Here is a 57,671-nt window from a genome sequence, read left to right as displayed (position 1 = left end):
TCAACATCTTCGGCTTCTTCGACTTCTTCGACTTCTTCAGCAAACGGCTCAGCCGGCGCATCATCAATCGCATCATCAAACCCAAGATCGAACTCATCTTCATCGACAATCTGCTCATCGATCTCATCAACCTTATCCAGGTCCATATCGAGATCGAGATCCAGATCGTCAAGATCGCTCTCTTCTTCAATTTCTTCAGGCTCAGCCGCGACAACGACGGATTCTTCCGGCTCTTCAGGCTGCTCATCAACAATGGGAAGAGCTTCAGGAACAGGCTCAGCCTGGGACTCTTCTTTCTTGCCACGACGTAACAGAAGCAACGCCAGCAAGAAAGCAACTAACGCACCGCCTGCAGCACCAATATAAAGACCGAACCGCTCTAGCAAGCCTTTTGGCTTAGGCTCAGATACTGGCGCGGCAGGAACCGCTGCAGACTGCTGTTTTGCAGCATCCAGCTCAGCCTGAAGATCAACCAACTGCTGATCTTTAAGTTCCACCAGACGATGCAGACTTTCCATCTGCTGAGCCAGGGCATCAACCCTGCCAGAAAGCTCTTCATTTTCACGTTTAATCTGGTCAACAGTTTCCAGTGCCGAAGCAAGTTCCGTTTCCAGTTGTTTATTCTTTTCAAGCAGCACTGCGTCAGCAGTACTGGTATCAATTTGGGCCGCCTGATCCGAAACAGTACCTGTTTCAGCTGTAGTGTCGGGAGAGACTATCTTAAGTTGCCCCTCGGCCGTTTTGGCTGCAACCTCTTCACCCTTTTTTCCAGCTACCGCCTTTTTGTCATCTTCAGTAGCTGTTGTATCCATCTGCTTAGGCGCAGCTGGATTCACTACTCCCTGCTTCCACATCTGAGTCTGACGCCAAAACTCTTCATTGGCTTGCTTCTGACTCAGGGCCTTAATTTCGTCTTCTGAAGGAAGATCAAGAACAACTCCAGCCTTCAGCTGATTAACATTGTTATTACTAAACGCTTCAGGATTCTTTCGCTGCAGCGCCAACATCATCTGAGCTTCGGTGATAGCACCGTTGGGCTTATGACGCTTAGCAAGATCCCACAGGGTATCGTTTACATCTACATATACCTGCCCGTCAGTCATTCGGGTACGAATATTGTTAGCCGGCTTTTGCGGAGCCATCGGCTTAGCAGCCACTGGCGCAGACGCCGGAGTCGCAGCAGACCGAGCTGGCTGAACAGCAACCGGGGCTGGCGTAGGATCATAGACAGGAGGATCAAGCAGAACCGTATATTCGCGCACTAACCGACCACTCGGCCAGTTAACTTCGACAAGGAAGTTCAAGAAAGGCTCTTTCACCACCGCTGACGAAGTCATTAGGATGGTTCCGCGCCCGGAAGAACCAGGCTTAACCTCAAATTTCACATCAGAGAGGAAACGTAATTTCTCTATTCCAGCCAGAGCAAAATCATCGATATTCGCCATGCTGGGTTGAATCTGTTGTGGGTCAACTTCACGCATCTGAAGAAGCTGAATCTCTGCTTGAAGAGGTTCATTCAGTGCTGATGTTATTTTGATTTCACCGAGACCCAGCGCATATGCATTGGATGTTCCTAGTGCACCTGCAATTGCCAAACTTAGGGCTAATTTGCGCAGCATATTTTTGCTTCCTTAATTCCCCGGTTCTGAATTTGATAAAAAGCGTCAATATTCAGAAAGTTACGTATCCAGTATTATTGGCCAAAGTATTCATTAAAACTGCTGTTTAATCAACAACTCAGATCGACCTGAAACCGCCAAACTTAAGAATTAAAAATAGAATTTAGGCCCGCCGATAACATAGAAATCCACCAGCTCAAGCCTAAAAAAACACTATTCACCTTATTATTCAATAAGTTAAGACTTAGCTACCCTTATAACAAGTCAGTAAAATAAAATCAAAGCAGATCAATATTTGCACTACCTAAGTTGGGGACTGTCTTTACCAACTTCTTGTTAAAAACATTTATAAGGGATTAATTGACCTGAATCACCCCACCCAAAACAAAAAAAACCGGCTATATCAGCCGGTTATCTTTGAATCGAAATAAATCAGTCTTCCAATAAGATCCGTAACATCCGGCGTAATGGCTCAGCCGCCCCCCAAAGCAACTGATCTCCTACACTGAAAGCATTCAGGTATTCATCGCCAATATTCATCTTTCGCAGGCGACCAACAGGAACATTCAGAGTGCCGGTGATTTTAGCCGGAGTCAGCTCACTCGCTGTAATATCACGGTCATTAGGAATCACTTTTACCCAGTCGTTCGCTTCAGCGATCATGGACTCAATTTCATCCATCGGCAGGTTCTGTTTCAGCTTGATAGTAAAAGCCTGACTGTGGCAGCGCATGGCGCCGATGCGCACGCAAGTACCATCAATAGGAATCGGGCTATCGTTCAAGCCCAGAATCTTGTTGGTTTCAGCATAGGCCTTCCACTCTTCCCGACTCTGACCGTTATCCAGCTTGGTATCAATCCAGGGAATCAGTGATCCCGCCAGAGGCACACCAAAGTTGTCCGTTGGCATTGCCCCCGAACGAATGGTCTGTGCAACCTGACGATCAATATCAAGGATAGCGCTGGCCGGATTAGCAAGGTCAGCAGCGACTGAGTCTTTAATCACACCCATCTGAGAGATCAGCTCACGCATATGACGTGCACCGCCACCCGACGCTGCCTGATAAGTCATTGAGGTCATCCACTCAATCTGCCCGGAATTAAACAGACCGCCCAGCCCCATCAACATCAGAGAAACGGTACAGTTACCGCCAACATAGGTTTTTACGCCGTTAGCCAGGCCATCTTTGATGACATTCATATTCACCGGATCAAGCACGATAATCGCATCGTCTGCCATACGCAGAGAGGAAGCAGCATCGATCCAGTAACCATTCCAGCCAGCTTCACGCAGCGCACCGTAGACCTGTTTCGTGTAGTCGCCGCCCTGGCAGGAAATAATGGCATCCATCTGTTTCAGTTCATCAATGGATGTTGCATCTTTCAGTGCAGGAATATCTTTACCGATATCCGGACCTGCCTGACCTACCTGGGACGTTGTAAAAAAGACCGGCTCATCGATATAGTCGAAGTCACGTTCTTCCATCATGCGCTGCATCAGCACGGAACCAACCATTCCGCGCCAACCTACAAAACCTACACGCTTCATCTGTTCCACCAAAAACTAGGAATAATTTAAACAACAAAGCCGCCACATATGCCTGCAGCAGCTTGTCATGGCTTCGGACTCTCCGAAGCCATTCAATTATGCAACAATTTAGTCACATAGACTATCTGATTTAGGACGATTTATAGCCCGTTAATGACCTAAAAACCGTTTTTATGCCTGTAACGCGGCAATTACCGCATCACCCATTTCAGATGTTGAAACCTTCTGCATACCTTCAGACCAGATATCACCGGTTCGCAGGTTCTTATCAAGAACCGCGCTAACCGCAGCCTCAATACGATCGGCAGTCGCCGCTTCATTAAGCGAGTAACGCAACATCATGCCGGCAGACATAATAGTCGCCAGTGGATTTGCCAGATTCTGACCCGCAATATCAGGCGCTGAACCATGGCAAGGTTCGTACATACCCTTACCGTTCACATCCAATGAGGCAGACGGAAGCATACCGATAGATCCGGTCAGCATCGCCGCAGCATCAGAAAGAATATCGCCAAACATATTACCGGTAACCATCACATCAAACTGCTTAGGTGCACGTACCAGCTGCATCGCCGCGTTATCCACGTACATATGGCTCAGCTCAACATCAGGATATTCTTTAGACAGCTCTTCCATAATCTCGCGCCACAACACAGTTACTTCTAGCACATTGGCTTTATCGACAGAACAAAGACGCTTATCACGTGCGCGTGCCGCTTCAAACGCAACACGGCCGATACGACGAATCTCGTTTTCATCGTAAACATAGGTGTTGTAACCCTCTCGGACACCACCCTCTTTCACGCGTACACCGCGTGGCTGACCGAAATAGATACCGCCGGTTAGTTCACGCACAATCAGAATATCCAGACCGGACACTATCTCTGGCTTCAAAGTAGAAGCGTGAGCCAGTTGCGGGTATAGAATTGCCGGACGCAGGTTGCCAAACAACCCTAGATTAGAACGAATGCCCAGCAGACCTTTTTCCGGACGGATCTGGAAATCGGGATTGGTATCCCATTGAGGCCCACCCACCGCACCGAGTAAGATAGCATCGGCTGCATTGGCCGCATCCAGAGTCGCCTGTGGCAGAGGCACGCCATCCGCATCGATCGCCGCACCACCCACCAACGCTTCAGTCAGCTCTAAACCCAAATTATCTTGCTCATTTACCAGCTCCAACACACGACGGGCCTGGGCAACGATTTCAGGACCAATGCCGTCACCGGGTAAAATCAGTACATTCTTAGACATCACTTTGTTTCCTTAAACTGAACTGCAGAAATAATTCTGCAGCCGGAATTTCATTATTAGATTACTTAATTGCGCCAAACAACCATGGCGCTTGTTGACGACGTTTCTCTTCGTAAGCACGAATATCATCGCCATGCTGCAGCGTCAGGCCGATATCATCCAAACCGTTCAGCAGACAGTGCTTACGAAAATCATCGATGCTGAACGACATCTCTTCACCGGATGGTGTAACCACCAGCTGGCGGTCCAAATCAATCGTCAACTGATACCCTTCGGTTGCAGCCGCTTCATTGAACAGCTGATCAATTTTATCGTCGTGCAAAACAATCGGCAGTAAACCGTTCTTGAAGCAGTTATTGTAGAAGATCTCAGCAAAACTTGGCGCGATAACCGAGCGGAAACCATAATCATCCAGTGCCCATGGGGCGTGCTCACGGCTAGAACCACAGCCAAAGTTCTCCCGGGCCAGCAAAACACTAGCCCCCTGATAACGAGCCTGGTTCAGAACAAACTCTTCATTTAGCGGGCGGCCTTCGCAGCTCTGATCCGGCTGACCTTCGTCCAGGTAGCGCAGCTCATCAAACAGGTTCTTACCAAAACCAGAACGCTTAATCGATTTCAGAAACTGTTTAGGGATAATCATATCGGTATCGATATTGGCCCGATCCATAGGAGCGGCGATACCTGTGTGCAATGTAAACTTATTCATGTCGCTCTCCGCTACCTTATTTAATCAATTCACGTACATCGATAAAGTGGCCAGTAACCGCAGCAGCGGCTGCCATCGCTGGGCTTACCAAATGGGTACGCCCGCCAAAGCCCTGACGACCTTCAAAGTTACGGTTAGAGGTAGAAGCACAATGTTCACCATTACCCAACTTATCCGGATTCATCGCCAAACACATAGAGCAACCTGGCTCGCGCCACTCAAGCCCCGCCGCAACGAAGATCTTATCCAAACCTTCCTTTTCTGCCTGCGCCTTAACCAGACCAGAACCCGGCACTACCAGCGCCTGAATAATATTTTCAGCGACTTTGCGCCCTTCAACGACCTTGGCCGCATCACGCAAATCTTCAATACGGGAGTTAGTACAAGAACCTATAAAGACACGATCTAACTGAATATCTGTAATTTTCTGATCAGCCTGAAGACCCATATATTTCAAGGCACGGTTGATGCCGTCTACCTTAACCTTATCTTTCTCAGCATCTGGATTCGGAACCTGGCCGGAAATACCCACAACCATCTCCGGTGAAGTCCCCCAGGTAACCTGTGGCTCGACATCTGCTGCATTGATCTCAACAACCGCATCAAACTCAGCATCAGTATCGGAAACCAGACCACTCCATTCAGCAACAGCGGCATCCCAATGCTCACCTTTCGGTGAGAATGGGCGACCTTCAAAGTAGTCGATAGTGATCTGATCAACAGACACCAGACCCACCCGCGCACCGGCTTCAATCGCCATATTACACACTGTCATCCGGCCTTCCATCGACATGGCGCGGAATACATCACCGCCAAATTCGATCGCATAGCCTGTGCCACCCGCTGTACCGATCACGCCGATAACATGCAGCACAACATCTTTAGGCGTCACGCCAAGACCAAGCTCACCATCAACCCGGACTAACATATTGCGCATCTGCTTAGTGATCAGACACTGGGTTGCCAGTACATGCTCTACTTCAGAGGTACCCACACCGTGGGCTAATGCGCCCAGAGCACCCAGAGTCGCGGTATGCGAATCACCGCAAACAGCTGTGCTACCCGGCAGAATAGCGCCCTGCTCCGGCGCCATAACGTGAACGATACCCTGACGATGATCATTCATCTTAAATTCGAGAATGCCAAATTCGTCGCAGTTTTCATCCAGCGTTTTCACCTGAATTTTAGAAACCGGATCGACGATCTCATCAACACCACCGGAACGCTCAGTCGTCGGTACGTTATGATCCGGTGTTGCGATATTGGCATCAACACGCCACGGCTTACGACCTGCCAGACGCAGCCCTTCAAACGCCTGCGGTGACGTCACTTCATGTAGCACCTGCCGATCGATATAGATCAGAGAACTACCGTCTTCATTCGTCCGCACCAAATGCGACTCAAAAAGTTTGTCGTATAACGTTTGTCCAGCCATGGTCTTTCCTCACTACATCTTTTTAACCGGCTGCTCTGCTCACAGCCTTTTCTATGCTGCAATCCTAGTGCAGCAACACCCAGAAAACAAATTCATAATTTTTATAGTTTGCATTCCAAACTGGAATCCATAAACTATTTCCAACATCACAGGAAAGACATTATGGATACGGGTTCATTACAGGCGTTCGTTGCCGTGGCAGAAACCGGCTCATTCTCCCGCGCCGCCGAGCAACTATTTCTTACTCAGTCAGCCATGAGTAAGCGAATATCGATACTTGAGCAACAACTGGAGAGTCGACTGTTTGATCGGATTGGCAGGACGGTAAGCCTGACTGAGCCTGGCCAGGAACTCCTGCCCCGGGCGCGAAAGATCTTATTAGAACTGGAAGATGCCCGACGTTCCCTGAGTAATCTTAGCGGCGAAGTCAGCGGCACACTTTCTGTTGCGGCCAGTCACCATATAAGTCTGCATCGCCTGCCGCCAGTATTGCGCCAGTACACCCGGGAATGCCCACAGGTTAAGCTGGATTTGCGGTTTGATGAATCTGAAATAGCCTATGACAATGTTTTACGAGGAAAGCTGGAGATTGCGCTGATTACACTCTCGCCTAATCCCGACCCAAACATCCTTTCCCAGGCAATCTGGCAGGACAAACTCCACTACGTCGTTGCCCCCGATCATCCACTGGCAAAATTGAAACAGGTTACCCTGGAACAACTAACCTGCTATCCCGCCATCCTCCCCGGCACGGCAACCTTTACCCGACTTATTGCAGAACAACCTTTTTCAGAACAGAAACTTCATCCGGATATCGCCATGTCCACTAACTACCTGGATACCATTAAAATGATGGTTGGGATTGGCCTGGGTTGGTCTCTGTTACCCGAAACCATGACCGACGCCAGCCTGAGTGTACTTAATGTAGACGCGCCACCGGTTACCCGCGAGCTAGGTTATATTGCTCATAAAGAGCGCACCCTGAGTAATGCTGCACGACGCTTTATACACCTTTTGGATCAAGCGGCAGAAAAGGGTTCATAAACCCGACCCAGTTCTTTACTATGTTTACAGATACTTAGCTTGGAAATGGATGATGACTGATAGCTCTGACACAGGAACAGACTCGACCGCCGACTCAACTGCAGCGAACTGGCTACAAGAACAGTTACAGCAATGGCAGGAGACGATCCAGGCAAATAACCCTGCGGCGGGAGATCCATGGCAAAGCTTTTTGAAAAGCATCCAAGCCCCCGACATGACTGACTTCTCTGACCAGCAAGCTAACCTGATCGATCTGGTGAAATCGCAAACCGATCAATTTAGCCAGTTTACTGAATCACTCCTTCAGTCGGTAAAGCTGCATACAGGTAGCGCTGACTCTGAAACTTCAGGATCAGAGAACCCGCCACTGAATACCGAAGCCTTAGTTGACCAGTTCCAAGGCTACATGAAAACTCAGTGTAACGACTTGCTCAGCCGCCAGTGGAATATGCCTGAGCCCTTAGCCTCGCTGCTAAAGAACTCGGCTCTGACGGCTGAATCACTGAAATCTGCACCCATGCGAGACATACTGGAACAGCTGGCAAAATCACCCGAGATAGGCAGCGGATCCTATAGTCCGGCTCAGATGAGATCGCTGGCACAAGCCTGTATCGATTATCAGGATGCCCTGGGTGACTACCTGCAACAGTATGATCATATATTCAGTCAGACCGGTGATGACCTCAAGCAACTGCTGCAACAACAAAACACCGAAATAGACAGCATTAAAGGCCTGCAAAACCTCTGGGTTGAATGCTACGAAAAAGCTTATCGGGATACTGTCTTTACCGATCAATACCAGAACAGCCACGGGCGCATTAGCAACAGCCTAAATCAGGTGCGTAAACTGGCGTTCAATAGCCGGGACAAAAAACTTAAAGAGCTCGGACTGGTCACCCGGGAAGAACTTGATAGCGCTATACGCCAGCAACATAAGATGCGCAAACAGGTGAGAAAGCAGCAGCAGGAGATCGACGAACTGCGCAGCATGCTCACCGAGCTGAAGTCTCAGATGGTTTCTGGCAAGAAAAGCAGCAGAGGGAAGTCTCAATGAGTGGATTTAAATTCAGCCCAGAAAAGATCACCGAAGAACTGAGCCAGTTCAGTGAACAGTTGCTGCAAAGCTTTAGTACCCTGAAATCTCTCGATGAGATCGATGTCGGGCAGACGCCTAAAGAGATCCTCTATACCGAAGACAAGTTGCAACTATTTCATTACAAAAGCGAGAAAACGCCGGGCCGTAAACGTTGTAAAACCCCTTTGCTGATCTGTTATGCGCTGGTCAATCGCCCCTACATGGTAGATCTGGACCAGGAACGCTCCTTTGTTAAACGCCTATTAGAGCTCGGCATCGATATCTATCTGATCGACTGGGGCTACCCTGATGCCGCCGATCGCTATCTGGATATGGATGACTATATCAACGGTTATATCAATAACTGTGTCGAACAAGTATTACAAGATTCTGGCCAGGAACAGCTCAATCTGCTGGGCATCTGTCAGGGTGGTACTCTGAGCCTCTGCTATACTGCGCTAAACCCAGATAAGGTTAAAAACCTGATCACGATGGTCACCCCGGTTGATTTTAAGACCCCGGACAACATGCTCAGCCATCTCACCCAGCAGATCGACGTAGATCTTGCCGTAGAGACCTACGGCAATATCCCCGGTGCCATGCTCAACGATGCCTATAGTTCGTTAATGCCGATGCGCCTTGGCCTGCAAAAAAATCTCAATATTCCACGGCAGCTTAAAACCCAGGCCTCAGCACTTAACTTTCTGCGCATGGAGAAGTGGATATACGACAGTCCCGACCAAGCCGGCGAGATGTTCCGCCAGTTTCTGACCACTTTCTTTAAAGAGAACGGCTTTCTTAACGAGTCAGTAACCGTCGCCGACCAACCGGTCGATTTGAAGAACATTACTCAGCCTCTGCTCAATGTCTTTGGCAGTTCAGATCACCTGGTTCCCCCTGCCGCATCCCGAGCCCTTAAGGGACTCACCACTAGCGGTGATTACACCGAGTATGAGGTCGCTTCCGGTCATATCGGCGTGTTCGTTTCGGGTAAATCACAGACGGAAGTGGCACCCGCTATCGCCGAATGGCTTAAAGGGCATGACTAGGGATTAAAAAAGCCCTATTGAATTCATAATTATCTGAAAATTTCCCTTTTTTCCGTCGGGTTTCTCATCTAAAATCCGCCCAATCTTATTACCGTTCACAAAAAACGTTTGTTTTTTTAACCGGAGTTTACAACGTTGCCATCCAACGGAAAAATCAAACTGCAGGGCTTTAACAACCTGACGAAAAGCCTGAGCTTCTGTATTTACGATGTTTGCTATGCCCAGACCGCTGAGCAAAAAGCCGAATACATCGAGTATATTGATGAGCAGTACAACGCAGACCGTCTGACAGAGATCCTGACAGAAGCCTGCGAGATCATTGGCGCCACCGTTTTGAACGTGGCCCGCCAGGACTATGAGCCCCAGGGAGCCAGCGTCACCATTCTGGTCGCTGAAGAGCCTCTTAAAGACTCAGAAAATGTCGACACTACCGAGAAGCCAGGCCCCCTGCCAGACTCGGTAGTCGCTCATCTGGACAAGAGCCATATCTGCGTACACACCTACCCGGAAGCACACCCGGATGATGGTATCTGTACCTTCCGTGCGGATATCGAGGTTTCTACCTGTGGCATTATCTCACCACTAAAAGCGCTGAACTATCTAATCCACAAACTGGACTCTGATATCGTCACCATGGATTACCGGGTGCGCGGCTTTACCCGTGATGTAAACGGCGTGAAACATTACATCGACCACGACATCAATTCGATCCAGAACTTCATCAGTCAGGATATCCGAGAGCAGTACCAGATGGTCGATGTAAACGTCTATCAGGAAAACATCTTCCACACCAAGATGATGCTCAATGATGTTGATCTCAACACCTACCTGTTCGGCACCACTACCGCCGACCTCACCGGACGTGAAATCGAACAGATTAACGAGCGCCTCTACAAAGAGATGAACGAAATCTTCTATGGCCGGAATATGCCGGATATGAAGGGGAAGTAAACCCTAGTCTGGAACTTTGTACATAGAATGATAGAAGCTCGCGAATGCGGGCTTTTTTATTACCTAGAACGGCGCTGCGCGCCTGCTAGTGGTTAGACGTCGCTTCGCGACTTGCTAGGAAGAGCGGAAATCAATCGATCGCTCTGATCTTATGGATTTATAATACTGAGCGTCAGCGACCCCCAGCCCAAACATTTGTCTGTTATGGCGGTCAACGCTGCTATTTACCAGTCTTCATCATATCCTCACAACCGCCGATTTCCATTTCCATGCGGGTGTTACCCATCTCGTTATTTTCCAGCTGTTCTTTGTAGTGCCGCCTGATACCCAATTTATAATTCATATACGCCTTGGTTTCACTTAAATCCAGCATCTCTTGTACAAGCACAATTGCTCTAGCTTCAAACCATTCGTCTTGCTCAATCACTTCTGCGGTATCTTGCTGTGTATTGTAGAGATGCTGAAATCTCTCTGTCATTATGAGATTGCATACAGCAACATCTCGCAGCTCATCTTTCTACGCTTGTGTTCCGACAGCAACACTGTGACCAGCAAACCCAAGAATTACACTCGCGATAATGATTCTAATCATGCGCATACTGCCTCTTTGTATTTCGGTGGACGTCTATTGGGTGACCGCAGTGACAACGTAACGGCCGCGCCTAGTTATAACCAAAGCTTTTTTTACGCCGGATACAAAAAAGCCCGCTCAGGTTATTAATAACCGGAAGCGGGCTTCGTTAAGCCGTAAAAACTACTTATCTTCTTTTGGCGGCTCAGCATCATTGCTGGCTGGATTCTCTGAGCCTTTTTCACCTCCCGGTGGGGTGAAGATGTTCCACATTGCCATATTCTGATCGGCAATTTTGTTCATCATATTCAGCGGGTTGCTCGCGCCGATCATGTTTTGCATCTGCTCGCGAATACGTTCCTGCTGATCGATAAAGGTAGCGATGCTCTGTTCCAGATACTGGCTCATCATTCCCTGCATGCTGTCACCGTAGAAACGGATCAGTTGCTGCAATACCTGATTAGTCAGTAGCGTACCGTGGCCCAGCGCTTCCTGCTCACTGATGATTTGAAGCAGGATGTTACGGGTCAGATCGGCACCGGTTTTTGAGTCTTGAACCTGAAAGTTCTCCTGACTCAGTACTAGCTCCTTTACATCTTCGAGAGTTATATAGCAGCTACGTGAGGTGTCGTATAAGCGGCGATTGGTGTATTTTCTGAGAATTCTCAAAATTATCTCTCTCTGCAATTCTGTTTCTGTCTTAAGCTGTTTGCGAAAAGATCAGGTGACAGATTTATTTTTTGTCAGTGCTTTTACTGCTGTTGGTGTAGGCCGACATCATGTTGGTCAGCATCTTCTGTAGCGTATCCATCGAACCCAGACCCGTAGACATATAAGGCTGGAACAAGGTAAGTGGATCATACCCATCCGCACCGGCGTCCATCCGCTCCTGAATCTTACTCATCATTTCTGTTTGGAACGACTCAACATCGGGCAGCCCTAATACTTTGCGGAGCTCTTCCGGTGTCATTTCAACATCTATTTTGAAATTCATGTGCACCTCTCAACGATCAGATCAGTTGATCTCATGGTTACGCGTACATTAATACTGCACCATCGTGATTCAACAACTTAATCACTCTATCTCTAATACTATACCAACTGCGGTGCAAAACAAATTTACCGATTCGTAATTGCACAATTTTCTGGTTTTATCCAAATAGTTGCGCACAAAACGGCTATAGACACAGCCGCTGCGGCAAGCATAAATGTTGCAGCTGCACCCAGCGACTCCCAGAGAAAACCGCTGCACAATGCACCCAGAGCACCACCAATGCCAAAACCAAAACTACTGAACATCGCCTGCCCCTGACCATGGTTAGCTGGCGAAAAATAATGATGAACCAGGGCGATGCCTATCGCGTGTAACGCACCAAAACTCACCGCATGCAGGCTTTGCGCAAATAACATCAGCGGTTGGTTTTCAGGCACCAGGCCGATCAGCAACCAGCGCAGCACACAGAGCATGAGACTGCCGATCATCAACCGACGCAGACCAAACCGCCCGATCAGCCGATGCATATAGATAAACACTATAACTTCAGCAATAACGCCGATAGCCCAGAGCATGCCGATCTCTGCACGGCTATAACCCAGGCTGTCCATCAGGACTGAGTAGAAGGTGTAGTATGGCCCATGACTGAACTGAATCAGCAGACAGATCACAAAAAACGCAATGACCTGGGGGCGCAGCAATTGCTTCATAAAGCCACTTTCGGCGCTGTTAGATGTGACAGCCTTACCTGCAACAAAGAGTGATGCGATCCAGATCAGCAGCATCAGCCCGAGCATCAACCAGGGCAGCCAGCGAATATCGATCATATCCAGCAACCAACCTATGGCCAACACCGTAATGATAAAGCCAATAGACCCCCAGAGACGGATACGGCTATAGAGCTCGCTCCTTTCACCCAGATGAATCAGGGTTAACACTTCAAACTGGGGCAACACTGCATTCCAGAAGAAACTGAAGCCCAGCATCACCAGCGCGATTCCCAGCGCACTCTCCTGCCAGAAAATAAACACAAAAATCAGACAGGTGAAAAATGAACCATAGCGAACAATACGTATCCTTTGCCCGGTTCGGTCTGCCAGCCAGCCCCAAATGTTGGGTGCAACAATCCGAGAGGCCATGAGGATAGCCATCAACCCACCGATAGTCTGCGCATCAAAATCAAAGGATTTCAGATACAGACTCCAGTACGGTACTAGCGCACCTAGCAGGGAGAAGTAAAAGAAATAGAAGCCCGAGAGCCGTGTATAGGTATTCAGTTTCATCAGCTATCAGTTAAGATTTCCCGTTGTTTACTTTAGCGATCCATTCAAAACAGATTAGTAGCTATAAGATGTAAAAATCCACCGGTTTATTCAACGGGTGGATTTTCAGTCAAGCGCAACAGTCTCACGCGCAGATATCTCTTTAAGATATCAAGCGTCGCCTAATTCTTCGAGAATATACTGCGGCAGTGCGAAACTGCCAACGTGAATAGCTGGATTGTAGTAACGGGTTTTAATGCCACTGGCTTTAAAACGCTCGGCGATTAGCTCTACACTTTGCTGACGAATGCCCTGATCATCACAGGCCCAGGCAAAGGTCATCGCCCCGCCGATATAGGTTGGCACTGCCGCCGTATAAAAAGTCTGGTCTGAGAAGTATGGGCTCAAACGCTGGCGAGTCGTCACCACTTCTTCCGGCTGCATATAGACCACACCGTTCTGTGCAACAAAGATACCACCGTCATTCAGGCAGCGCTTGCAGCCCTCATAGAATCGACTGCTGAATAGCACTTCGCCCGGACCCACAGGGTCGGTACAGTCAGAAATAATGACGTCGTATTTTTCATCGGTCTGGCAAACATAGTCGATACCATCACCGATAACGATCTTCGCACGGGGATTATCGTAAGCGCCCTGAGAATGATTTGGCAGATGCTCAACACACATGTCGATAACAGCCTGATCGATCTCTACCTGGGTGGCACTCTCAACGGATGGGTGCTTCAGCACTTCCCGCAGCATTCCACCGTCACCGCCCCCAATAATCAGTACCTTCTTCGCATTTCCGTGTGCCAGCAGAGGTACATGAGTCAACATCTCATGATAGATAAACTCATCTTTCTCTGTTGTCTGGATGATCCCATCCAGGGCCATGACGGTACCGAACTTAGGGTTACGAAAAATAATCAGATGCCATAAATCCGTCTGCTGTTCAAACAGTACTTCTTCAACATCAAAGGCCTGGCCGTAGCCATCGTAAAGGGTTTCTTTATAGACTGTCATAGCTATACACACCACAACTAAAGGCGGGAATTACGCCGTAGTTAATATTAGAGGTTCAAATGAAAGATCATAAAATAGATAACGCCTGCTCTGCGAACAGGCACTACCAAATTATGTCAAAAGGATTTTAACCTTTTAGGATCGGGGTTTCACAAGTGACATCAGCGTTTTGCGCACGATGCCTGAGAAAATGATCCATCAATACGATTGCCATCATCGCTTCAGCAATCGGTGTTGCGCGAATACCAACGCAAGGGTCATGACGCCCCTGGGTGACCACTTCAATCGCTTCACCGCGGCTGTTAATACTGCGCCCCGGCAGACGTAAACTGGAGGTCGGTTTCAAAGCAATATGCGCAGTAATCTCCTGACCGGTAGAAATACCACCCAAAATACCGCCCGCATGGTTCGACAGGAAACCTTCTGGGGTCATCTCATCGCGATGCTCAGTCCCTTTCTGCTCAACACAGGCAAAACCATCACCTATCTCAACGCCTTTTACCGCATTGATGCTCATCAGTGCATGCGCCAGGTCTGCATCCAGACGATCAAAGATCGGTTCTCCTAAGCCCACAGGAATGCCGCTAGCTGATACAGAGATCTTAGCCCCAACAGAGTTACCCTCTTTGCGCAGGGCATCCATGTAAGTTTCCATCTCAGCAACTTTGGCCACATCTGGGCAGAAAAACGGGTTTTGCTCGACCTGATCCCAGTCAAAAGCATCAATTTTGATCGGCCCTAACTGAGACAGATAACCGCGTATTTCAACACCCTTCTGTGCCAGAAACTTCTTAGCGACAGCGCCAGCAGCAACCCGCATAGCCGTCTCACGAGCCGATGAACGACCACCACCACGATAATCACGGAAACCGTATTTATGGGTGTATACGTAGTCAGCATGCGCCGGACGGAAAGTTTCTTCGATATTAGAGTAATCTTTAGAACGCTGATCGGTATTTTCAATCAACAAGCCAATAGGCGTACCGGTGGTTTTACCTTCGAAAACACCGGAGAGGATCTTCACCTCATCCGCCTCACGTCGTTGCGTAGTATGACGGGATGTACCCGGCTTACGCCGATCAAGATCCCTTTGCAGATCAGCTTCTGTCAGCTCTATGCCCGGAGGGCAGCCATCGATAATACAACCCAGTGCCGGGCCGTGGCTTTCGCCGAAGGTGGTGACGGTAAAAAGCTTACCGTATGTGTTTCCTGACATCGTCTGTTCCCGATTTCAAAACAAAAATTTAGTCGATTATACCCTAGTCATTCAGACAGAGCTGCAATACTGTTTAACCTCTGCTGCAGTCAGCAGGAAGACGCCGTTACCGCCCGCCTCTAACTCTAGCCAGGTAAAAGGAATGTTCGGATACTGCTGTTGTAGATGGACTTCGCTATTACCCACCTCGATGACCAGCAAGCCATCTTCGGCAAGGAACTGATCGGCCTGACGCAGAATCTGCTTAGTAATATCCAAACCATCTGGACCCGACCCCAGCGCCAGATCAGGCTCATGCTGATACTCCTGGGGCATGCCCGCCAGATCAGCTCTATCTACATACGGCGGATTACTCACAATCAGATCATATCGTTGACCGGTCAAATTGCTGAACAGATCACTCTCGATCGCAGTAACCCGCTCATCCAGTTCATGCCGGGTGATATTCCGACGAGCAACCTCCAGCGCATCTGCTGAGATATCAGCCAGATCAACTTCCGCCTCTTCAAAGGCATAGGCGCAAACAATACCGATACAACCACTACCAGTACAAAGGTCCAGAATCCGTTCAACCGGCCCTTCCCGTAACCAGGGATTGAAGTGCTGCTCGATTAGTTCCTGAATGGGAGAGCGAGGAATCAACACCCGCTCATCCACATAAAAAGGCATACCCGCATACCAGGACTCGCCTATGATATAAGGCAACGGACGGCGCTTTATGACTCGCTGTTCGAGGAAATCCAATACTCGGGACTTCTCTTCCGTCGTAAGCCGGGAATCCAGTAGTTGCGGGTTACTATTCCAGGGTAGATGCAGCGCGCCCAGTACTAACTGAACCGCTTCGTCCCAGGGATTATCGGTACCGTGACCAAAATAAAGTTCATGTTCGTAGAAACGGCTCATGCTGAAACGAACAAAATCACGTATTGTATGCAACTCTTTAAGAGTCTGTGCTTGATTGATGGTCATATCTGGATGGATAATTCACTGGATTGATGCCTGCTTTATTACAGGCCGTGTATGTTAATTAATATTGTCTGCGAACGCTATGTCTGAAAACGATCTACCTAATGAAAATGAATTTGATTTCTCTGCTGCCATGAAGGGAGTTACCCGTCATTCCGATGATCGGGCCGATCTTCGGGGGCAACCAAAAAAATTAAAGCTGGCTGACGATGAAACCACCCGCTATAAAAGACTGGTTGCCGTTCAGGATGAAGAGATGGTTGTCGACGGTCTCACATCTGAAGTCATCAATCTGGTGGAAACTGAAGATGAACTCATCTACGCAGCGCCGGGCGTTCAGCTAAAAGTGATGAAGAAACTCAAGCAGGGACATCTGCCCTGGGATGCAGGGCTAGATCTTCATGGCTATACTTTAGACGATGCCCGCACCGAACTGGGCAGCTTTATACGCGAATGCAGTCTTCGACAGTTACGTTGCGTCATGGTGATCCATGGTAAGTCAAATAGCGTAGAAGGACAGCAAGCACTGATGAAGTCCTACGTGAATGACTGGCTACAACAGATGTCGCAAGTGATCGCGTTCTCTTCCGCTCAACCGAAAGATGGTGGCACCGGCGCGCTCTATGTATTGCTCAAGCGAGCAAAATAAAGCCTGAAAACAGTGCCACAGACTTTACCTATGAGAGCTAATCACGTAAGTTAGCTTCCTTTTTTAACAGCCCTCTCATGCAACTATGGTTTTAGGAGTTGTATGGCAACGGCGCAGACAGACCAAGACAGGATTACGCACTGTAATGGAAAAAGAATTTGCCAGCATAATCGAACAACTGGGTGAAGATATCACCCGCGAAGGTTTGGTCGATACTCCAAAGCGCGCTGCTAAAGCGATGAAGTTTCTCACTCGGGGCTATGATCAGAACCTGGAAGAGGTCATTAATGGCGCGATGTTCCCAACCGAGAACAGCGAGATGGTCATCGTTAAGGATATCGAGCTGTATTCAATGTGCGAGCATCATATGCTGCCATTTATCGGTAAGTGTCATGTAGGCTACATTCCCCAGGGACAGGTAATCGGTCTGTCGAAGATTGCACGCATTGTCGATATGTTTGCCCGTCGCCTGCAAATTCAAGAAAACATGACCAAGCAGATTGCCGACGCAATCATGCAAGCGACCGGTGCTGACGGCGTTGGTGTTGTTATTGAAGCACAACATATGTGCATGATGATGCGCGGCGTAGAAAAGCAGAACAGCAGCATGAAAACTTCGATGATGCTGGGCTCATTTAGAAAAAGTCAGTCAACCCGAGGGGAATTCCTTTCGCTGATTAACTGATATCTGATTTTCTGCGGTAACAAAACAAAGGAGCCCTATGGCTCCTTTATTTTTGCATAACATACACTGACATAATTCAGTCTATCAACGCATCGATTGTTCCAGACCAAGCAAGCTCTGAGCTGCCATCTCACGCCCCAACTCGATCATCTCAGTACCCCGATGGAATTCATAAAAACTACAGGCATCCTTGGGTATGCCAATCAGCAGATCGGGAGGATACCCCGCCACTTTGTACTTACCTAATGATTCCTGCATCACCTCTACCGCGTTCAGCAACACATCAATTCTGCCCACGGCTTTATGGGGCGTGCTTTCAGCTAACTGTTCATCTTCTACCTGTGGCGCCCCATCCAGATGCCACTCATCACTAAACCCTGTGCGATCAAGGTAACGGGTTTCCGGCATCACTACCCGAGGCAGACAAGCTTCCGCGTTAAGGTCCACCGCGATAATGAGGTCTGCATGAGCCGCCACCGTTGGAATAATCGGTATAGGGTTTAGCACACCGCCGTCCACCAGCACGCGGTCCTCTTCGAATACCGGCGTAAAAAAACCCGGCACAGCAATTGAAGCCCTAATAGCATCTAACATCAGTCCGTTCTGAAACCACACTTCCTTCTGATGCGTCAGGTCTGTAGCCACGGCCGTATATGGAATAGGCAACTCTTGAATCAATGGATTACCGACAATTTCACGCAGATTAGTCATTAACCGCTTGCCGCGGATAGTTCCCTCACCTCTTAAGGTAAGGTCCATCATTCTAAAGACATCTATCCGTTTGAGACTGGTAACCCACTCTTTATATTCTGGTAATCGACCCGCAGCGTAGACTCCCCCGACCAGAGCCCCCATTGAACTACCGGCGACACAGATAATTTCATAGCCACGGCGCTCCAGCTCTTCAATCACACCGATGTGACTGTAACCTCTGGCTCCACCGCTACCGAGCACCAGGGACACTGTGGTTTTCATAGATCACATCCTTTGTTCTAGGGAGGTTGCACTACCGGTTACCGATCAGCGTACCTGCACCCATAGGCCTGAGGCCTTATCCTGTTTAGCTAAGGGTACTGCTGGCCCTACCCCCACTGTTTCTATCCGTTGCGGATCGACTCCCGCGCTAATCAACAAACCCGCAACCGTCTCTGCCGCTGTTTTACTTAGGTTAAGCAGCTCACTCAAAGTGCTACCTTCAGATCCGTTGTAACTACCAATGAGTATTTTCTGCTGGGGGTTGCTTATCAGGTAGCTTAACAGCGGCTCAATATTTTCAGCACTACTCAACCAACTGAAACCTTGTTGCTGAATATCGGCCGCCAGACCGGCTTCAGTCTGTTCAAGAGGCGCGATAAGGTCCAGCTGGATATAGACCCTGCGATTCCCTCTTTTAACGGTATAGAGCGCTAACTGCATATTCCCGGTGGTCGCAGAAAGAAAGAATTGCGTCCGGTCTATTCCGTAGAGCTCAGCCACCTTGAAATAGTTATTGGCCCATTGGTTACTACTACCACACTGACGACTACTGCACTGAAAGAGAATCTCCGCATCGATACTTTGTAGATTCTTCAGATAGTAAGCAAAAATATTTTCAGGTGTATGAGTATCAGGAACACGATAGGTAATACGTGTTAACAGACCCTGAAAGCTCTCTGCCTTTTCCGGTGCAATTACACCTTCAACTTTTTTCATCGGCCCAGTAGCCAGAGCATACTCAGGCACTTTTTCCTCACTATAACTAACAATCCAGCTTAATGGGAAACGAGGGAGTTGCTGGGGATCATCACTCCCTCTGACATCATTTTCAGCCAGTGCCGGAAAACTCAGGAGCAGAACAAATCCTATCTGTAAAATTGCTCGAATGCGCATTGATAACCCTTTGATAGTTAAACCTGAATAAACTCATTAATCATTGTAGCAATCAGACCGACAGCTTGCTCCTCGAGATGCAGATGATGACCGCCAGATAAGCTCTCTGTTCTGATACTACGAAAAAGAGCGACACGCCGATCACTTTGAGGAATACCGTTATCCCCCAGAATAAGCAATACAGACGCTGTAACACGCTTTATGAAACTTTCGACCTGCTCCTCTGACATTCTTAGGATTGAGGGTAACATTAAGCTGGGATCGCTACGCCAGTAAAAACCGCCCTCACGCTGAATTACACCTCGTTCAACTAACCAACGAGCCGCTTGCTCATCAACAGGCCACCGCCCCTTCATACGAGCCGCTACCACCGAATCAAAATCCGTATAGGGTTTCTGCGGCCGCCCCTGCATACGGAGACGCTTTTTTATAGACTGAGCTAATTGTTCAGCGGCGATTTCAGATTCAGTAACCATAGGCGCTATCCCTTCAATCAGCACCAGACTTTCTATCCGTTCAGGAAAGGCCCCGGCAAATAGCGTAGCGATACTCGCCCCCATGGAATGACCAATCAGTGTAAATTTCTCTAAATTCAGGTGATCCGCTATCGCCATCAGATCCTGTACATTATCCCAGATGTAATACGGCATCGAAGCGGGTCGATGATCGGAAAAACCATGCCCCATCAGATCTAACGAAATAAAACGTACATCTTCAAGCAGCGGCGCCAAACGGTCAAAAGTTGCTGCATTATCCAGCCAGCCGTGTAGTGCAAGTATCGGTCTGGCACCAGATTCTCCCCAGCATTTTGCTGCGATCTGGTGGCCATTAACCTCAAAGCGTAACTCTTCTGTTTGCAATAGATTCCCCATCTATCTAAAAACCTCACAGTATTCCCAGGTTTTATAACCTTCTCTCATATAACAGCATACAAATATGGAGTAATATCACCACTGTTTTTTTCTTTTAAAACAGATAGCTAATAGATCTTCTCTGGGGCCTTTTTGATGTTTGATAAGATATCGCAAATGAAACCGCAGCAGCTCGGCCTGATATTACTGGGGCTTCTGTTTCTGCCGGCGACACTTTTCTTTCAGCCTAACCTTGGCGGCGAAGGGATGTCGATATCACATAACATCACCGTATGGATCGCAGCCGTTTTAGTTATTACCGCCGCAACGCTCGCCATGCTTAAATCGAAGCAGTTCTCATATCCCACTGCCTGGCTGGCAATGGCTGCACTGCCAATCAGTATAATCATACTAGGATTTATCGTTGACAGTTTTCTACCGACTCAATGGTTATTCAGGCAACTCTACATCCTGGGCGGATTTCTGTTTCTGATCGCCCTTTTTCAATTTCGCTTTACGACCCGTGACGCAGAAAAAGCACTCATAATACTGCTGTTATCAGGCATAGCTCACGGCCTATATGGCGTCTCTCAAATTTTCTGGCCAGGTATTCTGCCGTTACTCATAACACCTAGCAAAGAGATCCCTTACAGCGTTTTCCAACAGATCAACATACATGCATCTTTCCAGGCAACGGTCCTTATCACAGGGCTTTACCTATTAAGCCGACCGGTTACCCTTAAAAGCAGTCCCGTTCTAACACTGATTCTGCTGAGCAGTATTTTTCTAAGTTGTTTTATCGTTGCCTACTCAGGCTCTCGAACCGGGCTTATTGCTGCCGCCTCCGGTGTCATCATACTAACCCTATGCAATTGGCGCAGCTTCCTTAACCGCAAAACCCTATCCATCGCAGTACTTATTGCAGTAACCGCAGCGCTATCTTTAGGTAATCAGGGGATACAGCGGAGCACACAAAAACTTGGGGATCTGGCAGACAAAACTAGCCCAGGAGTAACCGAATCAGGCTCCAACAGCCGTATTAATATCTATAAGATATCCTTTGAAGTATTTAAACTGCAGCCAGTCACCGGCCATGGTATCGGCAGTTTTCAGAAAGTCTGGCACGATCAAAAAGTTGACTACCTAAAACATTTTCCTGAAGCCAACCTTCCTGCTGAGCGTCTCAGTCACCCGCACAATGAACTGATGTTCTGGATGGTTGAAGGGGGAATAGTCGCCATCAGCGGAATTTTGATTTCAGTTTTAGCAATTCTCTACGCCTCATTCAGCTGTGGCTGGCGTCGGGGACTGAGTTATATCGCATTGCTAATTCCTATCGGTTTACACACCCAGGTAGAACTTCCCTTCTATATAAGTAATATCCCTTGGTTTCTTCTGCTCGTTCTAATCTTTGTTATATTGCGACACAGCACTAAAACTAGAACGGCTGTGCTAAGCCGATCTGCAGAGTTAACTACCGCGGGAACAGCCGTAATATTATGCCTGAGCGTTACATTCATCATGCTCCAGACGATTAAGGCAAATCATAGTATTATAAGTTTCTTAAGAGGCGAAATGTCTCAGCCAGCCCTTCTCCAGCCGGCATTAGCCAACCCTTTCTTTAGCAATAATGCCGAACTCTACCTAATGCGGACGCTGTTACTACGGGAACTGAGTGCCAAACAAGGCAGCTTTGCCCCCCAGTTCATCGATTGGGCAACCTCATATATTGAATACACCCCTATACCCCAACTCTATATTGACCTGTCTCGAGCTTATCTAGCGACCGGTCAGGAAGCAAAAGCTATAAAAACCATTGAAGATGGACTTGCACGTTACCCCGAAATATCACGACTGAATGAGAGTGCCCGGCTGATTAGACAGGCCGCAACGGGCAACCTTGAGCCAAAAACAGATAATCAGTTAGAAAGCGGAGGTAAGAGCGGTTAAAGCAGGACTAATGTACTAACTCTCGAAGCTGCCCTAACCCGGCAGCCGGAAACTCCAGTTCAATAATAGCCAGACATCCAGACATCATAGGTTCTGGACGGGAAAGATCTCCCTCGCATAGTAGAGAGACTAAATTGCCGATAAGCGGCTGATGGGTTACCAGCATGAGGCTTTCATCGGTCTGTTCACTCAGCCAGTTAATAACCTTTTGTGGCGATGATTCGGGGGTCAGTAATTTTAAGGGACTGGTTGCAACGGCCTTAGCTTCGCAAACCAATTCAGTGGTTTGGCAAGTTCTTAGGTATGGGCTATGACAGATACGCTCAATACCTTCCAGCAGCTCTTGATGCTGAAGCAACATCTGCCGCAGTCGAAACCTGCCGTTATCTGTCAGGCTTCGCTGTTCATCGGTGAGCGCATTAAAACCTGCTTCACCATGACGCAACAAAAACAATCGCATTAACCAGCATCTCTGGGCAGAATAAACTCCACATCACTACTCTGCGTATTAAGCATCATCATCTTTGCGACCTGAGACACTGGGGCCCCATTAAACACGACTTCGTAGAGACCACAGACCAAAGGCATATAGATCTCTAGCTCATCCGCTTTCTCTTTAACATAGCGCAGTGTATTAACACCCTCCGCAACCTCGCCCAGGGAGGTTACAGCCTCTTCAAGGCTCTTACCCTCACCTAGCGCATAACCAACCCGGTAGTTGCGACTCAGCGGTGATGAACAGGTAACAATAAGATCACCTACCCCCGCTAACCCCAAAAAGGTCATAGGGTTAGCGCCCAACTGGACGGCAAAGCGACTCATCTCTGCCAGGCTACGGGTCATCAGCATGCTTTTGGTATTCTCTCCCATACCCAATGCTGCACTCAAACCCGATGCAATGGCATAGATATTTTTCAACGTACCGCCCAGCTCAACACCGTACATATCAGTGCTTGCATAGATACGGAAATATGCACAGTGCAAAATTTCCTGAACTGCTGTACGAACCTGTTCATCTTCACTGGCTATAACCGTTGCAGTAAGCTGTTTCTGAACCAGCTCTTTTGCCAGATTAGGACCACTGATCACACCGATAGGATTATCTGGTAGTTCATCGGCAAGAATCTGACTCATCAGACTGAAAGTGTTTGCCTCGATTCCTTTGGTAGTGCTTACGACAATTTGCTCCGGACGGAGGTAGTGTTTTGCCTGACTAATAACGTCACGAAAAGACTGACTGGGAATTGAAACAAAGATTATGTCTGCATCAGCTAGGGCCTGTTCCAGATCAGCCGTTGCATAGAGCAAATCTGCCAACCGCTGTCCCGGTAAATAGCGGCTATTTTCCCGGGTGCGGTTTATTTCTTCAGCCCTCTCTGCATTACGCATCCAAAGATTGACCGCTTCCCCTTTACTACCGATCAGGTTTGCAATGACAGTACCGAAACTTCCACCACCCAGTACTGCAACTTTTGCCCCATTTGTCATCGGAGATTCCTTACCTTTTCTGTACGTTTTATTATTTCACGGGTCTGATTCAAACCCTGCTGCACTTTTTTAGCAAACTTAACTCTATTAACTTTTATCAGCTTTTCTATCGAGGGAATCAAGCAGCTTGTTTACACCGACAAAAAGTAATTTAACGACAAAATAACCCAGAACCGCCAGCAACCCGAACATAAGCGCCAGGGTAATATCACCGGTTTTTTGATAACCGCTGAAGGAAAAAAAAAAAAAAAAAAGTGCTACAACAACAGCCAGAACCTGACTAATACGGCCTGTATTATGTTTATCCATTATACTTTCCACAACATTTACACATATCAATAACAACCAATAAATACTTAAAATTCAGACCTTTAACATGCACTATTAATCTAAATACTATTTTTATTCTTTATGATGAACAACTCAGCGATACATTTTTACCCCATTCAGGAGTATCCCGAGAGTATATATCTAAAGCATCACTATAAGGGGCTCTTAGTGCTGCATGCAATTGAGCCAGATCACTGAAATCTCCCTTCTCCGCTCGCTCGATAACTTGCTGAGCAAGATAATTACGCAGAATCACGCGTGGATTATTGCGAGCCATTAAAGTCAACGCATTAGTATCAAGCCGATCAAGATACAGAGACAGCCATTCGGATACTTCGGTAGTACCACCTAACAGCGCAGTAACAGATTCAATATCTCCACTTGCTGCTTTCTCAAGTGCCAGAAAAACAGCGTTGTAATCACACTTTGCCTGCTCTAATAACCGAAGAAAACTCTCAATGAGTTGCCCATCATTATTTATGTGGCCAGCCATTCCTAAACGCAACTTAAGCTGTTCGGTGTAAGCGACCGCATAGGTTGGTTCAAATAGGTTCAGCGCCGCTTCAAGATCGCTCTGATTAACTAACCCCATCAGGCTTTGTGCCAGACAGACGCAGTTCCACATCGCCACAGAGGGTTGCTGCTGGTATGCATATCGACCCTGTTCATCTGTTTGGTTAGAGATATAACCCGGCTGGAAGTCATCGAGAAAACCAAAAGGACCGTAATCTAGAGTGAGACCCAAAATCGACATATTATCGGTGTTCATCACGCCATGACAAAAGCCAACAGATTGCCATTTCGCGATCAGTCGCGCAGTCCTTTCTACCACTTCAGAGAACATCGCCAGATAGGGGTTATCCATTTCCACGCAATGCGGGTAATGATGCTGGATAACAAAATCAGCCAGCTGCTTTAGTTGTTCAGGACGACGGGTGTAATAGAAATATTCAAAATGGCCAAAACGGATATGACTGGGACTCATCCGCACCATATTGGCAGCAAACTCTATCGAGTCCCGATAGATCTGAGTTTCACTGCCAATTATGCAGAGAGCACGAGTTGTAGGTACACTTAATGCAGCTAAGGCTTCACTACAAAGATACTCACGGATAACCGAACGCAATGCAGCGCGACCATCCCCATGTCTGGAATAAGGGGTTTTACCACTGCCTTTAAGCTGCAGTTCCCACCGTTGCCCATCACTGCCAGCAAGGTCGCCCAATAAAACAGCCCTACCATCGCCTAGCTGAGGCGTGTAACCGCCAAACTGATGCCCGGAATAGACTGTCGCTACAGGACTGCTGCCCTCAAGCAACCTATGACCACCGAACAGCTCACTTAGCTGTTCTGGCGTCGTCCTACCAGAATCAAGACCTATCAGATCAGCAGCCTCAGCACTAAAGGCAACCAGATGCGGTTTCTTTAGAGGCTGCGGAGTTACAGGACTATAAAATGATTCAGATAACTGACTGAATCGGTTTTCAAGCTGTAACTGATCCAGAGCAATCCCGTTCATCATCTGTGACCGAGAAAATTAAACCGGTTCCAGCAGGTTTGGATCCGGATAAACACATTCCATCTTCACGCCGGCAACTTCCTCAATCTCGGGCAACAGAAAAGAATCATCTTCAGTGGCAAAACTGATCGAAGTCCCCTTAGAACCTGCCCGTCCCGTACGACCGATTCGATGTACATAATCATCGGCATCTTCAGGCAGTGAGTAGTTAATAACGTGACTTACAGCATCAACATGAATACCCCGACCGGCAACATCGGTAGCAACCAGAATATTGATCCGCCCTTCACGGAAGTCTTCCAGCGTTTTTACGCGTTTCTGTTGAGCAATTTCCCCGGACATCAGCGCGGCTTTCAAACCATCTTTCTGTAGCCGCTCAGCCAGTCTGCGGGTTTCATCCCGACGATTACCGAAGACAATAACCCGGTGAAGTTGGTTAAGTTGCATAAAGTTACGCAGTAGCTTGTATTTATCTTGTCTTGATACCAGATAAACCAACTGTTTAACCGAGTCTGTACTTTTCTGTTCTGGAGCGATATCAATTACCTTGGCATCAACCGTCCATTGCTGGGCAAGGTTCATAACATCGTCAGTAAATGTTGCGCTATATAGCAGGGTCTGACGATCACCTTTTCGTGGTGTATGACGAATGATCGTCCGCACATCCGGAATAAAGCCCATGCTCAACATACGATCTGCTTCATCCAGGACCAGCACTTCAACATCGCCAAGATCAACGGATGAGGAACGGATGAAGTCAATCAAGCGCCCAGGGGTTGCGACAATAATATCAACAGGGCGAACCGCTAGCTGTTTACGCTGCTTGTCGTAATCCATACCACCGACTAGCGCTACAACACTGATGTTTGCGTATTTACCCGTCTCTTCTGCGTCAGATGCGATCTGCAACGCCAACTCTCGGGTAGGTGCGATGATCAATGCGCGAGGTACGCCCTTGGCAGCTTTATACTCAAGCGGATAGTCCAGCAGATCCGTGATGATGCTGATCAGAAACGCTGCCGTTTTACCTGTACCCGTCTGCGCTTTACCGATCATATCCCTACCTTCCAGGGATTCAACAAGCGTAGCTGACTGAATATCAGAGCAGTACTGGAAGTTAAGATCAGCAATGGCATGCATTACATCATCGGGGAGATCGAAATCATGAAACCGCTTTTTACCCTCTACAGGCTCTACGGGGAACTCATCACGACTCCAGGGTTTAACCGGTTTCGATTTAGTCTGAGATTTATCAGCAGAGCGACTCTTTGTCGACTGCTGCTTTGAAGCACCGCTGTTGTCCGGGTTTTCTCTACCGGCTGTCTCTTTTGCTGTATCACTCTCAGAGGCCGTGGAAACTGCTTCTGTCTTAGCTGGCTGATTATTCGGAATAACTTCCGCTTCAGTCACTGCAGAATCATTATCGTCTGAACTCTTAAATATTTTTTTTAACAAAGTCATACCTTATTCGCATCAGCGAACGGTTAGCTAATATTTCGTCGGAATGGCGGTAAAGAATCGAGCAATTGTCGACCGTAACGCCGGGTGACAACACGCCGATCTAAAAGTACGATACGCCCCTTATCCTGCTCAGTTCGCAGTAGCCGTCCAGCAGCCTGGGTTAACCGTACCGATGCCATCGGCACCGACCATTCCATAAAAGGGTTACCCCCACGCTGTTCAATCCACTCAGCCATGGTGGCATCAACCGGATCATCCGGCACACTAAAGGGTATCTTGGTGATAATCACTTCTGTGAGATAATCACCAGGAAGATCAACCCCTTCAGTAAAAGAAGCAAGGCCAAAAATAACACTTCCTCGCCCCTCATCAATCTCAGCTTTATGGCGCTTCAGAATTTCATTCTTACTGAAATCCCCCTGCGACAGAACTCTATTGTTTAGCTTTTCGTCCAGACTGGCAAGCACTGATCGCATCTGTCGCCATGAACTGAACAGTACCAGCGTTCCTGTATCCGTTTTGAGCTCTGCATTTAGATAATCTGTTACCGCCTGCGTATGCAATTCAGGGTCATTCGCCTCAACTTTCATGGGCGGCACATAGAGCTCTGCGGCATTATAATGGTCGAATGGGCTAGATAGACTAAAACAGGGCGTTTCCTGCGGTAGCCCAAGATCCCCCAGCAGTCGGTCGAAAGTTCCCAGTGCTGTTAACGTGGCCGAGGTAACAACTGCAGCATAGCAGTGTTGCCAAAGGTTCATCCGTAACATTTCAGCCGCGGAAACCGGCGCGGTACTGCATTCAAAATCATAGCCCTGAGCTGTCTCTGCCAAGCTGATCCAACGGGCTGTGGGCGTGCAATTTTCTGCATCAGCATGCCCCATTGATCGACCAAGACCAGTAATGCTTTGCATCCTGGCTACCATCATACCTACTCGCGGATACCAGCTCTCAGCCGGCTGACGATCAATTCCACCTTCCCCATCGAGAGACTCTTTTAGTAGATCAAGAATCATCTCTAGTCGGGACGCCATTCTGGCTGCAAGATTTTCAACCTGCAGGCCGAACTGCTTTACCTCGTCAGGAACGACTCCCCCAGTGTAACGAAAACGCTCTTTAGGTCTTTTAAACGAGTCATCGAGTAATACCGGCCTGATCAATTCAGCCCAGTTATTTAAGACAACTTGCAAATCTTCAGCTGGCTTTTGCAGCTGTTTGACATAGTCAGCTAACAATTGAGGGTTACCCGTGTGATCGAGCATTTTACTTAATTGTTTAATATTACCGGCGAGCCAGCGCTCTGTAGATTTGAGCCTTATATTGAAAGAGAAATGGCCACTGGCCTTGTCTGACAGGTGATGACCTTCATCAAAAATGTAGATTGTGTCGGCTGGATCGGGAAGGATAGCACCACCACCTAACGCCAGGTCAGCCAACACAATATCGTGGTTAGCGATAACACATTCAACCTGATCAAGGTCTTTTCGTGCTTTAAAGAAACTACAGGCCGAGAAATTACTGCAGCGTCGATTAGTACATTGAAGATGGTCACTGGTTAAGGGGCGCCAGTCCTCATCGCTGATATCCTGAGTCAGGTTATCCCGATCGCCATCCCAGCGACCCGATGCGAACTCATTAAGTAAGCTTTTGTAGAATTCGACAGTTTGAGTGTCTAATCGCAGCGCTAATTCATCTTCGTATAGAGCTTGCTGTCCGGTGGTAGCGTTAGCATCAAGATGCTGTTCCGCCTTACTGATACAGAAATAACGACCCCGTCCCTTAGCCAAGCCAAAAGTGACAGACAAACCCGCATGCTCCGCAACTTCAGGCAGGTCTTTATTTAATAACTGCTCCTGCAAGGCGACAGTTGCAGTTGAAAGCACAACTTTCTTACCTTTTGCTTTCGCAATAGGTAATACCGCCAAAAGATAACCGATCGTTTTGCCCGTGCCCGTGCCCGCTTCAATAACGCTGACATGCTTTTCACCGAGACGATGGGATTTCTCATCTTCTAGAATAGCGCCAAGTACCTTAGCGACCTCAGCAATCATCTGCTTCTGACCCACGCGCGGCTTCAGCTGACGGCTTTCCAAAAAACGCCTATAGGCACCCTGTATCTCTTTTTTAATCTCTTCTGAAAGCACCTAACCGCCCTAATAGTCTTTAACCACGTGCATTCTAGCAATAATACTGGATAAATAGACAGAAAAAAGTTTACAAAGCCAAAATACTGTATATAGTTACAGCTACTGGATAAAAAAACAGAGTTAATCATGAAACTGACACAACGCCAAACAGATGTCCTTGAATGCATTAAACACTGCATCAGCACCACCGGCTATCCTCCGACCCGTGCGGATATAGCCAGAGAGCTGGGATTTAAATCGGCTAACGCTGCAGAAGAACACCTCAAAGCCCTTGCCCGTAAAGGTGCCATTGAGATGATTCCAGGTACTTCACGCGGAATCCGTATTCCCGGATTTGATGACGAAGCGCCTAGTCTTCCCGTCGTTGGGCTGGTCGCTGCTGGCGAACCCATACTGGCACAGGAGAATGTAGAAGATAGAATCACTATCGCTTCAGACTTCTTCCATCCTCCTGCAGATTATCTGCTGCGAGTTCGAGGAACCAGTATGAAAGATGTCGGTATCATGGATGGCGATCTGTTAGCTGTGCATCAGTGCCAGAGTGCTAAAGATGGTGAAATTGTTGTTGCCCGAATTGAAAACGACGTCACTGTAAAACGCTTTAAACGCGAGGGTAACATCGTATACCTAATCGCAGAAAACGAAGAGTTCGAGCCCATTGTAGTAAACCTGGAAGAACAGGAACTATCAATCGAAGGCCTTGGGGTCGGAGTTATCAGAAGAGGACAGTAATCATGTTGCAAGCAGTTAGCAGATTCAACCGTTCGGAACCCGTTCTACCCGGTTTAATTCGTCCGGTTGCACCACAGTCCGATCATTCAGGGCTGGCCGGAAATGTTACCGAGATCGTCCTGCAAAGCAGTGATTTTGAGCAAATGACTATGCTACTGCCTCTGCTTGCGCAATTGAGTAACGATGATCGTTGGTTTGCCTGGATAGCACCACCGGCAACGCTGCCAAAAGCCTTGCTTGAAGCAGCAGGCATCGACCTCAACAAAGTAATGGTTCTCCAACCAGATCAAGGTCATTCCACCTATCAACTCGCCTGTCAGGCTCTTAAAGCAGGCACTTGTCATGCGGTGATTAGCTGGCCTGGATCTCTCAGCGATGCTGAGCTCAGCGGGCTGGAAGATGCAGCCCAAAATGGCCAGAGTCACGGAATAGTTATTCGCGATCGCCGCCCCGCTTAAAAAGTAATTCATAAAAAAAAACAGCGCATCAGCGCTGTTTTTTTTGATGCTTCTTGCTAAAAACCATCTAATGAATAATTTGGGGTTGCGATTCAGCCTCATCCTCAGAATCATTCTCCAAAGCGCTCGCTGAAGCGGCCTGTACATTCAAATCAGAGATCATGTGAATCCCTGCGGTCAGCATCACTTTAGCAACATCGATGCATTCATCTTCCAGCTGAGCTCGCACATCATCGGAAAAGCTGATCTTCATGATAGGCGCATCATCTGAATCAGCTCTGCGTAATGCAATCTGACCATCTTCCAGCTCTATTATTTCCAGAAACATATCTGACATAACTATCTCAATAAAAGATAAGTGTAAGTACTAGTTAGCGTACTTTTACCACTCCTGCATACCTACACGCAGGCGCTCGATCAAAGACTTAAATTGCCCAAACCATTCCTGATACTCACGAATAATGTCTCCATCTTCGGCATGATCCGGATTAATCTGCATCACATGTATCTCCGACACACTTTCAGTCTGCCCTGCAGATTCTTGATGATCCTCTGCTCGCCAGCAACCTTTGTAAGCGGCCAGTAAGTGATGCAACCAACTCTCAGAATCACCATGAAGCTGTTGCAGCTCTGTTACTTCTGGGGCCTCAAGCCCCTGAAGCTCCATCTGCTCAACCAACTGACTCAGCTTAGTAATCCGGTTAGCATCAAAACTGTATTGCTCTGCAATCTCACGCAGCAATGAGCTATAGGCTGATACCATATGAAACAACACAGATTCATTATAGGATTCAATCAGAGCATGTTTACTCCATCCAGTTGATTCCTGAGCTGCTTTAAGCGCATCCAGATGGATGCGGGTAAAGTTTAACTTCTGATTTGTACGGGTAAGATAAACGCCGCTCATTTGTGTCTCCGATTACTTCTTCTTGGTCGCTGTCTTCTTAGCTTTAGCTGCTTCTACAACCCAGCTGCCACCAGTATAAAATGCACGCCAGCCAGTCGCTTTGCCATCAACTTCAGTCATAACATACTGCTCTTTGGTTTTACGACTATAGCGAATGATTGTTGGAAGCCCTTCATCATCGGCTATCGGCGCACTAAAGAGGAATTTATACTTTGGATCGATCTCACTCTTGTGCGGTAACAACTCCGTCACTTTTGGTGCTCGGGTTTCCCGCTTACGGGGGAACTGGCTAGCCGCAAGAAACAGACCTGAAGCACCATCCCGTAGAATATAAGTGTCCTCTACCTTCTCACACTCTAGTTCCGGCATCGGCACAGGATCCATCTTCGGCGGCGCAGCCTCTCCACTTCTCAACAGCTTACGTGTATTTTTACAGCTATCACTTGTACAACCAAAGAACTTGCCAAACCGGCCCGTTTTAAGCTGCATCTCGGCACCACACTTATCACAGTCCAGTACCGGACCATCGTAGCCCTTGATCTTAAAGCTGCCCTGCTCTACCTCAAACCCGGCACAATCAGGATTATTACCGCAGATATGTAATTTACGCTGTTCATCGATCAGATAACTATCCATCGCAGTATCACAGATCGTACAACGATGCTTATTCCGCAAGATGCGCGACTCTTCCTCATCATCTCCATCAACGCTCACCACTTCATCACCATGGACCAGGTTCATAGTGGTTTTACAGCGCTCTTTTGGCGGTAACGCATAACCAGAACACCCGAGGAATACCCCGGTGGTACCGGTACGAATCATCATTTTACGATTACAGCTTGGGCAAGGAATATCGGTCTCAGTAGGCTCATTAAGACGCATACCGGATTCCGGATGTTGGGCTTGCTCCAAACGATTACTAAAGCCCTGATAGAACTGATTCAGCAACTCTTTCCAGTCAGCACTACCGGTCGCTATATCATCCAGCGACTCTTCCATTCTCGCGGTAAAGCTGAAATCCATCAGATCATTAAAATTCTCAACCAGGCGCTCGGTGACAATATCACCCATTTTCTGCGCATAGAAACGACGGTTCTGAACTTCCACGTAGCCCCGATCCTGGATTGTAGAGATGATCGACGCATAGGTAGAAGGCCGGCCAATTCCTTTTTTCTCCAGCTCCTTAACCAGGCTCGCTTCGGTATAACGAGGTGCAGGCTTGGTAAAATGCTGCTTAGGGTCCAGTTGCTGTAACTGAAGAACATCACCCTTCTGCACATCCGGAAGAATAATATCTTCTTCTTTCCCGCGGCTATTGAATACTTTGGTGTAACCATCAAAACGCAGAATGCGTCCTTTTGTCCGCAATTCAAAATCACCTGCCGTTATGGTCACCCGGGTACTGGTAAAAAGTGCCGGTGTCATTTGACAAGCGACGAACTGACGCCGAATCAGCTCATACAAGCGCTCAGCGTCCCGCTCCATGCCTTTAAGGGCGGTAGCCTCTATGGAGACATCTGAAGGGCGAATCGCTTCGTGAGCCTCCTGAGCGCCCTCTTTGCTACTGTAAGAGTTGGCTTTCTCCGGCAGATACTTAGCACCATAATTATCACTGATGAAATCACGGCAGTTATCAACCGCCTCTGAACTCAGATTAGTCGAGTCCGTTCGCATGTATGTGATGTAACCCGCTTCGTAAAGTCGCTGAGCTAACATCATCGTCTTCTTAACACCGAAGCTTAGACGGGTACTGGCTGCTTGCTGAAGGGTCGAAGTTATAAACGGCGCAGATGGACGACTACTTGTCGGCCGGTCCTGTCGATTAGTTATCTTAAACTCCAGCTGTTTTAGCTGCTCAAGATAGCCCTCTGTCTCGGCACCATTTACCGGCCGAAAACTTTTATCCTGGTACTTATCAACCTGAAAACGTAAAGACTCATTATCGCCTGACAGAAGGTCTGCATGTAGCTCCCAGAACTCTTCCGGGATAAAGCTACGAATCTCTTTTTCCCGCTCTACCAGTAAACGTACAGCAACCGACTGTACCCGACCGGCAGAAAGCCCCCGGGCGACCTTAGCCCACAACAGAGGAGAAACCATGTAACCAACAACCCGATCGAGAAAACGCCTGGCCTGTTGAGCATTAACCCGATTAATATCGAGTTCACTCGGTTTCTCAAACGCTTCCTGAATCGCTTTCTTGGTTATCTCATTAAAGACAACCCGGCGATAACGATCATCTTCACCACCGATAGCTTCCCGCAGGTGCCAGGCAATAGCCTCCCCTTCGCGGTCCAAATCGGTTGCGAGATAGATAGTGTCTGCATCTTTGGCCAGCCGCCTTAACTCATCGACGACTTTTTCTTTACCTGGGAGAATTTCATAGCGGGCATCCCAGTCATTCTCTGGGTCAACCCCCATTCGCGCTATCAACTGCGTTTTTGCTTTTGCAGCTTTATGCCGAATCTTATCCTCCGGCGCCAATTTACGGGTGATAGCCGCCTGTCGAGCACGCTCTTTAGGGTCGGATGCGGTTGCATTGCCAGAGCCACTGGTGGGAAGATCACGAATGTGTCCCACACTTGATTTAACCACAAACTGATTACCTAAATACTTGTTTATGGTCTTCGCTTTAGCAGGTGACTCTACAATAACTAGGGATTTGCCCATATAAATAAAATCCTTAAAGGACGAGGTAGCAATACAAAACAGCGTGCATATATAAGGGCTCAGACAAGCCGGGTCAAGTTTCTACTGAAAAAAAACACGCTGACCAGTTAAGAATATTGGCTAATAAAGGTATATTTCTGGTAGCTTAAATGCAGTATGCTGCCGCCATTACTAGTCTCTTTAATTACAACTACCTGAGAATATGTTGCAAGACAACCTGATTTTTCTTTTTTCTTTAATTGCTGTGGGCTTTATCGCACTACTGGTGAACTATTTTATTTCAACCAGAGAGCAGCAACAGGAATATCGTGGCAAGCGTTTGAAAGAGCTACGCAAACAGTCTGACGACGCGCTGACGACGCTGGCTGTGCTCCGAGAAGCCAATTGCCGCCATGAGATTACCGACGCACTCAGCAGCTATATCATCGGCATGATCGAAGAGATAGCCCTGCTTGCTCCGGGCTCCGACCTGTTGCAGGAAATTAGCGCACAAAAAGAGGGAGCGGACCGTACAAGCCCGGTCTCTGGAAGCTTTTCCAATGATCGGGCGCTGAAACGGGCCCAGATCCACATCCAACATGCAGAAAAACTCTGCATCGAGATGGCCAAGAAGGGAAAGCTCAATATTGCAAGAGCTAAGCAGTTCCAGCAAGACCTCTACTGGCTTCACGTCTGCGTTTTTGCTGATGCCCATATTGAACAAGGGGATTACTACCTGGATCGTGACGACAAACTAGTCGCAATGTCTCACTACAAACACGCAAAAGCGATCATCGCACGGACCAGCGTGCCGCAAAAACAGAAACAAGATTATGTTGATAAAATAAGAGAACTACTCAACAAAGCTCGTCCCAGCAGTGCAATGGCAGCAGGCAACCTTGCTGCGTCGCTGGAAGAACTTAAAAAAGAGAAAGCCAACGAGGAATAGCAGAGCTCAGTCCGCTTTGATCAGATCGAAACGAGGAACCCTGCTACCATCACTGATGGTTACCCGTTCGGCGAACATACCCATAGGCCGTACCCAAACAGCTTCATCTCCATAACATTGCTTATACACTACCAGCCACTCCTCAGTTTCTGAGTGCCTTGCGAGGTGAAGCACTTGGTATTCTGAGCCTTTATAATGTTTATATAAGCCTGTTTTCAGCTCCATGTTAACCCCCGTTTTAAAATTTCTGTTCCATGAACGGCTGCATCAATTGTTGCAACATCTCCAGTGAGTTTTCATCCCCTCTCTCATCCCAGTAGAGAGACAAGTGAACCGGTGTTGACTCTATCGAAGACACACCGTCAGGAAGCTTTTTGATCAATTCATTTATTGACTCTAGCTGAGCTTCACTCAGGCAGCGCTCGCCAATCCCCCAACACCAGCCTTCGGGTAATCCTGTATCGGCAATGGCCGTCTGACGAAACACCTGCCATTCTATGAAGCCCTCTCTTTCACTTTTCTGCAGGTTGAATCGAGGCAACCGGTAGGCGGTAGCAGATAACACTTCTGGCGCCACTTGTCCTGCCGCTCTGGGAGGCGTCACACGAACGATCTGAACATGAAAGCCCTGACGAGAAGCCTCCAGCCGTAACTTAGCCAGAAAGCGCTGTCGGGGACTGGGCATCACCCACATCATCGACCCCAGCAGTGACATCATAATCAGAACAATAATTGCCCATTCCATTTTTCACGCTCCGCTAACTAGTTGATCCCGGTCAGATTTCAAACCGGAAACGCTATACTTTCCATAAAGTATGGAAACTCTATGCTACTCTCAAAGATAGAGAGCAACAGGAGAAAAACCTATGTCACTATACAAACACATACTCTTGGCTATCGATCTGTCAGAAGACTCTGACCAACTGATAGACAAAGTAAAACTTTTGGCCCAAAGCACTGAAGCTGAACTTTCAATGATCCATGTAATTGAACCGCTTAGCTTCGCCTATGGAGGCGATGTCCCAATGGACCTCACCGCCATTCAGACACAGCTTGATGAACACGCACAAAGTAAAATGGCAAGCTACCGTAAACAGCTCGAATACCCGGTAAAAGAGTGTCATGTTGTTTCAGGACACACTGAAACCGAGGTTCACAGAATTGCAGACGAAAACCGATGCGATCTGATCATTGTCGGCAGCCACGGACGCCATGGACTCGCATTACTATTAGGGTCAACCGCTAACGGCATATTACATGGCGCTAAATGCGATGTACTGGCGATACGAGTAAACGCTAAAGAGTAGAGGATAACCTCTACTCTTTACTGCATCCCTTCCAACTCGACCCAACGTTCCATCAGCTGTTCGAGCAAAGTCTCTTTTTCCTGCAAATCGGCCAGTTTAGAACTCACATGCTCCTGGTTACCGGTATAAAAATCAGCAGCTCCGGTTTCCAGTTGCAGTTGCTCCAAATCAGATTCTGCTTGCTCTAGCTGGCCCGGCAACATATCTAACTCCCGTTGAAGCTTATAACTAAGTTTCTTCTTAGGAGGCTCAATCTTTGCCGCTTCAACAGTTTTTTCGACCGGCTTAATCAGAACTTCAGCCCCCGGTTCCGGGCGCTGTCTCAACCAATCTTCATAACCACCAACGTACTCTTGTATTCTGCCATTCCCTTCAAATACGACCGTTGAGGTCACAACATTATCCAGGAACGCCCGGTCGTGACTGACCAACAACAAAGTCCCTTTAAACTCGAGTAAAATCTCTTCCAGCAGCTCCAGAGTTTCAATATCAAGATCATTGGTGGGCTCATCAAGAACCAGCAAATTGGATGGCTGACTAAAGAGTTTAGCCAACATAACCCGGTTACACTCACCACCTGAAAGCGCTTTTACTGGAGTGCGCGCTCTTTCTGGTGAGAACAGGAAATCACTCAGATAACTGATGATATGCCGTGACTTACCATTAATAGTGATACTTTCCCGGCCCTCAGAAATGTTATCGATAATGGTTTTCTCAGGATCGAGCTTGCCCCGCAACTGATCAAAATAAGCGACATTCAAGCTTGTACCAAGCTTAACTTCCCCCTCATCAGGCACAAGCTGTCCCAGCAAAATTCGCAACAAGGTACTTTTACCGATGCCATTCGGACCAATCAAGCCGATGCGATCTCCCCGCTGAACAGAAAGCGTCAGGTCGCTAATAACCGGCACGCCATTGTAGGCCTGACTAACATTTTCCAGTTCGATAACAAGCTTTCCAGAACGATCAACCTTATCCATCTGAAATTTAGCTTTGCCCTGCTTCTCGCGTCGCTGTGAACGCTCTACACGCAAATCTTTAAGTGCACGAACACGGCCTTCATTACGGGTTCGACGAGCCTTTATGCCCTGACGTATCCAGCGCTCTTCTTCGGCAAGACGCTTGTCAAACAGGGCGTTATTACGCTCCTCCTCTTCCAGCAGTTTTGCCTTCTGTTCGAGGTAGGTAGCATAGCTTCCTGGAAACGAGGTCAGATGCCCTCGATCTAACTCGATTATCCGGGTGGCTAACCGTTCCACCAGAGATCTGTCGTGGGAGATAAACAGAACTCCCCCCCGAAACTCCATGATCTGTTTTTCGAGCCATTCGATGGTTTCGATATCCAGATGGTTTGTTGGCTCATCTAATAGCAGAATATCTGGTTCCTGAACCAGAGCGGCACCCAGTGCGGCTCTGCGACGCCAGCCACCGGATAGAGAAGACATTAGTTTGTCTCCATCCAGCTCCAACCGCTCAAGCACTTGTTGAATTTTTTGTTGCAGATGCCAACCGTCTGCCAAATCTATCTCATGTAGCAGGTGTTCCATCTCAGCCATATCTGAATCTGTGTGATTCACAGCCAGAGCTTCATAACGGGTAAGTAGCTCCATTGTCTCAGCGCACCCCGAGGCAACAACATCTCTTACTTTCCGGTCATCAGCAACAGGTAACATCTGCGATAGTTCCGCAATACGGGCTCCGCCATCCTGCCACAGCTCACCATCATCAGTTGCCTGGTGGCCGGCTATAACTTTCAGCAGAGTCGACTTACCTGCACCGTTTATACCAACCAATGCAACCCGTTCACCCTTTTCAAGTTGAAAGTCGATATGGTCGAGTAGTTGTTTATCGCCAAATGCGACAGAGACTTTATCAAGTCTGATCAGAGCCATGCTTAAATCCACCAAAAACGTTGGCCGCATATTCTACAGAAAAAATGCACTCAGGCGTGTTACTCATTACAAATATTTTTTTCTAATCAAATTGAAATTATTAAGCATAAAATAATTCACCCATTCGGTAGATATTTTTCTCGAGTTTGTCATCGCTTTGCCGCTATGATGAGCATATCGGTGACTACAAAAATGATGCACATGCCCTATACCCCAAAGCTTTTCAGCCTTACCCACTTGATCTGCTGCCTGATTCTGTGCAGTTTGCTGCCAAACATTGCCGCAGCCATTTCGATCGAGGACTCTCGCAAGCTCTATAGCCAGGCTTCTGAGGCACTTAAAGCGGATGAAGATGATAAATATTTTCAACTGAAAGCTAAGCTCACCGCCTACCCACTCTATCCTTATTTGGTACAGCAGGAGCTCGAACATAACTTCGACAAGGTTACTCAGCACCATATAGACCGATATACCGAACAGTACAACGAACTTCCTCCCACATATATTCTTCAACAGAAATGGCTCCGCTTTCTAGCATCACAAAAACGCTGGAAGCAGTATGTCACTGCCTATAAGTCCACCCCTATAAAGAGAGAGTTATATCAATGCCACTACCGCAACTCACTTTTGAAAACAGCACAACCCAAGTCTGCTATGAAGAATATAGGCGCCCTATGGAATACCGGACACTCAATTTCTAAGGCTTGTGATGAGGTATTCAATTACTGGATAACCCAGTCATCGGGGCCTAGTAGCGAACTTGCTTTCCAACGTTTCTGGAAATCGGTAGGAAATGACAACATCGCACTGGCACGCTACCTAAATCGATTTTTAAATTCAAAACAACAGCAAACGACGGAACGTTTGTTTCAGGTATCAAAAGACCCCTCCCTGGTTATAAATCCAAAATTTTTACCGGGCGATACTATTGCTAGCAGGAAGACCTACCTCTACGGATTAAATAAACTTTCAAAGAAGAATCCTCTTTCGGCTGCGCAGATCTGGATTAAGCAACGTACAAAGCTATCTTTCAATTTCGAAGAGCAACAAAAGCTTAATCGAGACATAGCTCGTCGCTTAAGCTACAGAGCCGATGAGACAACAGACCAATTACTGGGTGAGTTAAATATTTTTGCCGATGAAGAGATCCATAACCTACGTTTCAAGCTGGCACTGACCAAACAAAACTGGCAGAAAGTTCACCAACTCATTGATGAGCTCACTCCTGAATCTCAATTGCAGGAACGATGGACCTATTGGAAAACAATCTCTGCCAGTCATATTAAAGGGCTGAAGCCAGTCTATTCTGATGCCTTCGTGAAGCTAAGCAACCAACGTAGTTACTATGGCTTACTCGCCTCGCGCACTTTACAAAGCCGTTTTCGCTTGAACCCTCAGCAAGACAAGGTAACTGAACTTTCACTGCAAGAATTAGCCACCTCGCCGGCTATGCGTCGAATGCATGAACTCTATCAGCTGAATAGCCTGTATCTTGCCCGCCGTGAATGGAACCAGCTAACCCGTGGCTTTGACAAAGCCCAGCTAAGAACAGCAGCAACAGTAGTGCATCGCTGGGGCTGGCATAATTTGGCTATTGCCGGGATTGCTAAAGCCAAATTCTGGGACGATATCAGCTTACGTTTTCCAATGCCCTATTCTGATATATTCGACAAGCTTGCAGGCGATTATAAAATTGACACGAACTGGGCTAGGGCTGTTGCCCGTCAGGAAAGCGCTTACCAGCCCTATGCCCGATCCCGCGTAGGCGCCAGAGGCTTGATGCAACTCATGCCGAAAACAGCACAATCAACGGCTAAGCGAAACGATATTAGTTATAAAGGAGTTGCAGACCTTTACCAACCTGAAACCAATATCAATCTGGGCGTCGCTTACCTTGCTGAAATGCAGAAAAAATTTAAGGGTAACCAGGTACTCGCGACAGCAGCTTACAATGCAGGCCCCCATCGGGTGAAAAAGTGGCTTAAGCAGCGCGGAGAACTCCCCACTGATATCTGGATTGAAATGATCCCGTTTAAAGAAACCCGTAAATACGTCATGAGCGTCATGGCCTATCACGCGATCTACCGCACATTAGCAGGCCAACCCTCCCACATTCTCGAGGGCCAAACAGCCTTTCGTATCGCACTGAAGGACTCAACCAGCGCACAACAAGCAGAGCGCTTAAGAAACTTCATCCAAACTAACTCGGCGACAACACTGACTCAATAATGAACGAAAATTACTACAAATTGACCGATATCGGCATCAATCTGACAGATAGCGCCTTTGATTCAGATCGGGAACAGGTTATTTCCGACGCATTTGATACGGGCGTTAAACGCCTTCTGATTACCGGCACCACTGCCGCTGAAACTGAGCAGGCGGTTAACCTGTGCAAGGAACATTGTAATCGCCTGTTCTGCACCGCCGGTGTTCATCCCCATTACAGTAAAGAGTTCTCCCCAGACGTACGCCAGACACTGGACGCTCTGATTAAAAACCCGGAAGTGCTCGCGGTGGGAGAAACGGGGCTGGATTTTAACCGAAACTTTTCAACACCAGAGCAACAGATCCATGCCTTTGAGCAACAACTGGAGTTAGCCTGTGAAGCAGACCTTCCCCTATTCCTCCATGAACGGGATGCGCATAGAAAGCAGACAGAAATGCTCCGCCATTTCCGGGATCAGACGGCCGGCGGCGTAGCCCACTGTTTTACTGGAAATAGACAAGAACTCTATAACTATCTGGATCTGGATCTGTATATAGGAATAACCGGTTGGATCTGCGATGAGCGCCGCGGCAGTGAGCTGCTAGGGCTAATTAAAGACATTCCTGCTGAGCGGTTATTATTTGAAACCGACGCGCCATATCTGATTCCACGAGACATAAAACCAAAGCCCAAAAGTCGCAGGAACCTGCCCTGCTATCTTCCTCATATTCTTGAAACAGCGGCTCGAGCCAGGAGTACTGATCCGGCCGAGCTGGCACTGCAGACAGAAGAGAACGCTGAACGCCTGTTTCGGTTTAATCAAACCTAGCAATAAAACTCTGTAGCTGATTAGAATCAAAGGGCCAGCGTAGCTCATCACCGCTTTGCTCATCCAGCAGAACCGGAATAAGCAAAGCATATCTATCCATCAACTGGTCGTCATAAGCAATATCAACCTCATCGACCTGATGCTTTTGCGGGTTCAGGTTACTGACAACAACGTCAACTGCCTGATCACACAGATGACAGCCTACACTGCTCAACAGTAGAAACTGACGCATATACACTCCTTCAATTAACCCCGTGTAAACGAGAAAAACACAATTATATAGCACCTCTCTCCCTTCATCATACTGAATAGCTTATGCCTTAAGAGCTCGTATTCTTTTACCCCCACAAAGATATCAAACCCGCTTTGCATACGGCATATAACAGCAGAATCTTGTCAGTGTTCCTAATAAATCAACACATTAACCAATAACCACAACTACATAATCAGAATGAACCTTTAACATGTAACTAAAGTAGGGTAATTTATCCTTGCTGCGCTGCATCAATTTGTCTATGCTCATGGGCTCTGTTTGATAAATAGCCAGTATTGTTTAAGGTTCAGGATTAGTTTAAAAAGGCTATTCAGATATTTAACCGATTGTAGCTGGTCCTCCGTATGCGATAGCTAACCAAAGAAGTTAGCAATGCATCTAAGTTAGGTTCAAAAAGAAGGCAGTTTTATGGAAAACAACAGCAATATCCTTTCTAACCCGAAAGAATTCATCAATTACCTGAATCAGGAGAGCCAGAAAGTTCTGGAGATGTACTCCCAAACCGGCGGCGATAAAGATCTGTTCAAAGATTTCTCTAAGTCATGGACTGAACTGGCTGCACGCTCTTTTGAAGATCCTACTGTATGGGTGCGCGCAATTACAGATTACCAGCAGGCTCAGATGAACCTGTGGCAAAATATTCTTACCGGTAAAGCGACCGACAAGCCTGTCGCGGCACCAGAAAAAGGAGATCGTCGTTTCGCCGCTGAAGAGTGGAGTCAGAACCCTGTATTCTCCTATATCAAACAGTCTTATCTGCTGACTTCCAATCTGATGAACGACATGGCTGCTAACGCCAACCTGGATGATAACGAGCAGAAAAAGCTGGAGTTTTATACCAAGCAGTATATCGATGCAATGTCTCCAACCAACTTTGCTGCGACAAACCCTGAGGTCCTTCAGCAAGCATTGGATTCCAATGGCCAGAGCTTAATTGATGGCTTACAGAACCTGATGGGAGATATGGATAAGGGCCGTATCACCATGACTGATGAGTCCGCCTTCACACTGGGCGAGAACATAGCCACCTCAGAAGGCGCCGTTGTCTTCGAAAACGAAATGCTACAACTAATTCAGTACAAGCCAAGCACTGAAAAAGTATTTACTCAGCCGACTCTGATCGTGCCACCTTGTATCAACAAGTTTTATATTATGGATCTGCAGGAGCATAACTCCTATGTGAAATATTGCGTTGATCAAGGCCAAACCGTATTTTTGGTTTCCTGGGTTAACCCAACCGCAGAACAGCGTGAAATCAGCTGGGATAACTATGTTGAAGATGGCGTATTAAAGGCTATTGATGCTGCGAAGAAGATCTCTGGATCGAGCAAAATCAACGCTACTGCGTGGTGCATCGGCGGTACTATTCTGGCATCTACCCTTGCCGTCATGGCAGCCCGTAAAGATGACTCTATTACTTCTGCAACCTTCCTGACAACACTGACAGACTTCACCGATCCTGGCGAGCTCAGCGTATTTATCGATGAGCAGCAAGTAAAGAAGCTCACTCAGAAAGTAGACGACGAAGGCCTGTGTAACGGGCGTGATCTGGCTAGCGCATTCAACATGCTGCGCTCAAACGATCTCGTATGGTCTTATGTGGTCAACAATTACCTTAAGGGCAAGAATCCTGCTCCATTTGATATTTTGTACTGGAATGGCGACTCCACTAACTTGCCAGCTAATATGTACAATTACTATATCAACGAGATGTACATCAACAACAAACTGTCTCAACCAGGTGGTCTGACTATCTGCGGCGAGTCAATCGATTTGCGCAATATCACGATCCCTGTGTACTTCCTATCAACAATCGATGACCATATTGCACCTTGGAAAGGTACCTTTAAAGGTACTGAAATGATGCAGGGCAACATCGAATTCGTACTGGGTGCCAGCGGACACGTAGCAGGAGTTATTAACCCTGCTTCTAAAAACCGTCGTAACTACTGGACCGGTGGCGAACTCGGACAAGGCGCTGATCATTGGCTGGAAACCGCTGAGAAGCAGGAAGGTAGCTGGTGGCCAAACTGGGCTAAGTGGCTGAAGCCTAAGTCAGGTAAAAAGATTGATGCTCCTAAAGAGCTTGGTAACGATGAGTTCAAGGTTATTGAACCCGCACCAGGTCGCTATGTTGCAACTTGCATTGACTAATTAACTCAGCTGTCGATAATAAACCGGAGCCTATGCTCCGGTTTTTTTTGCCTAGCCTCCAACTAACGGCCACAGCACCCATTGAAATACAATAACCTGGCATCATTTCGAGAAAGCCGCCAGATTCTCAGCCTAGCTGTCCCAATCATTATTGCCCAACTTTCGCAAACAGCGATGGGCTTTGTCGATACACTGATGGCAGCCCGCTATAGTACCGAAGACCTTGCCGCCGTCGCTCTGGGATCCGGTATATGGTTACCCGTCATGCTCTCACTTAGCGGCGTTTTAATGGCGATAACTCCGACGGTTGCCCAATATGTAGGAAATGAAAGACTGCGCAGAACACGGCTGATTTTCAATCAGGGCGTACTGATATCTATCATCGCAAGTATTATTGCCTGGCTAGTGCTTCGAAATATGGCCCCGGTACTTGAGCTAATGGAGGTTACCGGCAGTCTTAAGCAGAAAACCATCAATTATCTTGAGGCACTTTCATGGGGCGTGCCCGGCATGATGCTTTACCAAAATTGCCGAAGCTATTGCGAAGGTTTTGGCAAAACAAAACCACTGATGAAGATAGGTATCTTCGCCCTACTCTGTAATATTCCACTCAACTGGCTGCTAATCTACGGTAACTTTGGTTTTCCTGAGCTTGGCGGTGAAGGTTGTGGCTGGGCGACCACAATAGTTATGTGGGTCATGGCTATTTCAGCGATTATCTACCTTAAGACATCGCGTCACTTTCGCCACCTAAAATTAATTAACAGGCCGAAACTCCAAATCACGCTGTTGTACAATCTCTTACGTATCGGTATCCCCATCGGCTTCACCCTGCTAATCGAGGTCAGCATGTTTACCGTTATCGCCCTGTTAATCGCTCGGCTTGGGGAGTCGGTTATTGCCGCCCACCAAATAACACTCAGCTTTACCGGACTCGTATTTATGATTCCGCTGAGCATATCAATGGCACTGACAATCAGGGTCGGGCAATTACTCGGTCAGGGCAGTCACAGTGACGCAAGAATCGCCGCCGGAACCGGTTTAGTTATCGTCTGTTGTACTGCAATCATCTCTTGCACAATGATATCCCTATTATCAATTCAGATTACCGGGCTTTACACCGATAAACAGGAAATTATTAAGCTCGCCAGCAGCCTACTATTGATCGCGGCCATTTTTCAGATTCCCGATGGCATTCAGGTTGCCACTATCGGCGTACTAAGGGGACACAAAGACACCGAAATCCCACTATTAATGGTCTTTATCGCATACTGGGTGATAGGCCTTCCTCTCGGCTATCTGCTAGGCCTGACAGATCTATTGATTCCGGCAATTGGCGCCATGGGTTTCTGGATTGGGCTAGTCATAGGCATAACGGTCAGCGCTATACTACTTGTACTGCGATACCGGAGCATTCGCCAACAATGCCGAATTACAGAAATAGCCTAATCCCCCTACTTTGCACAGTATTGTTACTGGGCTGCGATAATCAGCAGCCAGAGCAGATGCTGGAAACTTACAGCATCCGTGTCGCCAACAGCCTCGACATGGATACTGAAGAGCTGGATTTAAGCCAACCACTAAAACTACCCAGCTACCCACGGCGGCGCGAGCGTATAAAACAAGTCACGGACCTCCGCCAGGGGTTAATAGAGGTTTTAAACCTGCGCCATTGCCAATTATTAGACCTCATTGCAGAACGCAACAGCTCACTTGGCAAAGTAATGCCCCCCTCTAAAAAAATGGTTTATGAAATCAGATTATACAGCGGACTTAGAAACTGCTTACAGAGATTAGAAAAGACAGAGACAGACCCGGCACTAATCCAGCAAATTCAAACCATTTTCACGGTTAAGCATAACGAGCTTGAAGCAAACCTTTGGAACGGAATATTCACCAGTGAAGCGGTTGAAAGAAACTTTTCATTATCTGAGCCGGCACTCCCCCTTCAAGAGGAAGCTGGGTTCAGCCAAAGTCGTCAGGCACTGATAATACTTAATCAGATAGCCAGTCTTAATAACAACCGGGAGAAGTGGTCTGATTCCGGCTATCTCGACCAACTTGAAAGTCATTTACATGCTTTATACAGCCTGCGCTACGGTAGCCGCTGGCTCCGCTCACTCGCCCTTATAAAGAATACTTTGAACCACACATCAGAAGTTATTGAAGAACGCCTCAAAGAGCGACCTCTGTGCTTCAACCAGCAAACGACACCCAAAGCCCGCATCGTAAAAAATGTATTCAATAAGTACTATGCAGGGCAAGTACAACCCTACATGGCACGTATTGACCGCCAGGGAAAAGAATGGCTCGCACTCAACCGTAATTTACTCGGCAATTTCACTGACATTCCTCAACCCATGCAGGCGTACAAGAACCAAATACTGGCAGCAGATGCTCCACTCTGGTTAAACTACACTCAGGCACGCGACAGACACATCCTCGCTTGGCAAACACTATTGAAACAGTGCAATCTAATGCCGGGCAGTTCCTAGCAGACAACCCCATTTTGAGTATATAACTGAAGCGTTACTTCTACAGCTATGAAACAATGAAGATTCCCTTAATTATCAAGAATTTTAAGCAATAATTAACTGTGGTTAAAGACGCTTTAAAGAGCCAGCACCATTCCGCTTCAGGCCGATCTCCATCTAGCTTGTCTGTACTCTTTGGCCTGATTTTTCTATCCCTCGCCTATAGTCTAACCGCTGCCCCCGATTTCAATATCAAAATGTCTGAAGCTCAGATTAAAAAACTTGGACAGAAATATGGCGAGATGGCTGAACGCCGGCTGAGAGCATGGCAAAGCCTGATTGTAGATATCGCCAACTATGATGAAGATGAAAAGCTGCACCGGGTAAATCGCTTTTTCAATCAGCTACGTTTTATCGACGACATCATTCACTGGAAAAAGAAAGATTACTGGGCCAGCCCGGTTGAATTTCTCATAACTAATGGCGGCGATTGTGAAGACTTCTCAATCGCTAAGTATTACACGCTACGCCAGCTTGGAGTGCCGATTGAAAAGCTCAGCATTGCTTATGTTAAAGCACTGAAGCTGAACCAGGCACACATGGTACTGACTTATTACCCCTCTCCAGGCAAGACCCCGTTAATCCTGGACAACCTGATACCAGAGATAAAACCAGCAAATCGTCGACTTGATCTACAACACGTATACAGCTTCAATGGCGACAACCTCTGGCTGTCAAAAAAAGGACGTCGTAGCACACTCGTGGGGACATCAGATCAGCTGAAGCCCTGGGTACAATTACAATCACGAATGGAAAATCAGGATTTCTGACCTGATCTGTGAGAACAAGAGGAATTAAGCATGTCGATCGTTAATCAGTTAATGGCCGCCGTATTAGCCGTACTGATCGGATTAGTTTCCGGCACGGTATACCTGATGTCCGATAGTTCGAAGGAGATGCTGTTAAATCAGCTGGAATCTCATGGTCAGGACACTGCAACCCACCTTGGGCTTTATCTTGCGCCCTATATGGCTGAGCGTGATTTAGCGTCAATTGAAACCACGGTAAACGCTATTTTTGATAGCGGATTCTACCAACAAATCCGGGTAGTTGACGCCAACAACCAACCACTGTTTGTCAAAAGCACAAGCGCTAAGATAGATGAAACCGTACCTGAGTGGTTTGTCGAACTGGTAGAGATAACACCTCCGGAGATGACGCGTGAAATAACCAATCAGTGGCAAAAAGCAGGTTCCATTTTTGTTCAAAGCCGTGCTGGGTACGCCTATGAGCAGCTGTGGCGCGGTGCTGAGAAAACCTTTGTCTGGTTTGTAGTGCTGTCTCTGTTCAGTATGTTCTTTATCAGCCTGCTAATGCGCTACATACTCAACCCTTTAAAAGGCGTCGAAAAACAGGCCTTAGCACTGTCACAACAGAAGTATATTGAGCAGAACAGCATTCCGGGCACCCGGGAGCTTAAGCAGGTTGTTCTTGCAATGAACATGATGGTGCGCCGGGTTCGTACTATGTTCAATGAACAAGCCAAAAACATCGAAGAGATTCGCCGCACTGCCTATCAGGACGATCTGACCGGGCTTGCGAATCAGCGGGCAACGTTCACCCAACTTAATGAACGCATTGATTTCCGAAGGGATTTTGGCCCAGGCAATCTAATTCATCTTCAGATAGCCGATCTGCAACAACTCAATAACGAACTTGGAATGGAAAAAGCTAATACTTTCATTCGCGCCTGTGCCGGCCAACTAAAACAATTGGCCCGATTAACGGAGGAGCCCGTGATTGGTCGCATCAGTATTTCAGAGCTTATATTGCTGAGTGACATTACAAATCCTGACCAGCTGCAGAGAGAGTTAGACAAATTAGCTGCCAACCTTAAAAACGCCTACCGTCAACTGAACAATACCAGTGAACGCAAAGCGTTCTTCGTAGGTGTAGTCTCCTATGCAGAACAGGGCAGCTCCAAAGAACTGCTTGTTAACGCTCGATCTGCTACCGAAAAAGCGCGCAAAGACAATGCCACTATATACTGTGAGAGCACTGACAACACAGATACACAAAATAGCTGGCATCAGCACGTGAGTGACAAGATTGTCAGCGGCGATATTTTCCTCCAGGCACAACCCATTAAACAGGTGACCGATAGCAAGAACGTAATCCATCACGAAATTTATGCTCGCATCCTTAATCAGGACAACCAGCCCTGTATGGCAGGCGAATTCATCAGCGTGGTCAAACAGCTTAACCTAATGACAGCTCTGGACAAGTCAGTGCTGAATTCAGCCATTAAACGACTGACAAAAGATCCTGACTTAACGCTAGGCGTGAACCTGAGTAACGATTCCGTTCGCGATACAGCCTTCTGCGACTGGTTAATCAGCGCCGTATCCTCACTATCCCGGCCAGAACATCTCTGTATCGAGATAAACGAAACCTCGGTACTGAACAACCTTAATCAGGTGGCCCTGTTTCGAGATCAACTGAAGCAAGCTGGCATTCAATTTGGTGTAGATAACTTCGGTATCAACCCTGCCGGTTTCAGCTACCTTTATACTGTTCACCCTGATTACATAAAGATAGATGGATCGCTAATAAGAGAGTTAGACAGCCGTGCGGAAGACCGTTTCTTTGTCAGAAGTCTGGTAACCGTAGCCCATAGCCTTGATATCAAGACCTATGCTGAACACGTAGAGCGAGATTCTCAACTCAACCACCTACGCCAACTTGAAGTAGATGGATCTCAAGGATGGATTCACGGTAAACCTGAACAGTTTTAAGCCCTAAGGCATTCAGCCTCTGAATACCTGCCATCCATCTCCTCAGAAACAAAAAAACCGCCATAAGGCGGTTTTCTTAATCAGAAGTACGATCAGCCTTTCTTTGTCAGCAACATTTCAAGCTTATTGTTGAGACGCTCGTCCTTCTCTTTAACTTTTTGCTTAGCTTTCTCTTCCTGCTGCTTTTGCTGGCGCAGCTTATTGACCTCTTTCAGCTGGAGCTTTGCATGCTCCGCTTCAGATTCAGTAACCGCACCCGAAGCCTGGGCGTCTAATCCGATGCGATCAGCCCCTTCTTTCAGACTACGAAAGTAATAGGGAGAACGCACATACGAAGCTAGTGCTCTCTTAATCTTGTTTTTCGCTAACTTCTCATCGGCAATCAGGTCTTCTTGAATACCAATCTTTAATGGACGCATGTTTTCCCGATTAAAGACTTCCGGGTATGCATCACACAGCAGTTGCAGAGCAGCCTGATTGGCCGCCCGATTTTTGGAACGGGTGCGAGTTTTTGATTTATCCGCAGTTTCTGTTGCTGTCACAGTAAGTTTCTCTCAACTGTTTATCTTGCGGCCCTCAGGGCCTCTTAAAATTATCGGCATCTGATCCCGAATAAGACAGGTTACTCACCTTTTCGGATCAGATATAAAAATTGATTATCTACAGCTTTCTGAGCGATTAGCTCATGTCCCAGAAAGGTACAAAACTTCGGCACATCTCGCTGCGTTGAAGGGTCAGTCGCCGTCAATTGCAATACTTCACCTGTCGCCATTTCACGCACCTCATTGTGCAACAGCATTACCGGCTCGGGACAGAACAGACCAGTTGCATCCATAACCTTATCCGCTTTTACTTCAACCATCAGTAATACCTCTAATACATCAGGTGCATATTGTCGCAAATTCAGCACCATAGAAAAACCTATCTTTTTGCCAGATAACGTTTTACTCACTACATTTGAGCTATTATATTGAAATAAATGAAAATAATTTTGTTCAGCTAACGGAGAGCAAAGATGATTCGAGTATTGATTGAACGCCATATTGCCGATGACTTGGCAGAGCACTACGAAAAAGCTGCCCGCAATACCTTACAACAAGCGATGCAAGCCCACGGTTTTATCTCCGGGGAATCGCTAAAAAACAGTAATGACCATAATCATCGTATCGTAATGGCAACATTTCGCACCTTACAGGACTGGCAGCGCTGGCACTCCTCCGCTGCACGCAAAGAAATCATGGAAGCCATTATGCCAATGCTGGAATCAGAAGAGAAAATCACAGTCCTGGAACATTGACCGAGACAAACAAGTCCTCAGGAAATAGGATCAAGGGCCTAGCCCTTAATCCTGAACTATTCTAAACACGATCCAATAAACGTACATGCACAGTGATCTCTTCCCGGTCATGATACAGGTGTTTAGCGGCAATACTGGCATTAAGACCGGCGTTATTCAGTTCATTCTGCAGATATTCCAGACAGCCTTTAACCTCGGGATAACGCTGTTTCATCGGCAGCTTCAGATTAAACACCGTTTCTCTGCACCAACCTTCTACCAGCCACTGAGCCATCAGCCTGATAACACGTGTAGGTTTATCAATAATATCACACACCATCCAGTCAAAAGACTTATGAGGCTGATAGCTGAAGGCGTCTGCAGCCAGGTGAGTAACTTGCCCTGACTCCATTAAAGAATCAGCCATAGGACCATTATCGATAGCCGTAACGAACATGTTTTGGTTTACAAGCTGCCAGGTCCATCCTCCTGGTGCCGCTCCTAAGTCGGCGGCCCGCTTACCACTGCTAATAAACTGTTGCCACTGTTTCTGAGGTATAAACCAATGCCACGCTTCTTCAAGCTTCAGTGTTGAACGGCTTGGCGCTTGCTGAGGAAACTTAAGACGCATGATCCCCATCGGCCAGGGAGCCGAATTATTCACCGGCGCAAAACCGATATAAAAACAGCTTCCTGATAGAGCAAAAATATGTAATCTGTTTGAAGCATTACGAGGCAACAATCCCTGCTTACGCAACGTTTGGCTAAAAGCTGAGCCAAAACTATTACAGAAACGCTGCATCTCTCGCCCTTCGGTCGTATCAGAAGGCTCAACCCACAACTCATTACATTCCGGTAGCTCTGCAATATAGCCGCTTAATGCAACAATACGATCATTAGTATCCACCTCATCAATCAGAGGCAGACAGGCAATCCATTGACGAGTAAAAACCAGATCACGAAAATTCAGTTTTTCTACTGCGAGACTTGCTCCATCAGATTGCTGACTGATAAAAAGAGCATAACCAGTGTTCTCTTCCAGCTTACAATAACCGTATATCCCCTGTTGTTCACACAACTCACGGATCTCAGCAGCGCACTCTTTCTCAAAGCCAGGGCGGCAATAGAGCAGAAGGTGATTCACAGGGCAGTACCTCTATATTTCAATCGTAGATAGTCAAGAGCGTGGATTCTACTGCATGAGCTATATGTTCGTCCTGCGTTATTCCAGATCTTTTTAGTGGTTTAAGGTCATGGTCTCCACTCTCCAGCCAATGGACAGTGACAGAATCTGACAGAATATATTCATCTACAACCTCTTTGCGCCCCATTCCGTCTCTAGTACCTTGAAATATATGTACAGGCTTGGCGACTGACACAAGATGCTCTGTTCTCGGCCGATCAAGCTTACCGGGCGCATAAAAAGGGTAGCCATAAACAAAACACCCTTTAACCCTTGGGTCTTCCGCCAGGTGGGTTGCCATTCGCCCGCCCATGGATTTACCCGCTAACCAGAGCGGGACATCCGGATCGGTAAAACGCTCAATCATTTCTGTAAAATAGTCGAGTAACTTAGGCTGCCGATCCGGAGGACGCTTCTTTCCATCTACTCGACGTTTCTGCATGTAGGGAAATTCAAACCGGATCACCTCAACACCCCCTGCAGCCAAACCTGACGATATTTGATCCATAAACAGGCTATCCATTGGCGCTCCTGCTCCATGCGCCAACAGAATTTTCCCCTTAACCGGCTTCCCTTCAATCAACATTCTTTACTCCGCCATCACAGAAAGTGGTTAATTATGCGCCAAAACGCGCTTGATCCACATCAATAAAATATAAATTAGTAACTTTTGATACTGGCTTAATAATGATCAACTTCTGTCCAAAACATCAAAAACAATAATAATACATACCCATATTGGAACAATATAAATATTCTTTTCCATTATATTTCAACAAGATGAAGCATAATAATCATACGAAACACATCAACCATGAACTTTAGTATTATTTTTTTGCAGTGCGGCACTATGACGCAACTAATACCGTTGACGCATTGAAATATGGTCGCCATTTCAACATAATAGCCAGCGGAAATTTACTTTCTAAACCTTTCTAATAGCTTGTTGATGAGAGCCTGATATGAGCACAGCAGCTGAACACCCAACCTACAATTACAAGGTGGTGCGTCAATTCGCCATCATGACAGTGGTATGGGGAATTGTCGGAATGGCCGTGGGAGTGCTAATCGCATCCCAGTTAGTATGGCCTGCACTAAACTTTGATACCGCTTGGTTAACTTACGGTCGCTTGCGTCCGTTGCATACCAACGCTGTTATCTTTGCATTCGGAGGCTGCGCATTGTTCGCATCCTCTTACTACGTCGTACAGCGTACGAGCCAAACTCGCCTGATCTCTGATAAACTGGCCGCCTTTACATTCTGGGGCTGGCAACTAGTTATTCTGAGCGCGGCAATCACCCTACCACTAGGTCTGACTTCTTCTAAAGAATACGCAGAACTAGAATGGCCGATTGATCTGCTTATCACCGTAGTCTGGGTTGCATACGCTATCGTGTTCCTAGGTACAGTGAAGATGCGTAAGACATCTCACATCTACGTGGGTAACTGGTTCTTCATGGCCTTCATCATCACAGTTGCTGTACTGCACATTGTAAACAGCGCAGCGATGCCTGTATCTCTGTTCAAGTCTTACTCGGTTTATCCGGGTGCTGTAGATGCGATGGTTCAGTGGTGGTATGGACATAACGCTGTAGGTTTCTTCTTGACCGCTGGCTTCCTGGGTATGATGTATTACTTCGTACCGAAGCAGGCTGAGCGTCCAATTTATTCTTACCGCCTGTCTGTAGTTCACTTCTGGGCTCTGATTGCGACTTATATGTGGGCTGGTGGTCATCACCTGCACTACACTGCCCTGCCTGACTGGACTCAGTCTGTAGCAATGGTTATGTCTTTGGTTCTGCTAGCACCTTCTTGGGGCGGTATGATCAACGGTATGATGACGCTATCCGGCGCTTGGCATAAGCTACGCACAGACCCTGTATTGCGCTTCCTGGTTGTTTCTCTGTCTTTCTATGGTATGTCTACCTTTGAAGGACCGATGATGTCAATCAAGACCGTAAACGCTCTATCCCACTACACTGACTGGACTATCGGTCACGTACATGCGGGTGCTTTGGGCTGGGTTGCGATGATCTCTATCGGTGCGGTTTACCACATGATTCCACGTCTTTGGGGTAAAGCTCAAATGGCGAGCATGGCATTGGTAAATACCCATTTCTGGCTGGCAACTATCGGTACTGTACTGTACATCTGCGCGATGTGGGTTAACGGTATCCTGCAAGGTCTGATGTGGCGCGCGGTTAACGAGGACGGCACCCTGACTTACAGCTTCGTAGAAGCACTGGAAGCAAGTCATCCTGGTTTCTTCGTTCGTGCTCTGGGCGGTGCATTCTTCCTGACTGGTATGCTGTTAATGGCATACAACGTTTGGCAGACTGTACGCAAAGACAGCACAGCTCCTGCAGCTAACGCTTCTGCGCAAGCAGCTTAAGGATCAGAGGAGCATATTGAAATGATCAAACACGAAACGATTGAAAAGAATATTGGCATCATGATCCTGCTGATCATCCTGGTGATCAGTGGTGGTGGTCTTGCTGAAATCGTACCTCTGTTCTTTAGCAATTCGACAACTAAGCCAATCGAAGGTCTGCGCACATATACTGCGCTTGAACTTGAAGGGCGCGACATTTACATCCGTGAAGGCTGTAACGTATGTCACTCCCAGATGATTCGACCTTTCCGTGCAGAAACCGAGCGCTACGGTCACTACTCAACTGCCAACGAGCAAGTTTGGGAACACCCATTCCTATGGGGCTCCAAACGTACCGGTCCAGATCTGGCCCGGGTCGGTGGTCGTTACAGTGATGACTGGCATCGTGCACACCTGTATAACCCACGCGATGTAGTACCTGAGTCTAAGATGCCGTCCTACCCTTGGCTGTTTGAAAACAAGCTGTCAGGTAAAGACACCGCAACTAAGATGCGGGTTCTGGCTAAACTTGGTGTTCCATACACCGAGGAAGACGCTGCAGCTGCTAAGGAACAGGTTGAAGGTAAAGCAGAGATTGATGCTCTGGTTTCGTACCTTCAGGCACTTGGCAAAACCCACTCTGTTTACAACAACAAGCGGTAATCCAGAGTGAGCTACGAAGTTTACGGTCCTTACCTTCCGGTGCTGATGCTGATCACCTTTATCGGACTCTTTATCTGGGTCTTACTACCGGGTAACCGCAAAGGTTTTGAAGAGGCATCTAACCTGCCCTTCGAAGATGACGAGCAGGATCAGCGGACGCTAGGAACTGATAACGGGAGAAAAGAACAATGAGTGCTTTTTGGAGCGCATGGATAACTGTAATCACACTTGCAGTTATATTAGGATGTGCATGGTTGTTGCTGGCTACCCGCCGCAGCGAGCCGCACAAAGAAGCGACCGAGGAAACTCTGGGTCACTCTTTTGACGGGATTGAAGAGTACGATAATCCTTTGCCTAGCTGGTGGTTGAATATGTTTGTTGCAACCATTGTCTTCGGCTTAGTTTATCTGACCCTCTATCCTGGCTTAGGTAACTTCAAAGGAGTTCTGGGCTGGACGTCTGCAAACCAGTGGGAAGAAGAGATGGCACATGCGGAAGAGGTTTATAAACCTATTTTCGCTAAGTACGCAACTATGTCCGTTGAAGATCTACAGGCTCAGCCTGAAGGTCTGAAAATGGGTCAGCGTATGTTTGCCAACAACTGCTCACTGTGTCACGGTGCCACTGGCGCTGGTGCACACGGCTTCCCTAACCTGACCGATAGTGATTGGCTGTATGGTGGTGCTCCGGCAACTATCCAGCAGACTATTGCCAATGGTCGTCAGGGTGCAATGCCACCTTGGGGTGCGGTTCTGGGTGAAGAAGGTGTTCGCGATGTGACTAACTATGTTATGTCATTGAGCAGCGCCGATCACGATGCTGATGCAGCCGTTCGCGGTGAGCAACAGTTCCAGGCTCTGTGTACAGCTTGCCACGGTGCAGATGGTAAAGGCGTTCAAGCATTGGGCGCACCTAATCTGACTGATGGTATCTGGCTGTATGGCTCTACTTTTGAGAAAGTAAGCCACACAATCCGTACCGGTCGTAATGGCGTAATGCCAGCACATAAAGATCTACTCAGCGATGATAAGATTCAACTTATCACTGCTTACGTGTACAGCCTCTCTAACAAGTAAGGCTCAGATCAATAAAAAAGGCGATATGATAAAAATCATATCGCCTTTTTTTGTGCTTCAGCTTAACTACTGCTGCAAACCGGGTATAATATGCAAAATCGCTAATAAACCTTGAACCGCTTGGTTTTGATAGCCGAATTACGATTACTTTATGGTGAGGAATGGTATGAATCAAATACCAGTTAAGGATGTAACCCCAAAGGGCAACAAGGGGGATGAAAAGTACGACTTATATGCCAAACGTGAACATATTCATGTAAAGTTTTACAAAGGCTTTTTTAAAAATTTACGGACAGTATCCGGCTTCATGATGCTGGCTATGTTTTACGGTTTTTCCTGGATTCAGTGGGACGGCCATCAGGCTATTCTTTTCGATCTGCCTCGTCGGCAGTTCAACATCTTTAATTTTACCTTCTGGCCACAGGACTTCATGCTCCTGTCCTGGTTACTGATTATTCTTGCCTTTGTGCTTTTCTTCGTCACCGTATTTGCCGGACGTTTATGGTGTGGATACGCCTGCCCTCAATTTGTCTGGACCTGGTTCTTTATCTGGGCGGAACGCATCAGTGAAGGTGATCGAAATCAGCGTATGCGCCTTGATAAAGCTCCCTGGAGCGGTAACAAAATCATGAGAAAGGCCGCTAAGCACTTTCTTTGGTTAACTATTGCAGCATTATCAGCCGTTGCTTTCGTTGGTTACTTCACCCCTATTCGCGAACTTGCGCCTTCAGTCCTCGTCTGGAATCTTGGTCCCTGGGAAACCTGGTGGATCGGCTTTCTGACAGTAGCGACCTATGCTAATGCTGGCTGGTTGCGCGAACAGGTGTGTATTTACATGTGCCCATATGCCCGTTTTCAGAGCGTTATGTTTGATCAGGACACTCTGGTTATCTCTTATGATAATATCCGCGGTGAAAATCGGGGTAAGCGTAAGAAAAGTGCTGATTATAAAGCTGATGGTCTGGGCGACTGTATCGACTGCGACAACTGTGTTCACGTCTGCCCAGTAGGCATTGATATCAGGGACGGCCTGCAATACGAGTGCGTTGCTTGTGGTGCTTGCGTCGATGCTTGTGATGATATTATGGATCGCATGGGTTATGAGCGTGGTCTTGTTCGCTATACCACAGAGCATGCTTTAGAAGGCGGCCAAACTCATATTTTACGCCCACGTCTGATCGGTTATTTCATTGCCATCTGCGCCATGTTTATCGCCTTCAGCTACACCCTGTACAGCAGAATTCCACTTGAAGTTGATATACTTCGTGACCGAGGTCAACTTTATGTTGAAGCGTCCAACGGCATGATAGAAAACGTATACACTCTCAAACTTGCGAATAAGTCACAGGACGATCATCGTTTTAGCATCGAGGTAAGAGGTGTTGAAGGGCTGACCATGTCTGGGGATAGTGAAGTGCTAATTCGCGCTGGCGAACTACTTGATCATCCTGTAAGTCTACAGGCAGATCCTCGCTTTCTTGAGCGCCCGAACTACGACATTATGTTTCGGGTTCAGGCTTTAGATGATGAAAGCATTCTGGTTAACGAGGAAAACCGTTTTATCGGTCCGGTTGCGCGCTAAGCAAAGCCTATCCTCCCCTAGCCGACTGAGTTAAAATAGCTGCCGGAATTATCTCCGAGCAGCTATTTCTTTTTTTATAAGGAATCCTATGACTACCCAACAAGCCGGCCCCTGGTACAAACAACCTTGGTTGTGGTTTATTTTGGCACCTCTAATCGCCACAGTACTCTACTCTACGGTCTATATTACCGCCTCTATCGTCACTAATGATGGCGTTGTACTTGA

General features: G+C 47.4%; 56 protein-coding genes (1 of these 56 running past the window's edge). 24 read left to right on the top strand and 32 right to left on the bottom strand.

Going from position 1 to position 57,671, the window contains the following annotated elements:
- The 5 genes from QZZ54_RS14625 to leuC form a co-directional block, all read right to left on the bottom strand.
- Positions 1–1,619, bottom strand: the 5' portion of a protein-coding gene (locus QZZ54_RS14625) for a FimV/HubP family polar landmark protein (protein WP_290703474.1). Its footprint begins 976 nt before the window's first position; the window shows 1,619 of its 2,595 coding nt (coding positions 1–1,619); the start codon lies at positions 1,617–1,619; its stop codon lies off the left edge, out of view.
- A gap of 432 nt (positions 1,620–2,051) precedes the next feature.
- Positions 2,052–3,167 carry an aspartate-semialdehyde dehydrogenase gene (asd, locus tag QZZ54_RS14620; RefSeq protein ID WP_290703471.1) on the bottom strand — a complete coding sequence of 372 codons (1,116 nt, stop codon included), beginning with the start codon at positions 3,165–3,167 and terminating at the stop codon, positions 2,052–2,054.
- A gap of 171 nt (positions 3,168–3,338) precedes the next feature.
- The gene (gene leuB / locus QZZ54_RS14615) at positions 3,339–4,421 is read right to left on the bottom strand and encodes a 3-isopropylmalate dehydrogenase (protein ID WP_290703469.1); all 1,083 of its coding nucleotides are present in this window, start codon (positions 4,419–4,421) and stop codon (positions 3,339–3,341) included.
- A 61-nt stretch (positions 4,422–4,482) separates the two neighbouring features.
- On the bottom strand, positions 4,483–5,130 hold the full coding sequence (leuD, locus tag QZZ54_RS14610; protein ID WP_290703467.1) for a 3-isopropylmalate dehydratase small subunit: 648 nt from the start codon (positions 5,128–5,130) through the stop codon (positions 4,483–4,485).
- Between the two features lie 16 nt (positions 5,131–5,146).
- The gene (gene leuC / locus QZZ54_RS14605; RefSeq protein WP_290703465.1) at positions 5,147–6,565 is read right to left on the bottom strand and encodes a 3-isopropylmalate dehydratase large subunit; all 1,419 of its coding nucleotides are present in this window, start codon (positions 6,563–6,565) and stop codon (positions 5,147–5,149) included.
- 162 nt (positions 6,566–6,727) lie between these two features.
- On the opposite strand from leuC, the gene QZZ54_RS14600 reads away from it, so the two are divergent.
- From QZZ54_RS14600 to speD, 4 genes are all read left to right on the top strand, one after another.
- Positions 6,728–7,609 carry a LysR family transcriptional regulator gene (locus QZZ54_RS14600; protein ID WP_290703463.1) on the top strand — a complete coding sequence of 294 codons (882 nt, stop codon included), beginning with the start codon at positions 6,728–6,730 and terminating at the stop codon, positions 7,607–7,609.
- 49 nt (positions 7,610–7,658) lie between these two features.
- Positions 7,659–8,663 carry a poly(R)-hydroxyalkanoic acid synthase subunit PhaE gene (locus QZZ54_RS14595; protein WP_290703461.1) on the top strand — a complete coding sequence of 335 codons (1,005 nt, stop codon included), beginning with the start codon at positions 7,659–7,661 and terminating at the stop codon, positions 8,661–8,663.
- Positions 8,660–9,733 (top strand): class III poly(R)-hydroxyalkanoic acid synthase subunit PhaC, encoded by a 1,074-nt coding sequence (gene phaC, locus QZZ54_RS14590; RefSeq protein WP_290703459.1) that lies wholly within the window; start codon positions 8,660–8,662, stop codon positions 9,731–9,733. The genes QZZ54_RS14595 and phaC (QZZ54_RS14590) overlap by 4 nt, the downstream gene beginning before the upstream one ends.
- A 135-nt stretch (positions 9,734–9,868) precedes the next feature.
- Positions 9,869–10,684, top strand: coding sequence for an adenosylmethionine decarboxylase (gene speD / locus QZZ54_RS14585; protein WP_290703457.1), 816 nt, complete (start codon positions 9,869–9,871; stop codon positions 10,682–10,684).
- A 220-nt stretch (positions 10,685–10,904) separates the two neighbouring features.
- On the opposite strand, the gene QZZ54_RS14580 is transcribed toward speD, so the two are convergent.
- The 7 genes from QZZ54_RS14580 to prmB form a co-directional block, all read right to left on the bottom strand.
- Positions 10,905–11,162 carry a hypothetical protein gene (locus QZZ54_RS14580; RefSeq protein WP_290703455.1) on the bottom strand — a complete coding sequence of 86 codons (258 nt, stop codon included), beginning with the start codon at positions 11,160–11,162 and terminating at the stop codon, positions 10,905–10,907.
- A gap of 276 nt (positions 11,163–11,438) precedes the next feature.
- Positions 11,439–11,924: a polyhydroxyalkanoate synthesis repressor PhaR gene (gene phaR, locus QZZ54_RS14575; protein WP_290703453.1), complete on the bottom strand. Its 486-nt coding sequence runs from the start codon at positions 11,922–11,924 to the stop codon at positions 11,439–11,441.
- Between the two features lie 64 nt (positions 11,925–11,988).
- Positions 11,989–12,249 carry a DUF6489 family protein gene (locus QZZ54_RS14570; protein WP_290703451.1) on the bottom strand — a complete coding sequence of 87 codons (261 nt, stop codon included), beginning with the start codon at positions 12,247–12,249 and terminating at the stop codon, positions 11,989–11,991.
- 125 nt (positions 12,250–12,374) lie between these two features.
- Complete coding sequence (locus QZZ54_RS14565) at positions 12,375–13,532, bottom strand: MFS transporter (protein ID WP_290703449.1); 1,158 nt, start codon at positions 13,530–13,532, stop codon at positions 12,375–12,377.
- 150 nt (positions 13,533–13,682) lie between these two features.
- Positions 13,683–14,534, bottom strand: a complete 852-nt coding sequence (gene speE / locus QZZ54_RS14560; RefSeq protein ID WP_290703447.1) for a polyamine aminopropyltransferase — start codon at positions 14,532–14,534, stop codon at positions 13,683–13,685.
- A gap of 127 nt (positions 14,535–14,661) precedes the next feature.
- Positions 14,662–15,750 (bottom strand): chorismate synthase, encoded by a 1,089-nt coding sequence (aroC, locus tag QZZ54_RS14555; RefSeq protein ID WP_290703445.1) that lies wholly within the window; start codon positions 15,748–15,750, stop codon positions 14,662–14,664.
- Between the two features lie 51 nt (positions 15,751–15,801).
- Positions 15,802–16,719 carry a 50S ribosomal protein L3 N(5)-glutamine methyltransferase gene (gene prmB / locus QZZ54_RS14550; protein WP_290703443.1) on the bottom strand — a complete coding sequence of 306 codons (918 nt, stop codon included), beginning with the start codon at positions 16,717–16,719 and terminating at the stop codon, positions 15,802–15,804.
- 79 nt (positions 16,720–16,798) lie between these two features.
- On the opposite strand from prmB, the gene QZZ54_RS14545 reads away from it, so the two are divergent.
- Positions 16,799–17,365, top strand: coding sequence for a Smr/MutS family protein (locus tag QZZ54_RS14545; protein ID WP_290703441.1), 567 nt, complete (start codon positions 16,799–16,801; stop codon positions 17,363–17,365).
- A 145-nt stretch (positions 17,366–17,510) separates the two neighbouring features.
- Positions 17,511–18,050 carry a GTP cyclohydrolase I FolE gene (gene folE / locus QZZ54_RS14540; RefSeq protein WP_290703440.1) on the top strand — a complete coding sequence of 180 codons (540 nt, stop codon included), beginning with the start codon at positions 17,511–17,513 and terminating at the stop codon, positions 18,048–18,050.
- Between the two features lie 84 nt (positions 18,051–18,134).
- Here folE and QZZ54_RS14535 read toward each other — a convergent pair whose 3' ends face one another.
- Genes QZZ54_RS14535 through QZZ54_RS14525 form a run of 3 tightly spaced genes read right to left on the bottom strand, consistent with a single transcriptional unit; the run spans position 18,135 to position 20,791 of the window.
- On the bottom strand, positions 18,135–19,025 hold the full coding sequence (locus tag QZZ54_RS14535; protein ID WP_290703439.1) for a patatin-like phospholipase family protein: 891 nt from the start codon (positions 19,023–19,025) through the stop codon (positions 18,135–18,137).
- Between the two features lie 45 nt (positions 19,026–19,070).
- Positions 19,071–19,919, bottom strand: coding sequence for a DUF4892 domain-containing protein (locus QZZ54_RS14530; protein WP_290703438.1), 849 nt, complete (start codon positions 19,917–19,919; stop codon positions 19,071–19,073).
- A gap of 17 nt (positions 19,920–19,936) precedes the next feature.
- Positions 19,937–20,791 carry an alpha/beta hydrolase gene (locus QZZ54_RS14525; protein ID WP_290703436.1) on the bottom strand — a complete coding sequence of 285 codons (855 nt, stop codon included), beginning with the start codon at positions 20,789–20,791 and terminating at the stop codon, positions 19,937–19,939.
- A gap of 156 nt (positions 20,792–20,947) precedes the next feature.
- On the opposite strand from QZZ54_RS14525, the gene QZZ54_RS14520 reads away from it, so the two are divergent.
- Positions 20,948–22,720, top strand: a complete 1,773-nt coding sequence (locus QZZ54_RS14520) for an O-antigen ligase family protein (protein ID WP_290703434.1) — start codon at positions 20,948–20,950, stop codon at positions 22,718–22,720.
- Positions 22,721–22,727: 7 nt separating this feature from the next.
- On the opposite strand, the gene sixA is transcribed toward QZZ54_RS14520, so the two are convergent.
- The 6 genes from sixA to dinG all read right to left on the bottom strand — a co-directional run bounded on the left by sixA (position 22,728) and on the right by dinG (position 29,662).
- A complete protein-coding gene (sixA, locus tag QZZ54_RS14515) occupies positions 22,728–23,180 on the bottom strand; it encodes a phosphohistidine phosphatase SixA (RefSeq protein ID WP_290703432.1) in 453 nt (150 codons plus the stop codon).
- Positions 23,180–24,208 (bottom strand): NAD(P)H-dependent glycerol-3-phosphate dehydrogenase, encoded by a 1,029-nt coding sequence (locus QZZ54_RS14510; protein ID WP_290703430.1) that lies wholly within the window; start codon positions 24,206–24,208, stop codon positions 23,180–23,182. Before QZZ54_RS14510 ends, sixA begins: the two co-directional genes overlap by 1 nt.
- A gap of 87 nt (positions 24,209–24,295) precedes the next feature.
- The gene (locus QZZ54_RS14505; RefSeq protein WP_290703428.1) at positions 24,296–24,517 is read right to left on the bottom strand and encodes a hypothetical protein; all 222 of its coding nucleotides are present in this window, start codon (positions 24,515–24,517) and stop codon (positions 24,296–24,298) included.
- Positions 24,518–24,617: 100 nt separating this feature from the next.
- Positions 24,618–26,060 carry a protein adenylyltransferase SelO gene (locus QZZ54_RS14500; protein ID WP_290703426.1) on the bottom strand — a complete coding sequence of 481 codons (1,443 nt, stop codon included), beginning with the start codon at positions 26,058–26,060 and terminating at the stop codon, positions 24,618–24,620.
- 15 nt (positions 26,061–26,075) lie between these two features.
- Complete coding sequence (rhlB, locus tag QZZ54_RS14495; RefSeq protein WP_290703424.1) at positions 26,076–27,518, bottom strand: ATP-dependent RNA helicase RhlB; 1,443 nt, start codon at positions 27,516–27,518, stop codon at positions 26,076–26,078.
- A 23-nt stretch (positions 27,519–27,541) separates the two neighbouring features.
- Positions 27,542–29,662, bottom strand: a complete 2,121-nt coding sequence (gene dinG, locus QZZ54_RS14490; protein ID WP_290703422.1) for an ATP-dependent DNA helicase DinG — start codon at positions 29,660–29,662, stop codon at positions 27,542–27,544.
- A 126-nt stretch (positions 29,663–29,788) separates the two neighbouring features.
- Here dinG and lexA point away from each other — a divergent pair, with 126 nt between their 5' ends.
- Both lexA and QZZ54_RS14480 read left to right on the top strand, forming a co-directional pair.
- Positions 29,789–30,397 carry a transcriptional repressor LexA gene (gene lexA, locus QZZ54_RS14485; protein ID WP_366645688.1) on the top strand — a complete coding sequence of 203 codons (609 nt, stop codon included), beginning with the start codon at positions 29,789–29,791 and terminating at the stop codon, positions 30,395–30,397.
- 2 nt (positions 30,398–30,399) lie between these two features.
- Positions 30,400–30,855 (top strand): SulA-like leucine-rich domain-containing protein, encoded by a 456-nt coding sequence (locus QZZ54_RS14480; protein WP_290703418.1) that lies wholly within the window; start codon positions 30,400–30,402, stop codon positions 30,853–30,855.
- A gap of 67 nt (positions 30,856–30,922) precedes the next feature.
- Here QZZ54_RS14480 and QZZ54_RS14475 read toward each other — a convergent pair whose 3' ends face one another.
- The 3 genes from QZZ54_RS14475 to topA are packed head-to-tail and all read right to left on the bottom strand — an operon-like array spanning position 30,923 to position 34,432.
- On the bottom strand, positions 30,923–31,192 hold the full coding sequence (locus QZZ54_RS14475) for a hypothetical protein (RefSeq protein ID WP_290703416.1): 270 nt from the start codon (positions 31,190–31,192) through the stop codon (positions 30,923–30,925).
- A gap of 45 nt (positions 31,193–31,237) precedes the next feature.
- Positions 31,238–31,762, bottom strand: a complete 525-nt coding sequence (locus QZZ54_RS14470) for a DUF6586 family protein (protein WP_290703414.1) — start codon at positions 31,760–31,762, stop codon at positions 31,238–31,240.
- Between the two features lie 12 nt (positions 31,763–31,774).
- On the bottom strand, positions 31,775–34,432 hold the full coding sequence (gene topA, locus QZZ54_RS14465) for a type I DNA topoisomerase (RefSeq protein WP_290703412.1): 2,658 nt from the start codon (positions 34,430–34,432) through the stop codon (positions 31,775–31,777).
- Positions 34,433–34,634: 202 nt separating this feature from the next.
- Between topA and QZZ54_RS14460 the strand changes: the two genes are divergently transcribed.
- Positions 34,635–35,360: a DNA topoisomerase I gene (locus QZZ54_RS14460; protein WP_290703410.1), complete on the top strand. Its 726-nt coding sequence runs from the start codon at positions 34,635–34,637 to the stop codon at positions 35,358–35,360.
- 6 nt (positions 35,361–35,366) lie between these two features.
- Here the strand turns inward: QZZ54_RS14460 and QZZ54_RS14455 are convergent, their stop codons facing one another.
- Both QZZ54_RS14455 and QZZ54_RS14450 read right to left on the bottom strand, forming a co-directional pair.
- On the bottom strand, positions 35,367–35,585 hold the full coding sequence (locus QZZ54_RS14455) for a DUF1653 domain-containing protein (protein ID WP_290703408.1): 219 nt from the start codon (positions 35,583–35,585) through the stop codon (positions 35,367–35,369).
- A gap of 13 nt (positions 35,586–35,598) precedes the next feature.
- A complete protein-coding gene (locus QZZ54_RS14450) occupies positions 35,599–36,105 on the bottom strand; it encodes a hypothetical protein (protein ID WP_290703406.1) in 507 nt (168 codons plus the stop codon).
- A 121-nt stretch (positions 36,106–36,226) separates the two neighbouring features.
- On the opposite strand from QZZ54_RS14450, the gene QZZ54_RS14445 reads away from it, so the two are divergent.
- Complete coding sequence (locus QZZ54_RS14445) at positions 36,227–36,667, top strand: universal stress protein (RefSeq protein ID WP_290703404.1); 441 nt, start codon at positions 36,227–36,229, stop codon at positions 36,665–36,667.
- A 17-nt stretch (positions 36,668–36,684) separates the two neighbouring features.
- Here QZZ54_RS14445 and QZZ54_RS14440 read toward each other — a convergent pair whose 3' ends face one another.
- Entirely contained in the window at positions 36,685–38,559 is a 1,875-nt protein-coding gene (locus QZZ54_RS14440) for an ATP-binding cassette domain-containing protein (protein ID WP_290703402.1), read from the bottom strand.
- Positions 38,560–38,739: 180 nt separating this feature from the next.
- On the opposite strand from QZZ54_RS14440, the gene QZZ54_RS14435 reads away from it, so the two are divergent.
- Both QZZ54_RS14435 and QZZ54_RS14430 read left to right on the top strand, forming a co-directional pair.
- Positions 38,740–40,788, top strand: coding sequence for a transglycosylase SLT domain-containing protein (locus QZZ54_RS14435; protein WP_290703400.1), 2,049 nt, complete (start codon positions 38,740–38,742; stop codon positions 40,786–40,788).
- The gene (locus tag QZZ54_RS14430; RefSeq protein ID WP_290703398.1) at positions 40,788–41,597 is read left to right on the top strand and encodes a TatD family hydrolase; all 810 of its coding nucleotides are present in this window, start codon (positions 40,788–40,790) and stop codon (positions 41,595–41,597) included. The genes QZZ54_RS14435 and QZZ54_RS14430 overlap by 1 nt, the downstream gene beginning before the upstream one ends.
- On the opposite strand, the gene QZZ54_RS14425 is transcribed toward QZZ54_RS14430, so the two are convergent.
- On the bottom strand, positions 41,584–41,829 hold the full coding sequence (locus QZZ54_RS14425; protein WP_290703396.1) for a glutaredoxin family protein: 246 nt from the start codon (positions 41,827–41,829) through the stop codon (positions 41,584–41,586). The genes QZZ54_RS14430 and QZZ54_RS14425 overlap by 14 nt on opposite strands.
- A gap of 450 nt (positions 41,830–42,279) precedes the next feature.
- Here QZZ54_RS14425 and phaC (QZZ54_RS14420) point away from each other — a divergent pair, with 450 nt between their 5' ends.
- From phaC (QZZ54_RS14420) to QZZ54_RS14400, 5 genes are all read left to right on the top strand, one after another.
- The gene (gene phaC, locus QZZ54_RS14420; RefSeq protein WP_290703395.1) at positions 42,280–44,025 is read left to right on the top strand and encodes a class I poly(R)-hydroxyalkanoic acid synthase; all 1,746 of its coding nucleotides are present in this window, start codon (positions 42,280–42,282) and stop codon (positions 44,023–44,025) included.
- An 81-nt stretch (positions 44,026–44,106) separates the two neighbouring features.
- Positions 44,107–45,474: an MATE family efflux transporter gene (locus tag QZZ54_RS14415; protein WP_290703394.1), complete on the top strand. Its 1,368-nt coding sequence runs from the start codon at positions 44,107–44,109 to the stop codon at positions 45,472–45,474.
- Positions 45,475–45,530: 56 nt separating this feature from the next.
- On the top strand, positions 45,531–46,520 hold the full coding sequence (locus QZZ54_RS14410) for a DUF3080 family protein (RefSeq protein ID WP_290703393.1): 990 nt from the start codon (positions 45,531–45,533) through the stop codon (positions 46,518–46,520).
- A gap of 101 nt (positions 46,521–46,621) precedes the next feature.
- Complete coding sequence (locus tag QZZ54_RS14405; RefSeq protein ID WP_366645665.1) at positions 46,622–47,329, top strand: transglutaminase-like cysteine peptidase; 708 nt, start codon at positions 46,622–46,624, stop codon at positions 47,327–47,329.
- Between the two features lie 30 nt (positions 47,330–47,359).
- Positions 47,360–49,294, top strand: a complete 1,935-nt coding sequence (locus tag QZZ54_RS14400; RefSeq protein WP_290703392.1) for an EAL domain-containing protein — start codon at positions 47,360–47,362, stop codon at positions 49,292–49,294.
- A gap of 92 nt (positions 49,295–49,386) precedes the next feature.
- Here QZZ54_RS14400 and QZZ54_RS14395 read toward each other — a convergent pair whose 3' ends face one another.
- Together QZZ54_RS14395 and tusA are read right to left on the bottom strand one after the other, a co-directional pair.
- Positions 49,387–49,836: a ProQ/FinO family protein gene (locus tag QZZ54_RS14395; RefSeq protein ID WP_290703391.1), complete on the bottom strand. Its 450-nt coding sequence runs from the start codon at positions 49,834–49,836 to the stop codon at positions 49,387–49,389.
- Positions 49,837–49,916: 80 nt separating this feature from the next.
- Positions 49,917–50,156, bottom strand: a complete 240-nt coding sequence (gene tusA / locus QZZ54_RS14390) for a sulfurtransferase TusA (protein WP_290703520.1) — start codon at positions 50,154–50,156, stop codon at positions 49,917–49,919.
- Between the two features lie 153 nt (positions 50,157–50,309).
- On the opposite strand from tusA, the gene QZZ54_RS14385 reads away from it, so the two are divergent.
- On the top strand, positions 50,310–50,591 hold the full coding sequence (locus tag QZZ54_RS14385; RefSeq protein WP_290703390.1) for an antibiotic biosynthesis monooxygenase: 282 nt from the start codon (positions 50,310–50,312) through the stop codon (positions 50,589–50,591).
- A gap of 61 nt (positions 50,592–50,652) precedes the next feature.
- Here QZZ54_RS14385 and rlmM read toward each other — a convergent pair whose 3' ends face one another.
- Both rlmM and QZZ54_RS14375 read right to left on the bottom strand, forming a co-directional pair.
- Positions 50,653–51,714 carry a 23S rRNA (cytidine(2498)-2'-O)-methyltransferase RlmM gene (gene rlmM / locus QZZ54_RS14380; RefSeq protein ID WP_290703389.1) on the bottom strand — a complete coding sequence of 354 codons (1,062 nt, stop codon included), beginning with the start codon at positions 51,712–51,714 and terminating at the stop codon, positions 50,653–50,655.
- A 19-nt stretch (positions 51,715–51,733) separates the two neighbouring features.
- Positions 51,734–52,339, bottom strand: a complete 606-nt coding sequence (locus QZZ54_RS14375) for an alpha/beta fold hydrolase (protein ID WP_290703388.1) — start codon at positions 52,337–52,339, stop codon at positions 51,734–51,736.
- Between the two features lie 376 nt (positions 52,340–52,715).
- Here QZZ54_RS14375 and ccoN point away from each other — a divergent pair, with 376 nt between their 5' ends.
- The 5 genes from ccoN (at position 52,716) to ccoG (ending at position 57,446) form a co-directional block, all read left to right on the top strand.
- Entirely contained in the window at positions 52,716–54,146 is a 1,431-nt protein-coding gene (ccoN, locus tag QZZ54_RS14370) for a cytochrome-c oxidase, cbb3-type subunit I (RefSeq protein ID WP_290703387.1), read from the top strand.
- A gap of 24 nt (positions 54,147–54,170) precedes the next feature.
- Positions 54,171–54,788 (top strand): cytochrome-c oxidase, cbb3-type subunit II, encoded by a 618-nt coding sequence (gene ccoO, locus QZZ54_RS14365; RefSeq protein ID WP_290703518.1) that lies wholly within the window; start codon positions 54,171–54,173, stop codon positions 54,786–54,788.
- Between the two features lie 6 nt (positions 54,789–54,794).
- Positions 54,795–54,980 (top strand): cbb3-type cytochrome c oxidase subunit 3, encoded by a 186-nt coding sequence (locus QZZ54_RS14360; RefSeq protein WP_290703386.1) that lies wholly within the window; start codon positions 54,795–54,797, stop codon positions 54,978–54,980.
- Positions 54,977–55,864: a cytochrome-c oxidase, cbb3-type subunit III gene (gene ccoP, locus QZZ54_RS14355; RefSeq protein WP_290703385.1), complete on the top strand. Its 888-nt coding sequence runs from the start codon at positions 54,977–54,979 to the stop codon at positions 55,862–55,864. The genes QZZ54_RS14360 and ccoP overlap by 4 nt, the downstream gene beginning before the upstream one ends.
- 166 nt (positions 55,865–56,030) lie before the next feature.
- On the top strand, positions 56,031–57,446 hold the full coding sequence (ccoG, locus tag QZZ54_RS14350) for a cytochrome c oxidase accessory protein CcoG (protein WP_290703384.1): 1,416 nt from the start codon (positions 56,031–56,033) through the stop codon (positions 57,444–57,446).
- Positions 57,447–57,671 lie beyond the last annotated feature (225 nt).

The sequence above is a fragment of the Amphritea sp. genome, assembly GCF_016744155.1.
Taxonomy (GTDB): Bacteria; Pseudomonadota; Gammaproteobacteria; order Pseudomonadales; family Balneatricaceae; genus Amphritea.
This window is presented reverse-complemented; position numbering and strand designations above follow the sequence as displayed.

Coding starts and splice junctions, on each gene's coding strand:
- topA (WP_290703412.1), bottom strand. CDS start 34,432: ATGGGCAAATCCCTAGTTATTGTAGAGTCACCTGCTAAAGCGAAGACC.
- leuD (WP_290703467.1), bottom strand. CDS start 5,130: ATGAATAAGTTTACATTGCACACAGGTATCGCCGCTCCTATGGATCGG.
- QZZ54_RS14510 (WP_290703430.1), bottom strand. CDS start 24,208: ATGACAAATGGGGCAAAAGTTGCAGTACTGGGTGGTGGAAGTTTCGGT.
- QZZ54_RS14580 (WP_290703455.1), bottom strand. CDS start 11,162: ATGACAGAGAGATTTCAGCATCTCTACAATACACAGCAAGATACCGCA.
- QZZ54_RS14530 (WP_290703438.1), bottom strand. CDS start 19,919: ATGCGCATTCGAGCAATTTTACAGATAGGATTTGTTCTGCTCCTGAGT.
- QZZ54_RS14535 (WP_290703439.1), bottom strand. CDS start 19,025: ATGAAAACCACAGTGTCCCTGGTGCTCGGTAGCGGTGGAGCCAGAGGT.
- phaC (WP_290703459.1), top strand. CDS start 8,660: ATGAGTGGATTTAAATTCAGCCCAGAAAAGATCACCGAAGAACTGAGC.
- prmB (WP_290703443.1), bottom strand. CDS start 16,719: ATGACCATCAATCAAGCACAGACTCTTAAAGAGTTGCATACAATACGT.
- leuB (WP_290703469.1), bottom strand. CDS start 4,421: ATGTCTAAGAATGTACTGATTTTACCCGGTGACGGCATTGGTCCTGAA.
- QZZ54_RS14460 (WP_290703410.1), top strand. CDS start 34,635: ATGTTGCAAGACAACCTGATTTTTCTTTTTTCTTTAATTGCTGTGGGC.
- QZZ54_RS14570 (WP_290703451.1), bottom strand. CDS start 12,249: ATGAATTTCAAAATAGATGTTGAAATGACACCGGAAGAGCTCCGCAAA.
- QZZ54_RS14425 (WP_290703396.1), bottom strand. CDS start 41,829: ATGCGTCAGTTTCTACTGTTGAGCAGTGTAGGCTGTCATCTGTGTGAT.
- ccoP (WP_290703385.1), top strand. CDS start 54,977: ATGAGTGCTTTTTGGAGCGCATGGATAACTGTAATCACACTTGCAGTT.
- QZZ54_RS14375 (WP_290703388.1), bottom strand. CDS start 52,339: ATGTTGATTGAAGGGAAGCCGGTTAAGGGGAAAATTCTGTTGGCGCAT.
- aroC (WP_290703445.1), bottom strand. CDS start 15,750: ATGTCAGGAAACACATACGGTAAGCTTTTTACCGTCACCACCTTCGGC.
- QZZ54_RS14565 (WP_290703449.1), bottom strand. CDS start 13,532: ATGAAACTGAATACCTATACACGGCTCTCGGGCTTCTATTTCTTTTAC.
- ccoN (WP_290703387.1), top strand. CDS start 52,716: ATGAGCACAGCAGCTGAACACCCAACCTACAATTACAAGGTGGTGCGT.
- QZZ54_RS14520 (WP_290703434.1), top strand. CDS start 20,948: ATGAAACCGCAGCAGCTCGGCCTGATATTACTGGGGCTTCTGTTTCTG.
- QZZ54_RS14525 (WP_290703436.1), bottom strand. CDS start 20,791: ATGGGGAATCTATTGCAAACAGAAGAGTTACGCTTTGAGGTTAATGGC.
- QZZ54_RS14595 (WP_290703461.1), top strand. CDS start 7,659: ATGATGACTGATAGCTCTGACACAGGAACAGACTCGACCGCCGACTCA.
- QZZ54_RS14470 (WP_290703414.1), bottom strand. CDS start 31,762: ATGAGCGGCGTTTATCTTACCCGTACAAATCAGAAGTTAAACTTTACC.
- QZZ54_RS14410 (WP_290703393.1), top strand. CDS start 45,531: ATGCTGGAAACTTACAGCATCCGTGTCGCCAACAGCCTCGACATGGAT.
- asd (WP_290703471.1), bottom strand. CDS start 3,167: ATGAAGCGTGTAGGTTTTGTAGGTTGGCGCGGAATGGTTGGTTCCGTG.
- phaC (WP_290703395.1), top strand. CDS start 42,280: ATGGAAAACAACAGCAATATCCTTTCTAACCCGAAAGAATTCATCAAT.
- speE (WP_290703447.1), bottom strand. CDS start 14,534: ATGACAGTCTATAAAGAAACCCTTTACGATGGCTACGGCCAGGCCTTT.
- QZZ54_RS14545 (WP_290703441.1), top strand. CDS start 16,799: ATGTCTGAAAACGATCTACCTAATGAAAATGAATTTGATTTCTCTGCT.
- QZZ54_RS14440 (WP_290703402.1), bottom strand. CDS start 38,559: ATGGCTCTGATCAGACTTGATAAAGTCTCTGTCGCATTTGGCGATAAA.
- QZZ54_RS14500 (WP_290703426.1), bottom strand. CDS start 26,060: ATGATGAACGGGATTGCTCTGGATCAGTTACAGCTTGAAAACCGATTC.
- QZZ54_RS14450 (WP_290703406.1), bottom strand. CDS start 36,105: ATGGAATGGGCAATTATTGTTCTGATTATGATGTCACTGCTGGGGTCG.
- folE (WP_290703440.1), top strand. CDS start 17,511: ATGGAAAAAGAATTTGCCAGCATAATCGAACAACTGGGTGAAGATATC.
- QZZ54_RS14505 (WP_290703428.1), bottom strand. CDS start 24,517: ATGGATAAACATAATACAGGCCGTATTAGTCAGGTTCTGGCTGTTGTT.
- QZZ54_RS14480 (WP_290703418.1), top strand. CDS start 30,400: ATGTTGCAAGCAGTTAGCAGATTCAACCGTTCGGAACCCGTTCTACCC.
- leuC (WP_290703465.1), bottom strand. CDS start 6,565: ATGGCTGGACAAACGTTATACGACAAACTTTTTGAGTCGCATTTGGTG.
- QZZ54_RS14455 (WP_290703408.1), bottom strand. CDS start 35,585: ATGGAGCTGAAAACAGGCTTATATAAACATTATAAAGGCTCAGAATAC.
- QZZ54_RS14400 (WP_290703392.1), top strand. CDS start 47,360: ATGTCGATCGTTAATCAGTTAATGGCCGCCGTATTAGCCGTACTGATC.
- tusA (WP_290703520.1), bottom strand. CDS start 50,156: ATGGTTGAAGTAAAAGCGGATAAGGTTATGGATGCAACTGGTCTGTTC.
- QZZ54_RS14385 (WP_290703390.1), top strand. CDS start 50,310: ATGATTCGAGTATTGATTGAACGCCATATTGCCGATGACTTGGCAGAG.
- sixA (WP_290703432.1), bottom strand. CDS start 23,180: ATGCGATTGTTTTTGTTGCGTCATGGTGAAGCAGGTTTTAATGCGCTC.
- QZZ54_RS14430 (WP_290703398.1), top strand. CDS start 40,788: ATGAACGAAAATTACTACAAATTGACCGATATCGGCATCAATCTGACA.
- QZZ54_RS14600 (WP_290703463.1), top strand. CDS start 6,728: ATGGATACGGGTTCATTACAGGCGTTCGTTGCCGTGGCAGAAACCGGC.
- QZZ54_RS14445 (WP_290703404.1), top strand. CDS start 36,227: ATGTCACTATACAAACACATACTCTTGGCTATCGATCTGTCAGAAGAC.
- rhlB (WP_290703424.1), bottom strand. CDS start 27,518: ATGACTTTGTTAAAAAAAATATTTAAGAGTTCAGACGATAATGATTCT.
- QZZ54_RS14475 (WP_290703416.1), bottom strand. CDS start 31,192: ATGTCAGATATGTTTCTGGAAATAATAGAGCTGGAAGATGGTCAGATT.
- ccoG (WP_290703384.1), top strand. CDS start 56,031: ATGAATCAAATACCAGTTAAGGATGTAACCCCAAAGGGCAACAAGGGG.